The organism is Nocardioides sp. (genome assembly GCF_035697785.1).
Classification (GTDB): Bacteria; Actinomycetota; Actinomycetes; order Propionibacteriales; family Nocardioidaceae; genus Nocardioides_B.
Window position 1 is genome coordinate 1 of the sequence record NZ_DASSCL010000121.1, and the last position, 56,133, is coordinate 56,133.

The 56,133-nt window shown below is 71.5% G+C and carries 56 protein-coding genes (1 of these 56 only partly in view); 32 read left to right on the plus strand and 24 right to left on the minus strand.

Going from position 1 to position 56,133, the window contains the following annotated elements; translation table 11 throughout:
* The 7 genes from aroC to VFH10_RS12820 form a co-directional block, all read left to right on the plus strand.
* A partial coding sequence (gene aroC, locus VFH10_RS12790) for a chorismate synthase (RefSeq protein ID WP_325129107.1) occupies positions 1-1,068 on the plus strand: 1,068 nt, incomplete at its 5' end.
* Positions 1,069-1,156: 88 nt separating this feature from the next.
* On the plus strand, positions 1,157-1,648 hold the full coding sequence (locus VFH10_RS12795; protein ID WP_325129211.1) for a shikimate kinase: 492 nt from the start codon (positions 1,157-1,159) through the stop codon (positions 1,646-1,648).
* Positions 1,645-2,754 carry a 3-dehydroquinate synthase gene (aroB, locus tag VFH10_RS12800; RefSeq protein ID WP_325129109.1) on the plus strand — a complete coding sequence of 370 codons (1,110 nt, stop codon included), beginning with the start codon at positions 1,645-1,647 and terminating at the stop codon, positions 2,752-2,754. The genes VFH10_RS12795 and aroB overlap by 4 nt, the downstream gene beginning before the upstream one ends.
* On the plus strand, positions 2,751-3,179 hold the full coding sequence (locus VFH10_RS12805) for a type II 3-dehydroquinate dehydratase (RefSeq protein WP_325129111.1): 429 nt from the start codon (positions 2,751-2,753) through the stop codon (positions 3,177-3,179). Before aroB ends, VFH10_RS12805 begins: the two co-directional genes overlap by 4 nt.
* A 101-nt stretch (positions 3,180-3,280) precedes the next feature.
* The gene (efp, locus tag VFH10_RS12810; RefSeq protein WP_325129112.1) at positions 3,281-3,844 is read left to right on the plus strand and encodes an elongation factor P; all 564 of its coding nucleotides are present in this window, start codon (positions 3,281-3,283) and stop codon (positions 3,842-3,844) included.
* A gap of 13 nt (positions 3,845-3,857) precedes the next feature.
* Positions 3,858-4,268: a transcription antitermination factor NusB gene (nusB, locus tag VFH10_RS12815; RefSeq protein ID WP_325129114.1), complete on the plus strand. Its 411-nt coding sequence runs from the start codon at positions 3,858-3,860 to the stop codon at positions 4,266-4,268.
* Positions 4,269-4,282: 14 nt separating this feature from the next.
* Positions 4,283-6,199 (plus strand): LTA synthase family protein, encoded by a 1,917-nt coding sequence (locus VFH10_RS12820; protein ID WP_325129116.1) that lies wholly within the window; start codon positions 4,283-4,285, stop codon positions 6,197-6,199.
* Here VFH10_RS12820 and VFH10_RS12825 read toward each other — a convergent pair.
* From VFH10_RS12825 to VFH10_RS12845, 5 genes are all read right to left on the minus strand, one after another.
* Complete coding sequence (locus tag VFH10_RS12825; RefSeq protein WP_325129119.1) at positions 6,186-6,557, minus strand: glyoxalase superfamily protein; 372 nt, start codon at positions 6,555-6,557, stop codon at positions 6,186-6,188. The genes VFH10_RS12820 and VFH10_RS12825 overlap by 14 nt on opposite strands.
* 58 nt (positions 6,558-6,615) lie before the next feature.
* Positions 6,616-7,365 carry an HAD family hydrolase gene (locus VFH10_RS12830; protein WP_325129121.1) on the minus strand — a complete coding sequence of 250 codons (750 nt, stop codon included), beginning with the start codon at positions 7,363-7,365 and terminating at the stop codon, positions 6,616-6,618.
* Positions 7,362-8,300, minus strand: a complete 939-nt coding sequence (locus VFH10_RS12835; RefSeq protein WP_325129124.1) for an aminotransferase class IV — start codon at positions 8,298-8,300, stop codon at positions 7,362-7,364. The genes VFH10_RS12830 and VFH10_RS12835 overlap by 4 nt, the downstream gene beginning before the upstream one ends.
* 530 nt (positions 8,301-8,830) lie before the next feature.
* On the minus strand, positions 8,831-10,189 hold the full coding sequence (locus tag VFH10_RS12840; RefSeq protein WP_325129126.1) for a DUF222 domain-containing protein: 1,359 nt from the start codon (positions 10,187-10,189) through the stop codon (positions 8,831-8,833).
* Between the two features lie 167 nt (positions 10,190-10,356).
* Positions 10,357-12,132: a translation factor GTPase family protein gene (locus VFH10_RS12845; protein WP_325129129.1), complete on the minus strand. Its 1,776-nt coding sequence runs from the start codon at positions 12,130-12,132 to the stop codon at positions 10,357-10,359.
* 141 nt (positions 12,133-12,273) lie between these two features.
* On the opposite strand from VFH10_RS12845, the gene mug reads away from it, so the two are divergent.
* On the plus strand, positions 12,274-12,828 hold the full coding sequence (gene mug / locus VFH10_RS12850) for a G/U mismatch-specific DNA glycosylase (protein WP_325129131.1): 555 nt from the start codon (positions 12,274-12,276) through the stop codon (positions 12,826-12,828).
* Between the two features lie 58 nt (positions 12,829-12,886).
* Here the strand turns inward: mug and VFH10_RS12855 are convergent, their stop codons facing one another.
* The 3 genes from VFH10_RS12855 to VFH10_RS12865 are packed head-to-tail and all read right to left on the minus strand — an operon-like array spanning position 12,887 to position 15,557.
* Positions 12,887-13,807: a COX15/CtaA family protein gene (locus VFH10_RS12855; protein ID WP_325129133.1), complete on the minus strand. Its 921-nt coding sequence runs from the start codon at positions 13,805-13,807 to the stop codon at positions 12,887-12,889.
* Positions 13,808-13,809: 2 nt separating this feature from the next.
* Complete coding sequence (locus VFH10_RS12860) at positions 13,810-14,604, minus strand: ABC transporter permease (RefSeq protein ID WP_325129135.1); 795 nt, start codon at positions 14,602-14,604, stop codon at positions 13,810-13,812.
* On the minus strand, positions 14,601-15,557 hold the full coding sequence (locus VFH10_RS12865) for an ABC transporter ATP-binding protein (RefSeq protein WP_325129138.1): 957 nt from the start codon (positions 15,555-15,557) through the stop codon (positions 14,601-14,603). The genes VFH10_RS12860 and VFH10_RS12865 overlap by 4 nt, the downstream gene beginning before the upstream one ends.
* A 139-nt stretch (positions 15,558-15,696) precedes the next feature.
* Here VFH10_RS12865 and VFH10_RS12870 point away from each other — a divergent pair, with 139 nt between their 5' ends.
* Genes VFH10_RS12870 through VFH10_RS12910 form a run of 9 tightly spaced genes read left to right on the plus strand, consistent with a single transcriptional unit; the run spans position 15,697 to position 23,049 of the window.
* Positions 15,697-16,383, plus strand: coding sequence for a helix-turn-helix transcriptional regulator (locus VFH10_RS12870; RefSeq protein WP_325129140.1), 687 nt, complete (start codon positions 15,697-15,699; stop codon positions 16,381-16,383).
* On the plus strand, positions 16,380-17,798 hold the full coding sequence (gene sufB / locus VFH10_RS12875) for a Fe-S cluster assembly protein SufB (protein WP_325129142.1): 1,419 nt from the start codon (positions 16,380-16,382) through the stop codon (positions 17,796-17,798). The genes VFH10_RS12870 and sufB overlap by 4 nt, the downstream gene beginning before the upstream one ends.
* A 56-nt stretch (positions 17,799-17,854) precedes the next feature.
* Positions 17,855-19,036 (plus strand): Fe-S cluster assembly protein SufD, encoded by a 1,182-nt coding sequence (gene sufD / locus VFH10_RS12880; protein WP_325129143.1) that lies wholly within the window; start codon positions 17,855-17,857, stop codon positions 19,034-19,036.
* Positions 19,036-19,362, plus strand: a complete 327-nt coding sequence (locus VFH10_RS12885; RefSeq protein ID WP_325129145.1) for a non-heme iron oxygenase ferredoxin subunit — start codon at positions 19,036-19,038, stop codon at positions 19,360-19,362. The genes sufD and VFH10_RS12885 overlap by 1 nt, the downstream gene beginning before the upstream one ends.
* Before the next feature lie 58 nt (positions 19,363-19,420).
* Positions 19,421-20,179 (plus strand): Fe-S cluster assembly ATPase SufC, encoded by a 759-nt coding sequence (gene sufC / locus VFH10_RS12890; protein WP_325129147.1) that lies wholly within the window; start codon positions 19,421-19,423, stop codon positions 20,177-20,179.
* Positions 20,180-20,202: 23 nt separating this feature from the next.
* Complete coding sequence (locus tag VFH10_RS12895) at positions 20,203-21,507, plus strand: SufS family cysteine desulfurase (RefSeq protein WP_325129149.1); 1,305 nt, start codon at positions 20,203-20,205, stop codon at positions 21,505-21,507.
* Entirely contained in the window at positions 21,508-21,984 is a 477-nt protein-coding gene (gene sufU, locus VFH10_RS12900; protein WP_325129151.1) for a Fe-S cluster assembly sulfur transfer protein SufU, read from the plus strand.
* Entirely contained in the window at positions 21,981-22,355 is a 375-nt protein-coding gene (locus VFH10_RS12905; protein ID WP_325129153.1) for a metal-sulfur cluster assembly factor, read from the plus strand. The genes sufU and VFH10_RS12905 overlap by 4 nt, the downstream gene beginning before the upstream one ends.
* Before the next feature lie 16 nt (positions 22,356-22,371).
* On the plus strand, positions 22,372-23,049 hold the full coding sequence (locus VFH10_RS12910; protein WP_325129155.1) for an acVLRF1 family peptidyl-tRNA hydrolase: 678 nt from the start codon (positions 22,372-22,374) through the stop codon (positions 23,047-23,049).
* 72 nt (positions 23,050-23,121) lie between these two features.
* On the opposite strand, the gene VFH10_RS12915 is transcribed toward VFH10_RS12910, so the two are convergent.
* From VFH10_RS12915 to ypfJ, 8 genes are all read right to left on the minus strand, one after another.
* Positions 23,122-23,478, minus strand: a complete 357-nt coding sequence (locus tag VFH10_RS12915) for a hypothetical protein (protein ID WP_325129156.1) — start codon at positions 23,476-23,478, stop codon at positions 23,122-23,124.
* A 72-nt stretch (positions 23,479-23,550) separates the two neighbouring features.
* On the minus strand, positions 23,551-24,153 hold the full coding sequence (locus VFH10_RS12920) for an energy-coupling factor transporter transmembrane protein EcfT (protein WP_325129157.1): 603 nt from the start codon (positions 24,151-24,153) through the stop codon (positions 23,551-23,553).
* Complete coding sequence (locus tag VFH10_RS12925; protein WP_325129158.1) at positions 24,150-24,851, minus strand: ABC transporter ATP-binding protein; 702 nt, start codon at positions 24,849-24,851, stop codon at positions 24,150-24,152. Before VFH10_RS12925 ends, VFH10_RS12920 begins: the two co-directional genes overlap by 4 nt.
* Positions 24,842-25,993, minus strand: a complete 1,152-nt coding sequence (locus VFH10_RS12930) for a thiolase family protein (RefSeq protein ID WP_325129159.1) — start codon at positions 25,991-25,993, stop codon at positions 24,842-24,844. Before VFH10_RS12930 ends, VFH10_RS12925 begins: the two co-directional genes overlap by 10 nt.
* Positions 25,990-27,087 carry an o-succinylbenzoate--CoA ligase gene (locus tag VFH10_RS12935; RefSeq protein WP_325129161.1) on the minus strand — a complete coding sequence of 366 codons (1,098 nt, stop codon included), beginning with the start codon at positions 27,085-27,087 and terminating at the stop codon, positions 25,990-25,992. Before VFH10_RS12935 ends, VFH10_RS12930 begins: the two co-directional genes overlap by 4 nt.
* Complete coding sequence (locus VFH10_RS12940; protein WP_325129163.1) at positions 27,011-27,619, minus strand: biotin transporter BioY; 609 nt, start codon at positions 27,617-27,619, stop codon at positions 27,011-27,013. The genes VFH10_RS12935 and VFH10_RS12940 overlap by 77 nt, the downstream gene beginning before the upstream one ends.
* 59 nt (positions 27,620-27,678) lie before the next feature.
* A complete protein-coding gene (locus VFH10_RS12945; RefSeq protein WP_325129164.1) occupies positions 27,679-28,308 on the minus strand; it encodes a transcriptional regulator in 630 nt (209 codons plus the stop codon).
* Positions 28,309-28,317: 9 nt separating this feature from the next.
* A complete protein-coding gene (gene ypfJ / locus VFH10_RS12950) occupies positions 28,318-29,241 on the minus strand; it encodes a KPN_02809 family neutral zinc metallopeptidase (RefSeq protein WP_325129166.1) in 924 nt (307 codons plus the stop codon).
* Between the two features lie 118 nt (positions 29,242-29,359).
* On the opposite strand from ypfJ, the gene VFH10_RS12955 reads away from it, so the two are divergent.
* From VFH10_RS12955 to VFH10_RS12970, 4 genes are all read left to right on the plus strand, one after another.
* Positions 29,360-30,958: an ABC-F family ATP-binding cassette domain-containing protein gene (locus tag VFH10_RS12955; RefSeq protein WP_325129167.1), complete on the plus strand. Its 1,599-nt coding sequence runs from the start codon at positions 29,360-29,362 to the stop codon at positions 30,956-30,958.
* Positions 30,959-31,058: 100 nt separating this feature from the next.
* Positions 31,059-31,862 carry an enoyl-CoA hydratase/isomerase family protein gene (locus tag VFH10_RS12960; RefSeq protein WP_325129170.1) on the plus strand — a complete coding sequence of 268 codons (804 nt, stop codon included), beginning with the start codon at positions 31,059-31,061 and terminating at the stop codon, positions 31,860-31,862.
* A gap of 43 nt (positions 31,863-31,905) precedes the next feature.
* Entirely contained in the window at positions 31,906-33,774 is a 1,869-nt protein-coding gene (locus VFH10_RS12965) for an ABC transporter ATP-binding protein (RefSeq protein WP_325129171.1), read from the plus strand.
* Positions 33,775-33,927: 153 nt separating this feature from the next.
* On the plus strand, positions 33,928-37,005 hold the full coding sequence (locus VFH10_RS12970; protein ID WP_325129172.1) for a S8 family serine peptidase: 3,078 nt from the start codon (positions 33,928-33,930) through the stop codon (positions 37,003-37,005).
* 31 nt (positions 37,006-37,036) lie between these two features.
* Here the strand turns inward: VFH10_RS12970 and VFH10_RS12975 are convergent, their stop codons facing one another.
* Complete coding sequence (locus tag VFH10_RS12975; protein WP_325129213.1) at positions 37,037-37,810, minus strand: SURF1 family protein; 774 nt, start codon at positions 37,808-37,810, stop codon at positions 37,037-37,039.
* 104 nt (positions 37,811-37,914) lie between these two features.
* Here VFH10_RS12975 and moaA point away from each other — a divergent pair, with 104 nt between their 5' ends.
* Together moaA and VFH10_RS12985 are read left to right on the plus strand one after the other, a co-directional pair.
* Positions 37,915-38,913 carry a GTP 3',8-cyclase MoaA gene (gene moaA / locus VFH10_RS12980; RefSeq protein ID WP_325129174.1) on the plus strand — a complete coding sequence of 333 codons (999 nt, stop codon included), beginning with the start codon at positions 37,915-37,917 and terminating at the stop codon, positions 38,911-38,913.
* 125 nt (positions 38,914-39,038) lie between these two features.
* Positions 39,039-39,602 carry a hypothetical protein gene (locus tag VFH10_RS12985; RefSeq protein WP_325129177.1) on the plus strand — a complete coding sequence of 188 codons (564 nt, stop codon included), beginning with the start codon at positions 39,039-39,041 and terminating at the stop codon, positions 39,600-39,602.
* A gap of 3 nt (positions 39,603-39,605) precedes the next feature.
* On the opposite strand, the gene VFH10_RS12990 is transcribed toward VFH10_RS12985, so the two are convergent.
* The 3 genes from VFH10_RS12990 to VFH10_RS13000 form a co-directional block, all read right to left on the minus strand.
* Positions 39,606-41,960 (minus strand): putative bifunctional diguanylate cyclase/phosphodiesterase, encoded by a 2,355-nt coding sequence (locus VFH10_RS12990; protein ID WP_325129179.1) that lies wholly within the window; start codon positions 41,958-41,960, stop codon positions 39,606-39,608.
* Positions 41,961-42,012: 52 nt separating this feature from the next.
* Complete coding sequence (locus VFH10_RS12995; protein ID WP_325129181.1) at positions 42,013-42,258, minus strand: hypothetical protein; 246 nt, start codon at positions 42,256-42,258, stop codon at positions 42,013-42,015.
* A gap of 247 nt (positions 42,259-42,505) precedes the next feature.
* Positions 42,506-42,805, minus strand: a complete 300-nt coding sequence (locus VFH10_RS13000) for a DUF3099 domain-containing protein (protein WP_325129183.1) — start codon at positions 42,803-42,805, stop codon at positions 42,506-42,508.
* A 91-nt stretch (positions 42,806-42,896) separates the two neighbouring features.
* On the opposite strand from VFH10_RS13000, the gene VFH10_RS13005 reads away from it, so the two are divergent.
* The 4 genes from VFH10_RS13005 to VFH10_RS13020 all read left to right on the plus strand — a co-directional run bounded on the left by VFH10_RS13005 (position 42,897) and on the right by VFH10_RS13020 (position 46,409).
* Positions 42,897-43,109: a dodecin gene (locus VFH10_RS13005; RefSeq protein ID WP_325129185.1), complete on the plus strand. Its 213-nt coding sequence runs from the start codon at positions 42,897-42,899 to the stop codon at positions 43,107-43,109.
* Positions 43,110-43,121: 12 nt separating this feature from the next.
* Positions 43,122-43,826 carry a beta-ketoacyl-ACP reductase gene (locus VFH10_RS13010; protein WP_325129187.1) on the plus strand — a complete coding sequence of 235 codons (705 nt, stop codon included), beginning with the start codon at positions 43,122-43,124 and terminating at the stop codon, positions 43,824-43,826.
* Positions 43,827-43,892: 66 nt separating this feature from the next.
* Entirely contained in the window at positions 43,893-44,663 is a 771-nt protein-coding gene (gene fabI / locus VFH10_RS13015) for an enoyl-ACP reductase FabI (RefSeq protein WP_325129189.1), read from the plus strand.
* Between the two features lie 33 nt (positions 44,664-44,696).
* Positions 44,697-46,409, plus strand: a complete 1,713-nt coding sequence (locus tag VFH10_RS13020; RefSeq protein WP_325129191.1) for a Mur ligase family protein — start codon at positions 44,697-44,699, stop codon at positions 46,407-46,409.
* 204 nt (positions 46,410-46,613) lie between these two features.
* On the opposite strand, the gene cphA is transcribed toward VFH10_RS13020, so the two are convergent.
* Both cphA and VFH10_RS13030 read right to left on the minus strand, forming a co-directional pair.
* Positions 46,614-49,400, minus strand: coding sequence for a cyanophycin synthetase (cphA, locus tag VFH10_RS13025; protein WP_325129193.1), 2,787 nt, complete (start codon positions 49,398-49,400; stop codon positions 46,614-46,616).
* A complete protein-coding gene (locus VFH10_RS13030) occupies positions 49,393-50,358 on the minus strand; it encodes a cyanophycinase (protein WP_325129194.1) in 966 nt (321 codons plus the stop codon). The genes cphA and VFH10_RS13030 overlap by 8 nt, the downstream gene beginning before the upstream one ends.
* A 58-nt stretch (positions 50,359-50,416) precedes the next feature.
* Between VFH10_RS13030 and VFH10_RS13035 the strand changes: the two genes are divergently transcribed.
* Entirely contained in the window at positions 50,417-50,923 is a 507-nt protein-coding gene (locus tag VFH10_RS13035) for a histidine phosphatase family protein (RefSeq protein ID WP_325129196.1), read from the plus strand.
* A 10-nt stretch (positions 50,924-50,933) separates the two neighbouring features.
* Here VFH10_RS13035 and serB read toward each other — a convergent pair whose 3' ends face one another.
* A complete protein-coding gene (gene serB, locus VFH10_RS13040) occupies positions 50,934-52,178 on the minus strand; it encodes a phosphoserine phosphatase SerB (RefSeq protein WP_325129198.1) in 1,245 nt (414 codons plus the stop codon).
* A 9-nt stretch (positions 52,179-52,187) separates the two neighbouring features.
* A complete protein-coding gene (locus VFH10_RS13045) occupies positions 52,188-52,919 on the minus strand; it encodes a hypothetical protein (protein WP_325129200.1) in 732 nt (243 codons plus the stop codon).
* Positions 52,920-53,012: 93 nt separating this feature from the next.
* On the opposite strand from VFH10_RS13045, the gene VFH10_RS13050 reads away from it, so the two are divergent.
* The 4 genes in view from VFH10_RS13050 to VFH10_RS13065 are tightly spaced (at most 31 nt apart) and all read left to right on the plus strand, a layout consistent with a single transcriptional unit that may run on beyond the window.
* Positions 53,013-53,813 (plus strand): ABC transporter ATP-binding protein, encoded by an 801-nt coding sequence (locus tag VFH10_RS13050; protein ID WP_325129202.1) that lies wholly within the window; start codon positions 53,013-53,015, stop codon positions 53,811-53,813.
* Positions 53,814-53,822: 9 nt separating this feature from the next.
* Positions 53,823-54,290, plus strand: a complete 468-nt coding sequence (locus tag VFH10_RS13055) for an NfeD family protein (protein ID WP_325129204.1) — start codon at positions 53,823-53,825, stop codon at positions 54,288-54,290.
* 31 nt (positions 54,291-54,321) lie between these two features.
* Positions 54,322-55,455, plus strand: a complete 1,134-nt coding sequence (locus VFH10_RS13060; RefSeq protein WP_325129206.1) for an SPFH domain-containing protein — start codon at positions 54,322-54,324, stop codon at positions 55,453-55,455.
* On the plus strand, positions 55,452-56,133 hold the 5' portion of the coding sequence (locus VFH10_RS13065) for a sulfite exporter TauE/SafE family protein (protein WP_325129207.1). 86 nt of this gene lie beyond the right edge of the window; the window shows 682 of its 768 coding nt (coding positions 1-682); the start codon lies at positions 55,452-55,454; its stop codon lies off the right edge, out of view. The genes VFH10_RS13060 and VFH10_RS13065 overlap by 4 nt, the downstream gene beginning before the upstream one ends.

Below are 56,133 nucleotides of genomic sequence, written 5' to 3' on the forward strand. Positions count from 1 at the left end.
GCGCGGCGGCGGCTCGGCTACGGGCGTGGCGCCAGGATGTCCTTCGAGCAGGACGAGGTCGAGGTCGTCGGCGGCATCCGGCACGGCCTCACCCAGGGCGGCCCGGTGGCGCTGCGGATCGGCAACAGCGAGTGGCCGAAGTGGGAGAAGGTCATGTCGGCCGACCCCGTCGACCCCGCCGAGCTCGAGGGGTCGGCCCGCAACGCCGCACTGACCCGGCCACGACCCGGTCACGCCGACCTGGTCGGCATGCAGAAGTACGACTTCGACGAGGCCCGGCCGGTCCTCGAGCGCGCCTCCGCCCGGGAGACCGCAGCCCGGGTGGCGCTCGGCGCGGTCGCGGCGGCGTTCGTCGAGCAGGCCACCGGCGCCCGCATCGTCTCCCACGTGGTGCAGATCGGGGCCGCCCGCGCGCCGTACGGCTCCGTCCCCGCTCCCGAGGACGTCGCCTACCTCGACGCCGACCCGGTGCGCTGCCTCGACCCCGACGCGTCGAAGCAGATGGTCGCCGCGATCGACCAGGCGCACAAGGACGGCGACACCCTCGGTGGCGTGGTGGAGGTCGTCGTGCACGGACTGCCGCCCGGGCTCGGGTCGCACGTGCACTGGGACCGTCGACTCGACTCCCGCCTGGCGGGTGCCCTAATGGGCATCCAGGCGATCAAGGGCGTGGAGGTCGGGGACGGATTCGGCCTCGCCGCGACGCCCGGGTCGCTGGCCCACGACGAGATCGTCGCGACCGACGAGGGCATCCGGCGCACGTCGGGCCGCTCCGGCGGCACCGAGGGCGGGATGTCCACGGGCGAGACGCTGCGGGTCCGGGCGGCCATGAAGCCGATCGCCACGGTGCCCCGCGCGCTGCGCACCGTGGACGTGGCCACCGGCGACGCGGCGGTCGCGCACCACCAGCGATCCGACGTGTGCGCGGTACCGGCGGCCGGGATCGTGGCCGAGGCGATGGTGGCGCTGGTGCTCGCCGAGGCGGTCCTGGAGAAGTTCGGTGGCGACTCCGTCACCGAGACCCGGCGCAACGCCGAGAGCTACCTGGACACCCTGAGGTACAGATGAGCACCCCACGAGACCGCTCACTCCGTTCGCGCTTCCGCGGGGACCCCGCGTGAACAGATCCGGCCCGCGTCTCGTGCTGGTCGGACCGATGGGCGCCGGGAAGACCACCGTCGCCGGGCTGCTCGCGTCCCGCTGGGGCACGACCGTGCGCGACACCGATCTGGACGTCGAGGCCGCCGAGGGGCGGCGGATCTCGGACATCTTCGTCGACGAGGGTGAGGCGCACTTCCGAGCCCTGGAGCGTGCCGCGGTCGCCGACGCGCTCGCCGGGCACGACGGGGTGCTGGCGCTGGGCGGAGGCGCGGTCCTGGACCCGACGACGCGCTGGCTGCTCGCCGACCACACCGTGGTGTTCCTGCAGGTGGGCCTCTCCGACGCGGTCAAGCGGGTCGGGCTGGGGGTGGGCCGGCCGCTGCTGCTGGGCAACGTAAGGGCCCGGGTCAAGGCGCTGCTCGACGAGCGGCTGCCGCTCTACCAGGAGGTGGCGGACGTCCAGGTGGACACCGACGGACGGACCCCCGACGACGTGGCCGCCGAGGTGGCCGAGGCAGTCGAGAAGCTGGAGGCGGGGGCGGGATGACCGATCGTTCGACGCTGCACGTGGGGGGCGAGGCGCCGTACGACGTGGTCGTGGGCACCGGCCTGCTCGGGGAGCTGCCGCGCATGCTCGGCGACGGCGTGCAACGCGTCGCGGTGATCCACCCGCGGGCGCTGGCGGCGACCGGGGAGGCAATCCGTCAGGATCTCTCCGACCAGGGCTACGAGGCCCACGGAATCGAGATCCCCGACGGCGAGGAGGCCAAGCTGGCTCCCGTCGCTTCGTTCTGCTGGCAGGTGCTCGGCCAGGTCGGGTTCACCCGCTCCGACGCGGTGGTGACCGTGGGCGGCGGGGCGACCACCGACATGGGCGGGTTCGTCGCCGCGACCTGGTTGCGCGGCGTCAAGGTGGTGCACCTGCCCACCACGCTGCTGGCGATGGTCGACGCCGCCGTCGGTGGCAAGACCGGCATGAACACCAGCGAGGGCAAGAACCTCGTCGGCGCCTTCCACCAGCCCGCCGGCGTGCTGTGCGACCTGGCCACCCTCGAGACGCTGCCGCGCAACGAGCTGGTCAGCGGGCTCGCCGAGGTGCTCAAGTGCGGCTTCATCGCCGACCCCGCGATCCTCGACCTGGTCGAGCGCGACCCGGTCGCCGCGACGGACCCGACGGCGCCGTTGCTGAGGGAGCTGATCGAACGCGCCATCCGGGTCAAGATCGACGTCGTCGTGGCCGACCCCCGGGAACGACACGGGGAGACCGGCGGCAGCGCGGGGCATCCCGGCCGGGAGGCGCTGAACTACGGGCACACGCTGGGCCACGCGATCGAGAAGGCAGAGCGTTACCAGTTCCGGCACGGCGCCGCGGTCGCGATCGGGATGATGTTCGTCGCCGAGCTCGCCCGGATGGCCGGGCGGCTCGACGAGGAGACCGCCGAGCGGCACCGGTCGGTGCTCGAGCTGGTCGGCCTGCCCACGTCGTACAACGGGGCGCCCTGGGGGCAGCTCCACGAGGCGATGAAGGTCGACAAGAAGTCGAGGGGTGACCAGCTCCGGTTCGTCGTGCTCGACGGGCTGGCCAGGCCCGCGGTGATGACCGCACCCGACCCGGCCCTGCTGACGGCGGCGTACGCCGAGGTGAGCCGATGAGGATCCTGGTGCTCAACGGGCCCAACCTCGGACGGCTCGGGCGCCGTCAGCCCGAGATCTACGGCACCACCACCCACGACGAGCTCGCCGAGCTCTGCGCAAGCTGGGGCCGTGAGCACGGCCAGCAGGTCGAGGTGCGGCAGACCAACCACGAGGGGGAGCTGCTCGACTGGCTCAACACCGCCGCGGACGAGGCGACACCGGTGGTGCTGAACGCGGCCGCCTGGTCGCACTACTCCTACGCCCTGCTCGACGCGTGCGCCCAGCTCGAGGCGCCGCTGGTCGAGGTGCACATCTCCGACCCGGCGAGCCGGCCGGAGGAGTTCCGGCATCACTCGGTGGTCTCGGCGTTCGCGTCCAAGGTGATCACCGGCCGGGGCATCGACGGATACCGGCTCGCCCTGGAGCACCTCGCCACGCTCTGAGTCGCCGCGCTGATTTCGAGCCCTCGCCAGGCAGGGCCTAGACTGGGCGGCTGCCGCCGTACGGCGGACCCACCCGACTCTGACGAAGGCTACGACTGCGCATGGCGACGACCAACGACCTCAAGAACGGCATGGTGCTCAACCTGGATGGCCAGCTCTGGTCCGTCATCTGGTTCCAGCACCACAAGCCCGGCAAGGGCGGGGCGGTCGTGCGCACCAAGCTGAAGAACATCGAGTCCGGCAAGACCGTCGACAAGACCTTCAACGCCGACGTGAAGGTCGACGTCGCCAACGTCGACAAGCGCACGATGCAGTACCTCTACAACGACGGCAGCAACTACGTCTTCATGGACACCTCCACCTACGACCAGATCGAGGTCACCCCGGAGATCGTCGGCGACGCCAAGAACTTCCTCCTGGAGAACCAGGACGCCATCGTGGCGACCAACGACGGCCGGGTGCTCTACATCGAGCTACCGGCGTCGGTCGAGCTGACCGTCGAGTACACCGAGCCCGGGCTGCAGGGCGACCGCTCCACCGGCGGCACCAAGCCCGCGCGCCTCGAGACCGGCCACGAGATCTCCGTCCCGCTGTTCATCACCACCGGCGAGAAGATCAAGGTCGACACCCGGGACAGCGGCTACCTGGGTCGCGTCTCCCAGTGAACGGCAGAGGCTGATGGCCGCCCGTTCCAAGGCACGCAAGCGTGCCCTCGACATCCTCTTCGAGTGCGAGGTGCGCGGCCTCCCGCTCGGCCAGACCCTCGACGAGCGGGTGATCGCCGGTGAGCCGCCGGTCAACGAGTACACCGTCTCCCTGATCCACGGCATCGCCGAGCACCAGACCCGGATCGATGAGCTGATCACGAAGTACAGCCAGGGCTGGTCGCTCGAGCGCATGCCCGCGGTCGACCGCAACGTGCTGCGACTCGGCGTCCTCGAGGTGCTCTACGTCGACGACGTGCCCGACGCCGTCGCGGTCAGCGAGGCGATGAGCCTGGTGCGGGACCTCTCGACCGACGAGTCGCCGTCGTTCGTCAACGGCGTGCTCGGCAACATCCTCCGCGACAAGCCCGCGCTCTCCGCCTGAGCACGAGGGACCCGATGGGGGATCCGAGCACGCCGCGCTGGCGGCAGTACGTCGACCCGTACCTGCCGGGCCTCTGGCGCACAGCGCTGCTTGCAGTGCTGTGCAACCTCGCACTCGAGCTGGCTCGCGTGGTCGGCGTCGACGGCTACCCGTGGACATTCAAGACCCCGGGCTTCCCGCTGCTGTTCCTGCTCGGCTCGCTGGTGGTCTGGATGTTGGTCGGCCTGGTCCATGCCGTCATCGGACGTCTATGGGTGACGAGCGCGCTGACCTTCACCGCGACGGTTGCGGTCGCGGTCGCCGACCACGAAAAGGTCCGGCTGCGTCGTGAGCCGCTGCTGCCCGGCGACTCCGAGTTCGCGGGGGACGTCGGGTTCTTGGTCGACATGGTGGGGCCGGGTCTTGCCGTGGCGGCGCTGGTGGGTGCGTGCGTCGTGTTCGGCGCCGCACACCTGGTTGCCCGCGCGCTGCGCCGCCGATCCCGCGGCGACACCAGACCAGGACCCGGGCCTGGGGCTCGAGTCGCCGTGCGGGCGCTCACCGGCGCGATGTGCCTGCTGAGCCTGAGCTATCTGGCCGGCTTCAATTCGCCAGGCAACGTCGCACGCGGCGCGTACGACGCTCTCGGCGCGACGTGGCGCCCGTGGAGCCAGCAGCGCAACTACCTCGGCAACGGCTTCGTCGGGGGCTTCCTCTACAACCTGGACATCCCCCCGGTCGCACCGCCGGCCGGGTACGGCGTCGCCGAGATGGACCGGATCGTGCAGCGCTACACCGAGGCCGCCGACCGGATCAACAGCACGCGCGACCGACCCGGGCTCAGCGGCGTCAACGTGGTCATGGTGCTGGGCGAGACGTTCACCGACCCGACGGCGCTCCAGGGCGTGCACGTGCCGCAGGACCCGATCCCGTTCACCCGCCGGCTGATGCGCTCGACGATGTCCGGTCCGATGCTGGCCCATGGGGTCGGCGGCGGAACCGCCAACATGGAGTTCGAGGCGCTCACGGGGATGTCGATGTCTCAGCTGCCGGCTCAGGTCACCTCGCCGTACCAGATGCTGGTCCCTGAGTACTCGACGTTCCCCTCGGCCGTGCGCTGGCTCAAGCAGGACGGCCATCGGACGCTCGCGATGCACCCGTTCACGACCGAGATGTACCGGCGTCGAGACGTCTACCGCGCGTTCGGCTTCGACGAGTTCGTCTATGACGAGACGATGCACAGCCGGACCCGGCTCGGCCACGCCGGCTACATCTCCGACGCGTCCGCCTTCGACGAGCTGCACCGGCGGCTGGTGGCCGAGCGCCGGCCGCTGTTCGTCAACCTCGTGACGATGCAGAACCACATGCCGTACGCAGGGCGATACGACGACCCGGTGGCCGTCACCGGGCCGGACGGGCAGCCGCTCGACGAGATCGGTCACTACGTCCGCGGCCTGACCCACACCGACCGCGCGTTGAAGGACCTGATCGACCAGCTCACCCGTCTGGACGAGCCGACCGTGATGGTGTTCTACGGCGACCACCAGCCGGGTACGTATCCCGACTCGGTGTTCGAGGCGAACACCCCCGAGGACATGCACCGGACCCCGTACTTCGTGTGGGCGAACTTCCCGGGGCCGGACGGCGAGCAGCCGATCACCAGCCCGATCCACTTCATGGACCTCCTGCTGGCCCGGACGGATGCCCGGATGCCGCCGTACTACGCGCTGCTTCACGAGCTGCGCCAGGAGATTCCGGCCGTGGCTACCGGCAGGATGTTCGGCCCGGAGGGCCGGCCAATGCGTCGGGATGAGTTGTCGCCCCGGGCCGCCCGCGTCCTGCACGACTACGCGTTGGTGCAGTACGACCTCTCCGTCGGTGAGCGGCACGCCGAGGCTGCCCTGTTCGGTGCCGCCGACGTCGCTGTGCCGACCTCGTTCAGCCGGGAGTGACCATCTGCTGGAGCGCCCAGCGGTTGCCGTCGGGGTCCTGGAAGTAGACGAAGCGGCCCCACGCCTGGTCGTCGACGCCCTCGCACTCGACGCCGCGCTCCTTGAGGTAGGCGAGCGCCTGGTCGGCGTCGTCGACGACCGCCTGGATGAACTGGGTGGAGCCGTCCGCCATCATCCCCAGGCCAGTGCCGAAGCAGACCGAGCACGCCGAGCCGGGCGGCGTGACCTGGACGAAGCGGAGCTCGGGGGTGACGTGGTGGTCGAAGTCGACGTTCCAGCCGACCTTCGTGCCGTAGAACTCGACCGAACGGTCCACGTCGGCGACGGCCAGCGGGACGAGCTCGATTTTGAAGTCCATTTGGAGCCTTCCTTTCGTCGGTTTTTCCTCGTGCTGCCTAGGCTAGGGACGATTCAGGTCAGGAGTTGTCCGCAATCAGACGGAGTCGCCGATCGGCAAGGGCGTCGTACGCCGGACGGCAGGCCTCGGCGACCGCGGCGTCGTGCTCGCTCAGGCTGATGTCCCGCGGCCGCCACGGCTCGAAGCCGGTGGAGGCCCGGACGGCGGAGTACCAGTGCGGCGCCCACACTCCGTCGGTGTCGCGCGAGCCGGCGGGCCACGACAGCATCCGACTCGTGAACGGCACCTCCAGCCAGTCGCAGAGCCAGCGCAGGTGTGCCTCCGGATCGTGGAGGAAGTCGCCGGCGTCTATGACCGGTGGGCTCGCGCCGTTCGCGTCCCAGAAGGCGACCATGCGCTGCTGCTGGAGGAGCCCGATGTCCTCGGGCTCGCAGGCCTCGCGGGAGCGGACATAGGAGGCGACCACCTCGGCGGGGTCGCGGATCAGCAGCACGTTGCGGAACCGCAATGTCCACACGAGGTCGTCGGCCGGGTCGAGATGGTGGGTCATCTGCTTGACGTAGTGGAGCCTGACGCGGTCGGGCAGCGGCGCCTGCAGGCTCTCGAGGACCTCGGCGCCGTCGGTGGGCTGCGACGCGAGCACCTCGTCTCGGGCGGGGTGCGCGAGGCCGGTGCGGGCGAGGTAGGCGGCGTAGAACGGCTCGTCGACGACGACCGCGTCGGGCCGGTTCTCGAACGCACGCATCATCGCCGTCGACAAGTTCCGCGGCCCGCTCCACATGTGCAGCCGGACGGTCTCGTCGGTCACGGCGCGGACCTCCCCGACACGTCGGCGGCCACCAGGTCGCCATACATCTGCTGGAGGCGCTCGACGACCGGACCGCGGGCGCCGGAGCCGATGGTGCGGCCGTCCACGCTCCGGACGGGGACGACGCCGGCGAACGTGCCGGTCACGAACGCCTCCCGGGCGCTGTAGACGTCGGTGAGGCTGAACGTCTTCTCCCGCGCCGTGATGTCGCCGTCCCGGCACATGCGCAGGACGTTGCCGCGGGTGATGCCGCCGAGGCAGAAGCGGCCGTCGGAGGTCCACACCTCGGGCTCGTCCGGCGTACCGACGACGACGAAGAAGTGCGTGCTGTTGCAGGTCGCGACGAAACCGTGCGGGTCGAGCATCAGCGCCTCGTCGGCGCCGGCGGTGTAGGCCTGGATGCAGGCGGTGATGTCGTTGAGCTTGCTGTGCGCGTTGAGCCGGGGGTCCAGGGTGTCAGGCGTGGCGCGCCGCACGTGGGTGGTGAACAGGGTGATGCCGTCGGTGACGGTCCGCGGCATCACCTCCTTGTGCTCGGCGATGATCACCACGGTGGCCGGACCGACGGTGACGCGCGGGTCCTGGTACGGCGTGCGCTTCACGCCGCGGGTCACCATCAGCCGCACGTGCACCCCGTCGGTCATCTCGTTCGCCCGGAGAGTCTCGTAGAGCGCCGCAGTGAGTTGGTCGCGGGTCAGGCCGATGTCGAGCATGATCGCCTTCGCGCCCTCGAAGAGTCGGTCGAGGTGCTGCTCGAGGAAGGCGGGGTGGCCGGCGCTGACCCGGAGACCCTCCCAGACACCGTCGCCGAGGACGAAGCCGGAGTCGAAGACCGAGACGACCGCGCGCTCGCGGGGGAACAGCTCCCCGTTGACCCAGATCAGGATCTGCTCGTTGTGGGGGTTGTCCTCGAAGTCGTGGGTGCCGTGCGCCATGGCGCCACCCTAGGAGGAAAGCTCGTCAGGCGGCGTGCTGGTGGATCGAGGTGCCGCAGCGGGGGCAGTGCGTGCCGGTGCACACGTCGAGCTCCTGGCCGCAGCCGCAGGTCGGCGGCGACACCTGGCTCCGCCTCGGGAGCGCCCTATCCGTGACCCGGGCCGAGGCCCATGCGTGGCGTTCTGTCGTCATCGTTCTCACCACCTTCCATTGCTGGTTGTTCGGACTCGGAACGACTTCGGATTTGATCGGCCGCCACCGAGTTTCCGGCGTACTGTCGAGGTGTAGGAGGGAGGTCACCGGATGTTCTGGCTGATCGTTCTCACGGTGCTGGTGATCACCGTGGTCGTGTACCTCTCCGACCGGTCGCAGGATCGCGCAGCGACCAAGGACACGGGCACGGGCACCAAGACCACGTAAGGACATCTCGGGCGCATGGACGACGCGGAGGCCGCCGTCGTGCTCGCGCGCGTCGGGTGCAGGTCGACCGGCGAGTGGTTGTGTCTTGCTGGGCATGCCGGTCCTCGCTTCACCAGCGCCTGACCAGGTCGGCGAAGGCGCGTTCGTACGCCGACCCGGTGGTCGAGCCCGTCGAGGCCCGCGTCGGGTGGGTGCCGGTGTGGTCGACGGTGAACTGGTGGCCCGTGGGTGTCCGCCAGTGGTGGATCCCGGGCTCGGGTTGTCGGTGTCGCCAACCCTTGCCGTGGGTCTTCACCCGGTGTTCGAACCGGGTGAGCTTGCCGAGGTTCCCGATCCTCGTCTGACCGGGCGGGCCGGTGTCGGCCCAGGGGATGGTGTGGTCGAGGTCCATCCGGCGTCCGGTGGCCGACGAGTACGGGAACGCGGAGGCCGGGGTGCGGAGGTGGATCTGTTCGCGGAGCCGGTCCGGGACCTCGTAGCCGTCCACCGGACGATCGGCGTCGAGGTCGATCACCGGCTTGATCGTGACGTGGGAGTGGCGGAGGAACTCCGATGCCTGGCCGATCGTGAGCGGGCCGACGTCCTCCATCCGCGCCACCCCCGCCCCGGACACCAGGGACTCGCGGGAGACATGCACATAGAGCGTCGCCGCCGGCAGCGGAACATCACCGCCGGTGGTCGAGCCCGTCGAGACCTGGTCACCGCCCACCGAGCTGGCCGACCGCAGCAGCGCGAGCGCGCGTTCCGGATGCGCGAGGATGCCGAGCGCCTTGGAGCGGCGGGCGCCGACCGGGTCGGTGTCGCCCTGGTGGAGGAGGATCTCGGCGATCCGGTCCACCATCGCAACCAGGTAGATGATCTCACCCGCGGTGGCCTTCGCCACCAGGGTCTTCAGGCCGTGCTCGTTGGACTGGCCGGTGACCACGAACCGCTCCAGCTCGGCTGCGATTCGGCGTTGTTCGGCGGCGTCCGGGTCGGCGGCGATGATCCGCGCCTCCAACAGGTCCTGGAACCTTCCCCACGGCAGGGTGGCCAGGTACGGCGTCGTCGCCTCGTCCACCGCACGAGCCTGCGCCAGCGACAGGCCGGTGGCCCGGGTCCGGGAGGCGACGTGCCGGGCCTGCCACACCCGGAGCTGGCCGGACAGCAACGCGGCCCAGAGCCTGGGGAGCCGGTGCCGCACGTCGAGCGCGTCGGCCATCAGGGTGGCCGCGGCGACGTGCGAGCGGCCGAGCAGAACGCCGAGCTCGGCGGCCGCGAACTCACCCGCGAACGGCGTCCCGTCCCCGCCGTACCGCTTGCATCGTTCGGTGCCCGGCAGCACCGTCCCCGTGGACATGGGGTGCAGGTCCGCCCACTGCGCGGCCAGCACGAGCTCGCGGCACTCAGCTTCCACGGGGGTGGCGTGGTTGGACACCAGCGCGTCGGCGACTGCCTGTCGCTCGAGGTCGTCCGCCACCGGTTCCATGGCAATCAACCTAGAGGCGACCACCGACAGTTCTAAGAGCCGGATTTCCTTTGTGCACAACGGGATTGGCCTCGGCATGTGGTTCCTGACGAACGAACGGAGTCAGCGTTTCGACGGTCTCGACCACCGGTGGTCTCGACAAGCCCGACCATCCGGAGTCGGCGGGGTCACGTCGGGGTGCGACCGACCCGGCGCAGGTACTCCGTCCGGTCGTAGGGGTGGTGGTCGTACCGCTCGCGGGTCGGCGGCCGCCCGGTCACGGGACGGTAGTGGTCGAGTGCGGTGGTCAGCACACCCTCGCCCCGGGTCACACCGGGGAGCTGCACGGAGAGCTGGTGCACTGCGCCGGCGGGTACGTCGCCGGAGAGCAGCATGACCGGCGGCCGGGGCTCGGTGAGGTGCGGTACGGCGCCGTGCGCCGCGAGCACCGCCAGGGTGGCGGCGAGGGTCTGGTCGGGCACCTCCAGGTCGAAGTGGTGCACCGGCTCGCAGACGAGCGTGCCGGCCCGGTTGATCGCGGAGGCGAGCACCAGCCGGGTGAGGTTGCGGAAGTCGCCGGCCGTGCTCGACATCGACTTGTCGAAGGTGCCGTGCATGCGGCTCTGCCGCGGCCAGTACCCGGAGTGCGTCATGACCACCCGAGCGTCGGGAACCTCCCAGCCGTGCGGGCCCTGGTGCAGGGTCGAGCGGACCGCCGTCTCGACCGCGGTGAAGAACGCCGGCGGCATCGAACCACGCTCCACCTCCAGCTCGAACGTGACGCCGTCACCGACCTCCGCCGGCTCCACGCGCAGGCCGACGGTCGCCAGGAACGGGTTCGACGACGTCGCTATCACCTCCGCCGCCGCGCCCTCGCCGCGCAGCCTCTCGACACAGATGACGGTGCTCTCGCGGAAGCTCGCCGCGACGCCGTACTCCTCCTCCAGGAGCGCGCCGATCACCTGCTTCTGCACCTCGCCGTACAGGGACAGCCGCAGCTCGCGGCGTACGTCGTCCTGGCGCAGGTCGATCAGCGGGTCCTGCTCGGCCAGCCGGGAGAGCGCGGTGTGCAGACGCCCCCGGTCGGCATCGTGGACGGGCTCCACGACGGTGGCCAGGCTGGGCCGCGCGAACTGCGCCTCCACGGGCACGGTGGAGTCGTCGCCGAACGTGTCCCCGATGCTGGCCGACTCGAGGCCGCGCACCACCACGACCTGACCGGCCGTCGCCGAGGTCGTCGGGCGCAGGTCGCCGCCTTCGTAGAGCTGCAGCCCGGTCACCTTCTCGGCCGGTCCGCGCCGCACGTCGATCCGGTCCCGCACCCGCAGGGTGCCACCGCGCAGGTGCGCATGGACGTGCTTCGAGCCGGCCGCGTCGCGCTCGACCTTGAACACCACGCCCGCGGGGTCACCGTCCGCGCATGGATCGCGGGTCGGCAGGAGAGATCCGAGCGACCGCATCAGCTCCGGTACGCCGTCGCCGGTGACCGCCGAGCCCGCGAGCACCGGCACGTCCTCGCTGAGCCTCTCGCGCACCTCGAGCGTGACCAGCTCGACGTCGGCTCCCGCGCGGTCGGTCTTGTTGACGAACACGACGGTCGCGATGCCGAGCCGCTGGAGCGCGCGCATCAGGACCAGGGTCTGCGCCTGGACCCCCTCCACGGCGGACACGACGAGCACGGCGCCGTCGAGCATGGCCAGCGACCGCTCGACCTCGGCGACGAAGTCGGAGTGACCGGGGGTGTCGAAGAGGTTCACGACCAGGCCGTCGACCTCGAAGGACACCACGGCCGCACGGATGGTGATGCCGCGACGGCGCTCGATGGCCATCGTGTCGGTGTGGGTGCTGCCCTTGTCGACGCTGCCCGGCTCGTCGAGCACACCGGCCTCGAACAGCAGCCGCTCGGTCAGTGTCGTCTTGCCGGCGTCAACATGCGCCAGGATCCCCAAGTTCAGTGTGCGCAACCTTCACGTCCTTCTCGCAGATGGGCTGGAGGGAGGTGAAGGTCGCGCGCATCGGGGTGCTCCTGTCGGCTCGGTTCCGCGCCATCGCAGCACGGGCGATCGGCCGTCGGCAACGGGTTTTCGGCGGGCTAGCCTGCCCGCGTGACCACCCGACCGACGCGCGAGGACCGGGAGGGCGCGCGGGACCGGCTGCTCCCCGACGTGCTCGCCCCCGGGCTGCGGATCGTGTTCTGCGGGATCAACCCCGGTCTCTGGTCGGCCGCGACCGGCCACCACTTCGCGCGACCCGGCAACCGGTTCTGGCCGGCGCTGCACGCGTCGGGACTCACCCCGCGCCGCCTGGAGCCGGCCGAGCAGCACGAGCTGCTGGCGCTCGGGCTCGGCCTCACCAACGTCGTACCGCGCGCGACCGCCCGCGCCGACGAGCTCACCGCGCAGGAGTACGTCGAAGGCGGCCGGCGGCTCGTCGCCAAGATGGAGGAGCTCCGCCCGGGGTGGCTGGCCGTCCTTGGCGTCACGGCGTATCGGACCGCGTTCGGGGACCGCCGCGCCCAGGTCGGGGAGCAGCCTCTCACCATCGGGGAGACCCGGGTCTGGGTGCTGCCCAACCCGAGCGGCATCAACGCGCACTGGTCGGCGGCCGCCCTCGCAGACGAGTTCACAAGCCTGCGCCGCGCGGCGGGCGGCAGGTGGTGACGAAGTAGTCAAGGAATCAATCGGGGTCGACAACCAACCTTTGCCGAGCCCAGTGCGTCTAGACGGGTGGACGGGCCGTCATCGGAGCCACGGGGGTGTCGATGAGGGCCCGTCCCGTGCGTTCCCGGACGCTGACCAGCAGCCAGGTGAGCGCCGCCGAGGTGAGCGCCGCGCCGAGCAGGTGGAGACCGACGAGCAGGATCGGCAGGTCGGTGAAGTACTGCACGAACCCGACCAGCCCCTGCCCGAGCTCGACCGCGAGCAGCAGCGCGGCGGCCCGGCGCGCCCGTGCGGGTGCGTCGACGGCTCGCAGCACGAGCACGGTGGCGATGGTCAGGCCGAGCAGCAGGAACACGAAGTCGGTGTGCAGCTGGCTGGCCGACCGCGGGTCCAGCCCGTTGCGCGGCGAGTCGATGTCACCTGCGTGCGGGCCGCTGCCGGTGACGACTGTCCCGAGGTACAGCACCACCCAGCCCGTGACGAACACGGCCCGCACCAGCCAGGTGACCGGGTCCGGCACCAGCGGCTCGGCCGTCCCGTCGCCCTCGTCGATCCGGCGGATCAGCACGACGGAGACCCCGATCATCGCCAGCGAGACCAGCAGGTGGAACGCGACGATCCACGGGTTCAGGTCGGTCAGCACCGTCACGCCGCCGATCAGTGCCTGCGCGGGGACGCCCAGGCCGAGCACGAACGCGAGTCGCGTCAGCGCCGGTCGTCCATACCGCCACGCGATCACGAAGGTGGCGATCGCGACGGCGGCGAGCAGGAACGTGACCATCCGGTTGCCGAACTCGATGGCGCCGTGGATGCCGAGCTCGCGGTGCGGCACGAAGGACTGGTCCGTGCACCGCGGCCAGGTGGGGCAGCCGAGCCCCGAGCCGGTGAGCCGGACCACGCCACCGGTCACGACGATCAGCACGTTGACCACGAGCGAGGCGAGGGCGGCGGGACGGATCCAGCCGTCGGTGCTGGTCACGGTCACTCCCATCGGAACGTGCGTGCGGTGAGGAAGGTGCCGAGCCCGGCCCAGAGGACGAGCACGAGCAGGTGTACACCGGGGAACACCCCGTCGATCAGGGCGTCGCGGAGCCCCTCGCCGAGCGCACCCGACGGGAGCCACGTCAGGGCCGCACCGACCCCGCCGTACGACGAGGCGGGGAGCACGACCGCGCCACCGGCGAGCATCAGCAGGTACACGAGGTTCGCGGCGGCCAGCGTCGCCTCCGCCCGCAGCGTCCCCGCGAGCAGCAGGCCGAGCGACGCGAACGCGGCCGTCCCCGCCAGCACGACGAGCACGGCGCCGGCCACGCCCGGGAACGTGACCGCCGGCGACCAGCCGAGCGCGAGGCCGGCGCCCCCGAGCACCACCAGCTGGGCCGCCTCCACGACGAGCAGGGCGCCGACCTTGCCGGCGAGCAGCCCGGAGCGGGGGAGCGGGGAGGAGCCGAGCCGCTTCAGCACTCCGTAGCGCCGCTCGAAGCCGGTCGCGATCGCCAGCGACGTGAAGCTGGTCGACATCACCGCGAGCGCCAGCACGCCGGGGGTGAGCAGGTCGACTGGGGGATGTGACAGCGACAGGTCGAACCCGCGGGCCGCGAGGATGCCTCCGACCAGCACGACCAGCGGGATCACCACGGCCAGCAGCACCTGCTCGCCGTTGCGGAGCAGCAGCCGGGTCTCCATCCGGGCCTGCGCGGCCACCATCCGGGTCAGCGGCGCGGCGCCGGGGGCGGGCGTGAACACGCCGCGGGCGGTGAGCTCCTCGCTACTCATGCCGACAATTCCCGTCCGGTGATCTGCAGGAACACATCCTCCAGGGTGCGCTGGCCCAGCGACAGCGACTCGGGCAGCACCCCGTGCGCCTCGCACCAGGCCGAGACGGTGGCCAGGGTGGAGGCGTCGGCAGGGCCGGTGATCAGCAGGCTCTGCACGCTGACCGGCCGGACGTCCGTGTCCGGGCCGAGCGAGGCCTGCAGCGAGGCCGGCGCGCCGGGCGGGAACGGCTCGGTCACCACCAGCCGGATCGTGCTGTAGCCGGTGCCGCGGGTCAGCTCGAACGGGGTGCCCGAGGCGATCAGCCGACCGTGGTCGATGACGTGCACGACGTCGGCGAGCCGCTCCGCCTCGTCCATGTAGTGGGTGGTCAGCACGACCGTGACCCCGTCGGCGCGCATCTCCTCGAGCAGGTGCCAGGTGGCCCGGCGCATCCTCGGGTCCATCCCGGCGGTCGGCTCGTCGACGAAGACCAGCTCCGGGCGGCCCACGACGGCCATCGCCAGCCCGAGCCGCTGCTGCTGGCCGCCGGACAGTCGCCGGTACGGCGTACGACCGCACTCGTCCAGGCCGAGCCGCTCCACCAGCATCCCGACGTCGAGGGGGTGGGCATGCAGGCTGGCCACGTGCCGGAGCATCTCCACCGCCCGGACGCCCGACCAGGCGCCGCCGCTCTGCAGCATCACGCCGATCCGGGGGAGCAGGTCGCGCCGCTGGGTCTGCGGGTCGAGACCGAGCACCCGGACCGTCCCACCATGCGGACGGCGGTAGCCCTCGCAGGTCTCCAGCGTGGTGGTCTTGCCGGCCCCGTTGGGGCCGAGCACCGCGGTCACCGTGCCGCGGGCCACCTCGAGGTCGAGCCCGTCGACGGCCACCGTGGCGCCGTACGCCATCCGCAGCCCGTCGATGACGACGGCCGGACCGGCGCCGTCGGACGGCAGGGGGGTGGGCACGGGGAGCAGTCTAGGAACGAGCCGCCCGCCGCGGACGCGGATGCGCAGGGTCTGTGGGCCGGGTCACGTCCCGCGAGCCCGGGACAGGTTAGGGCAGCCTTATTTGAAGTGTGCTCACCATTAACGACACAATGTTGTTGTGGAATTCGAGAGAACCCTCGGCGACGCTCCCACCCGGGAGCGCGTGGCCCGGTCGATCCTCGAGCTCGGGCCCAGCACCGCGGCTGTGCTCGCCGAGCGGCTGGACCTCACGCCCGCCGCGGTCCGGCGCCACCTGGACCACCTGATCGAGGAGGGTGCGGTCGAGCCGCGCACGCCGCGCGTCTACGGCCACCGTGGGCGGGGCCGCCCCGCGAAGGTGTTCGCCCTCACCGAGGCCGGCCGGGACCGTTTCGACCAGCAGTACGACGACCTCGCCGTGCAGGCGCTGCGTTTCCTGGCGGAGACCGGCGGCGACGAGGCCGTCATGGAGTTCGCCCGCCGCCGGGTGGCCGGGCTCGAGACCCGCTACCGGGAAATAGTCGAGGAGCGTCCCGACGTTGAACCATCAGTGGCTCTCGCCGAGGCGCTGACCCAGGGTGGGTACGCCGCGTCGGTCCGCGAGATCCCCGTGGGGCAGCAGCTGTGCCAGCAGCACTGCCCGGTGTCCCACGTTGCCCACGAGTTCCCGCAGCTGTGCGAGGCCGAGACCGAGGCGTTCAGTCGCCTGCTCGGCCGGCACGTGCAGCGGCTGGCGACCATCGCCCACGGCGACGGCGTCTGCACGACCTGCATCCCCACAGTTTCGTCCCCCGCACCCGCCAACGAGAGGTTGAGCCAACGATGACCACGATCGAGCAGATGAACCCTGAGCTCGAGGGCCTCGGCCGCTACGAGTACGGCTGGGCCGACTCCGACGTTGCAGGCGGCGCGGCTCAGCGAGGTCTCAGCGAGGCCGTCGTCCGCGACATCTCGTCGAAGAAGGACGAGCCGCAGTGGATGCTCGACCTGCGCCTGAAGGGGCTCAAGCTCTTCGGCCGCAAGCCGATGCCGAAGTGGGGCGCCGAGCTCGGCGGGATCGACTTCGAGAACATCAAGTACTTCGTCCGGTCGACCGAGAAGCAGGCGGCGACCTGGGACGACCTCCCCGAGGACATCAAGAACACCTACGACAAGCTCGGCATCCCCGAGGCCGAGAAGCAGCGCCTCGTCTCCGGCGTGGCCGCGCAGTACGAGTCCGAGGTCGTCTACCACAAGATCCGCGAGGACCTCGAGGAGCAGGGCGTCATCTTCGTCGACACCGACACGGCGCTGCGCGAGCACGAGGAGCTCCTCAAGGAGTACTTCGGCACCGTCATCCCGGTCGGCGACAACAAGTTCGCCGCGCTGAACACCTCGGTGTGGTCCGGCGGGTCCTTCATCTACGTGCCCAAGGGCGTCCACGTGGACATCCCGCTGCAGGCCTACTTCCGGATCAACACCGAGAACATGGGCCAGTTCGAGCGGACCCTGATCATCGTCGACGAGGGCGCCTACGTGCACTACGTCGAGGGCTGCACCGCGCCGATCTACTCCTCCGACTCGCTGCACTCCGCGGTCGTGGAGATCATCGTGAAGAAGGGCGGCCGCTGCCGCTACACGACCATCCAGAACTGGTCGAACAACGTCTACAACCTGGTGACCAAGCGCGCCACCTGCGAGGCCGGCGCCACCATGGAGTGGGTCGACGGCAACATCGGCTCCAAGGTGACGATGAAGTACCCCGCGGTCTACCTGATGGGCGAGCACGCCAAGGGCGAGACGCTGTCGATCGCGTTCGCGGGCGAGGGTCAGCACCAGGACGCCGGCGCCAAGATGGTGCACGCCGCCCCGCACACGTCGAGCTCGATCCTGAGCAAGTCGGTGGCCCGCGGCGGCGGGCGTACGTCGTACCGCGGCCTGATCCAGATCAACGAGGGCGCGCACGGCTCGAAGTCCAACGTGCTCTGCGACGCGCTGCTGGTCGACCAGATCAGCCGGTCCGACACCTACCCGTACGTCGACATCCGCGAGGACGACGTGTCGATGGGCCACGAGGCCTCGGTCTCCAAGGTCTCCGACGACCAGCTCTTCTACCTGATGTCGCGCGGCATGGAGCAGGACGAGGCGATGGCCATGATCGTCCGCGGCTTCATCGAGCCGATCGCCAAGGAGCTGCCGATGGAGTACGCCCTCGAGCTGAACCGCCTGATCGAGCTGCAGATGGAGGGCGCGGTCGGCTGACCGACCGCCCTTCCCGCCCGATCCGACCCGAGACGAAGAAAGACGACGTAGTGACTGTGACTGACACAGCCCGCGAGAGCGTGGCTTCCGCCGTCGAGCAGGGGCGGGTGGCCTCCCACCTCAACCCGCCGGCGTCGTACGACCTGGCCGACCACCCGGTGCCCACCGGCCGCGAGGAGATCTGGCGCTTCACACCGCTCAAGCGGCTGCGCGGGATCCTCGACGGCGAGCCGTCGGACGCCCAGCTCACCTGGGACACCCGGCTCCCGGCCGGTGTGACGCTCAAGCAGGTCAGCACCGAGGAGGCTGCCGCCCTCGGCGAGCTCGCCCCCACCGACCGGCCGGCCGCTCTCGCGGTCGCCAACGCCGCGGGCGCCGTGCTGCTCGACGTCCCCGCCGAGCTGGAGACCGACGAGCCGGTCGTGCTCCGGCTTTCCGGCGACTCGGTCGAGGACCTCGTCTGGGGCCACCTCGTGGTGCGGGTCGGCAACCACGCCCGGGCCACGATCGTCGTCGAGCACACCGGCTCGGCGCGCTACTCGGCGATCACCTCGGTGCTCGTCGGTGACGGCGCGTCGGTCAACGTGCTGACCCTCCAGGACTGGGACGACGACGCGGTGCACATGGGCCGCGACGCGATCCGCGTCGGCCGTGACGCCTTCGTGCGGCACACGTCGATCTCCTTCGGCGGCGACGTCGTGCGGATGCACGCCAACGTCGAGTACGCCGGGCCGGGTGGCGACGCCGAGCTCCTCGGCCTGTACTTCGCCGACGAGGGCCAGCACATCGAGCACCGGCTGTTCGCCGACCACACCGCACCGAAGACCAAGAGCCACGTGCTCTACAAGGGCGCGCTGCAGGGTCAGGGTGCGCACACGGTGTGGATCGGCAACGTGCTGATCCGCAAGGTCGCCGAGGGCATCGAGACCTACGAGGAGAACCGCAACCTCGTGCTCACCGACGGCTGCCAGGCCGACTCGGTGCCGAACCTCGAGATCGAGACCGGTGAGATCGAGGGCGCGGGACACGCGTCCGCGACCGGCCGCTTCGACGACGAGCAGCTGTTCTACCTGCAGTCCCGCGGCGTGCCCGAGGACGAGGCGCACCGGCTGGTCGTGCACGGTTTCTTCAACGACCTGGTGCGCAAGATCGGCGTTCCCCAGATCGAGGAGCGCCTGCTCGCCACGATCGAGGCCGAGCTGGCCAAGAACGTCGGCGGCATCGGGGTGAGCGCCTGATGGGTTTCAGCCGCGCCTGCGCGCTCGCGGAGATCCCCGCGGGGGAGGCCCTCGCCGCCACCGTCGACGGAGTCGAGCTGGCGGTCGTCCGCAACGGCGACGACGTCTACGCGATCTACGACGAGTGCTCCCACGCCGCGATCCCGCTCTCCGAGGGCGAGGTCGAGGGCTGCGAGATCGAGTGCTGGCTGCACGGCTCGCGCTTCGACCTGCGCACCGGCAAGCCCAGCGGCCCGCCGGCCACCGACCCCGTCCCGACGTACCCGGTCCGCGTGGAGGGCGACGACGTCCTGGTGGACGTCAGCACCCCCCTGACCGGCGACTGACCTCCGGCTCATCGACCTTTGTCGAGATGACCCGAGAACGACACAACAGGAAGAAGACATGAGCACTCTCGAGATCCGCGACCTGCACGTCAGCGTCGACACCGAAGACGGCCCCAAGGAGATCCTCAAGGGCGTCGACCTGACCATCAGGGCCGGCCAGACCCACGCGATCATGGGCCCCAACGGCTCGGGCAAATCCACGCTCGCGTACTCCATCGCCGGCCACCCGAAGTACACCGTCACCGGTGGCTCGGTGACCCTCGACGGCGCCGACGTGCTGGCGATGACGGTCGACGAGCGCGCCCGCGCCGGGCTGTTCCTCGCCATGCAGTACCCCGTCGAGGTGCCCGGCGTCTCGGTGACGAACTTCCTGCGCACCGCCAAGACCGCGATCGACGGCGAGGCCCCCAAGCTGCGCACCTGGGTCAAGGACGTCAACTCCGCGATGGAGCGGATGAAGATGGACCCCGCCTTCGCCACCCGCTCGGTCAACGAGGGCTTCTCCGGCGGTGAGAAGAAGCGGCACGAGATCCTCCAGCTCGAGCTGCTCGACCCGAAGGTCGCAGTGCTCGACGAGACCGACTCGGGTCTCGACATCGACGCGCTGAAGATCGTCTCCGAGGGCGTCAACCGCTACGCGGGGAAGGGTGACCGCGGGGTGCTGCTGATCACGCACTACACGCGCATCCTGCGCTACATCAAGCCCGACTTCGTGCACGTGTTCGTCGACGGCCGGATCGCCGAGGAGGGCGGCCCGGAGCTCGCCGACCAGCTCGAGGCCGAGGGCTACGACAAGTACCTGAAGGCCAAGGCCTGAGAAGCCCTGCGACAGGAGAAGTGATGACCGACGTGGCAACGCCCCTCACCGGGCTGCTACCCGGCCTGGACCTGATCCGGGCCGACTTCCCGATCCTGTCGCGCACGCTCGCCGACGGGCACCGGCTGGTCTACCTCGACAGCGCCAACACCTCGCAGAAGCCGCAGGTGGTGATCGACGCGATGGTCGACCACCTCGAACGCCACAACGCCAACGTCGCGCGCGCCATGCACCAGCTCGGCGCCGAGTCCTCGGCAGCGTTCGAGGCCGCCCGCGACAAGGTGGCGGCCTTCATCGGGGCGCCCTCGCGCGACGAGGTCGTCTTCACCAAGAACGCCTCCGAGGCGCTCAACCTGGTCGCCAACACCCTGGCCTGGGCCCGCGGCGACTGGTCGTCCGGGGTCGGCACCGTCGGCGAGGGTGACGAGGTGGTGATCACCCAGATGGAGCACCACTCCAACATCGTGCCGTGGCAGCTGCTCACCGAGCGCACCGGCGCGACGCTGCGCTGGTTCGAGCTCACCGACGAGGGCACGCTCGACCTGTCCCGGCTCGACGAGCTGGTCAACGAGCGCACCAAGATCGTCGCGGTCACCTGGGTGTCCAACATGCTCGGCACCGTCAACCCGGTGGCGCAGATCGCCCGCCGCGCCCACGAGGTCGGCGCCGTGGTGGTCGTCGACGCCGCCCAGGCGGTGCCGCAGATGCCGGTCGACCTGGCCGCGATGGCCCCCGAGGAGCGTCCGGACTTCCTGGCCTTCACCGGGCACAAGGTCACCGGCCCGACCGGGGTCGGGGTGCTCTGGGGTCGCACCGAGCTGCTCGAGGCGCTGCCCCCGTTCCTCGGCGGCGGCGAGATGATCGCGACGGTCTCGATGGAGCGCTCGACGTACGCCGGGATCCCGCACAAGTACGAAGCCGGCACCCCGCCGATCGTGGAAGCGGTCGGCCTCGGTGCCGCCGTCGACTACCTCAGCGCCGTCGGCATGGACGCGGTCCGTGCCCACGAGGAGGCGATCACCGGCTACGCCCTCGAGGGGCTGGCGACCGTGTCCGGGCTGACCGTGCTCGGGCCGCAGTCGGCGGCCCAGCGCGGCGGTGCGATCGCGTTCGAGCTCGCCGGTGTGCACCCGCACGACGTGGCGCAGGTGCTCGACTCGCGCGGTGTCGCGGTGCGCGCCGGCCACCACTGCGCCAAGCCGGCGCACAAGCGGTTCGGCGTGCAGAGCTCGACCCGCATGTCGTCGTACCTCTACACGACCCCGGCCGAGATCGACGCGCTGGTCGAGGGCCTGGAGTACACCAAGTCCTACTTCAAGGTGGGCTAGATGGACCTCGACAGCCTGTACCAGGAGATCATCCTCGACCACTACAAGCACCCCCACCACGCGGGGCTGCGGGAGCCCTACCAGGCCGAGGTGCACCACGTGAACCCGACCTGTGGCGACGAGGTCACCTTGCGGGTGCACCTGTCGGGCCGCGATGCCGACGCGGTCGTCGAGGACGTGTCGTACGACGCGGAGGGCTGCTCGATCAGCCAGGCGGCCGCCTCGGTGATGGCCGACCTCGTGATCGGGCGCACCGTGAAGGACGCGTCCGCCGTGCACCAGGAGTTCCTGACCCTGATGCAGGGCCGGGGCACGGTCGAGCCCGACGAGGACGTGCTCGAGGACGGCATCGCGTTCGCCGGGGTCGCCAAGTTCCCGGCCCGGGTGAAGTGCGCGCTGCTGGCCTGGATGGCCTGGAAGGACGCCACGTCCCAGGTCGTCGACCACGACGAGAACACGACGAAGGAGCAGTCATGACCGACGCCCACACGGATCCGCACGCCGACCTGCCCGAGGTGGACACCTCCGGCACCACGGCCACGGTGACCGTCGACGACGTCACCGAGGCGATGAAGGACGTCGTCGACCCCGAGCTCGGCATCAACGTCGTCGACCTCGGTCTCGTCTACGACGTGCACCTCGACGACTCGAGCAACGTCGTGCTCGACATGACGCTGACGTCCGCGGCCTGCCCTCTGACCGACGTGATCACCGACCAGACCAACCAGGCGCTCGAGGGCCTGGTCAACGACGTCGCGATCAACTGGGTCTGGATGCCGCCGTGGGGCCCCGACAAGATCACCGACGACGGCCGCGAGATGCTGCGCGCCCTCGGCTTCAACGTCTGAGCCGGCGCACTCGTTCATGACTCGCACCGTGCTGGTGCCGCCGGAGCGGCTCGCGCGCTGGTGCGAGAACTTCGCCGGCCGGCACGGTGCCGTCACGCCCGCGGTGTCGTCCGGACGACTCGTGCTGTCCGCCGCGGACGGCGCGAGCGCGGAGGTGGCGCTGCCGTTCGACCGGAGGTACGACGGCGCGCCCGACCCCGCCGAGGCCGCGACCGCCGCGGGCGCCCCGCTGACCTGGGGCGTCCTCCTGGTCCGCAAGGGCGGCTTCGCGGTGGCGGTGGTCGACACCGACCGGGTGGTCGCCTCGAAGGTGGGCCAGCGACACGTGCAGGGCCGCACCAAGGCCGGCGGCCAGAGCCAGCAACGGTTCGCCCGGCGCCGCGACAACCAGGCCCGCCAGGCCTACGAGGCCGCCGCCGACCACGCGTTCCGCATCCTCGCCGAGGAGTCAGAAAATCAGGGCCCTCACCAGCGCGTCGCTGCAGAAGTGACCCCTCGGCGGCCCGTCTCGGCGCTCGTCTGCGGCGGCGACCGGTCGGCCGTCGACGCGGTCCTCGCCGACCCCCGGCTGGCCCGGAGCCTCGCCGGTCTCGTCGTCGATCCCTGGCTCCCGGTCCCGGACCCCCGTCGCGCCGTCCTCGACCAGGCGGTCGCCGACGGTCGCTCGCTGCGCATCCACCTCACCGACCCCTGACCCCCCATCCGCCGAGGAGTCAGGTAGTCAGGCCCCTGGCCGGCGTGTCGCTGCACAGCCGACCCCTCGCGCTCAGGTGATCCCCGCGGCAGCGTCGAGCTCCTGGAGCAGGTCGTGCGCGGCCAGTTCGACCGCCTTGTGCCGCCACTCCGAGGCGCGGTAGACGCAGGCGATCAGCCCGGTGCGGTGCACGCGCCGGAGGTCGCCGTACACGAACGCGTAGCGCGCCTTCGTCTCATCCGTCGCACCCACCGTGAGCCCGAGGTGCCACGCGGCGTACTCCTCCCACGAGTGCCGCTCGAGGTAGGCGTTCTCCGCGTCCGCCCGCGGCTGCACCGCACCCCAGTCGCTGTCGAGGACGTACTGCTTGCTGCCGATCAACCGGCGGGCGTGCTCCACGGCCGCCGGGTTCACGTCGTACCTCGCCATGCCCGGAAGCCTGCCCGCCGAGGGGTCACCGATGCAGCGACACGCCGGTGAGGGGCCTGACTACCTGACTCCTCAGTCCTCCACGCCGCGGGCGACGAGGGCCTCGCCCAAGGCGTCGGCGTGCCGGAGCGACCGCACGATCAGAGGTACGACGAAGGCGCGGGGGCTCGCCCCGAGACCACGCGCCCGCTGCGCGTCGCGGACCTCCTCGGCGAGCCCGACCACCACCGGCACGCACCGCACGCCCAGCGCGAGCATCAGCCCGACGCGCTCGGGGTCGACGCCCAGGCGGCGCAGCGGCCGACACGCGAACACCAGGGCGTCGACCAGGTCCGTCGTCCGCGTGGTCAGCGTGACGAGGGCCGCGAGCAGCACCAGCACGACGATGACCCCGAGGACCACGAGCGCGCGCTGCCACCCGTTCACCAGCACGTGGAAGACCGCGGCGGCGCCGACCACCCAGACGAGCGGGCGCAGCTGCGCGAGGGCGGTGCGCAGCGGGATCCCGGCGACGCCGTACCCCACCGACACCACCCCGAGCGCGACCAGCACCTGCCACACCTCGTCGAGGAACACCGAGGCAGCCCCCGCGAGGACGAGCACCATCAGCTTGTGCCCCGCGCGGGCGCGGTGCAGCGCGGACGAGCCGGGGAGGTACAGCCCGATCGTGGTCACGACGTCGCACCCATCAGCGAGCGGTAGTGCGCCACCGCCAGCGCCGGCACGTCGTCGCAGACCACCCGGCCCTCGTCGAACACCAGCACGCGGTCGAACTCCGCGACCAGGTCGAGGTGATGGGTGACCAGCACGACCTGCTGCGGCAGCTCGGCGACGACCGACGCGATCATCGACGCGTTGCGCAGGTCCAACAGCGTGGTCGGCTCGTCCATCACCAGCACCGACGGCTCGGTGACGAGGACCGACGCCAGCGCGAGCAGCTGCTTCTGGCCGCCGGAGAGCAGGTGCGCGGGATGGTCGGCATGGCCGTCCAGGCCGTACGCCGAGAGCGCCGCGGCCACCCGTGCCGCCACGTCGGCGCGCGACAGGCCGCGGCGGCGGAGGCCGAAGGCGATGTCCTCGGCGACCGTCGGCATCACGATCTGGGCGTCCGGGTCGGTGAAGCAGAAGCCGACCCGGCGGCGTACCTCCTTGCCGTGCGAGCGGGTGTCGAAGCCGTCGACGACGACGCGGCCCGACGTGGGCACCACCAGCCCGTTGAGCAGCCGCGCGAACGTGGACTTCCCCGAGCCGTTCGCGCCGATCACGCCGACGCGCCGCTCGGGCAAGGTGACCGCCACGTCTGCCAGCACGCGGCGCTCGGCGGCACCGGTCGCGTAGCTGTGGCTGACGTCGCGGACCTCGATCACCGGCATCGCTGCACCACCATGGCCACGCCCTGGCCGCCGCCGACGGCGATCGCCGCGAGGCCGAGCTCACCGGCGTCGGCGCGCACCATCCGGCTGAACAGCCGGACCGCGAGCACCGCCCCGGAGGCTCCCCAGGGGTGGCCGAGGGCGAGCGCGCCGCCCTCCTCGCACACGCGCGCGTCGTCGAGTCCGAGCGCGTCGCAGCAGGCCAGCACCTGACCGGCGAAGGCCTCGTTGACCTCCACCACGTCGAGGTCGGCCAGCGTGACTCCTGCCCGCGACAGCGCGGCCAGCACGGCGGGGACCGGTCCGAGACCGGGGCGTCGGGGATCCACTCCCGCGGTGGCGGTCGCCAGCACCCGCAGCCCGGGCAGGTCGAGGGAGGCCGCCGTCGTGGCGTCCACGAGCGCCACGGCCGCGGCCCCGTCGTTGATCCCGCAGGCGTTGCCGGCGGTCACCGTGCCGTCCGGGCGGAACGTCGGCCGTAGTCGCGCGAGGCGTTCGACGGTGAGGCCGTCGCGGACCCGCTCGTCGGCCTTCACACCGTCGACCGGGACGATCTCGGCGGTGAACCCGCCCGCGGAAGTGGTGGCCGAGGCACGGGCGTGCGAGCGCGCGGCGTAGGCGTCCTGTCGCTCGCGCGGAATGCCGCACTCCTCGGCCAGCAGGTCGGCGGCGAGGCCCATGTCCGGGTCGCCGACCGACTGGGGGGCGAACGGTGCCCGCTCGTAGCGGACGGGGTCCTCGCCGTCCGCCGGGGGCCAGAACCGCCACGGCGCGGTCGAGGCGGACTCGACGCCGCCGGCGAGCACGAGTCCCGGTCGGGCCCGCACCAGCGCGGAGCCCACGTCGAGGGCAGCCAGCCCGCTGCCGCACTGCCGGTCCACGGTGAGCGCGGGCACCTCCACCGGGAGGCCGGCGGCCAGGGAGGAGACCCGGGCGACGTCGCCTCCCGGGCCCATGCAGTTGCCGAGCACCACGTCGTGGGGGAGCAGGCCGTCGAACGGAGCCGCCAGCTCGGCCAGCACCGGCGCCGCGAGGTCGGCGGCGACCACGTCTCGGAACGCCATCCCCGCGGTGCCGATCGCGGTGCGCAGGGCACCGACGATGACGGGTGCGTCCGTCGGCGAGGGGCGGGCGCTGGTCACGGGTCCACGGTAGAGCCGGTGAGCGGGTGGATCCCGGCCGACCCGGTCACGACCAGCTCCGCCAGCGCCCGCCGGTCGACCTTGCCGCCGGAGGTGAGGGGCAGGGCGTCGCGGTGGTACCACCGGCGCGGCCGCGCCGCCTCGGTGAGCAGGTCCCGGGCGGCGACGACGAGGGCGCCACGGTCCGACGCGTCGGTCAGCACCGCGACGAGGACGGCCCCCAGGTCCGGGTGGGGTACGCCGAGGACCGCGAGCTCGCCGCGCGCGACGGGCCGCAGCACGGCCTCCACCTCGGAGGGCCAGATCGTGGCGCCGCCGGTGGTCACGGCCTCGGGTCGGCCGTGCAGCAGCAGCCGGCCGTCGGGCGCGAGCGTGCCGCGGTCCCCGACCGTCGCCCAGCCGTCCACGTCACGTCGGAGGGGACCGGCGGCGCCGTCGTACCGCAGGCAGAGGTAGGGCGAGCGCACCCACACCTCGCCGCCGCGTACCGACAGCTCGACGTCCGGGAACGGACGCAGGTCGTCGCGGTGCGACCCCCAGGCCACGAACGACAGCTCGGCCGCGCCGTAGTAGTGGTGCACCTCGAGCCCCCCGTGCGCCGCCCGAGCCGCAACGTCCGGCGCCAGGCCGTCCCCCGCCACCACGACCACGAGGCGGTCGGCGGCTCCGTCGTCGAGCAGGGTGGCCAGACCGCTCGGCGAGAGCACCGCGTGGGTGGCGCCGGCGGGGGAGTCCACGAGCGCGGCGCCGGCGTACGAAGCGTGCACGACGGCGAACACGTTCATCGAAGCGGTCAACGGACCCGGCACCCACACGCGGCTGCCCGGCCCGATGCCCGTCAGCGACGAGACCGGCTCGAACGACGTCTCCCAGGACTCGGTCGTGCGAAGCACCCGGCGCGGCGAGCGCGTCGATCCCGAGGTGCGCAGGGCGACCGGCTCGCCGCGCGCTGCGGCCAGCCGGAAGGTGGCGACCGGGTCGGCCGCTCCGGTCAGGTCGTGGGCCGGGCCGGCCAGGTCAGACAGCCTGCTGCTCCGGGGCGGGGGCGGGCTCGCGACGCCGGACGAGAAGACCGGGGTACGCCGCGTGCACACCGCGCGCGACCAGCGCCGCCACGACCACCTTCACGAGGTCGCCGGGCAGGAAGATCCACGTCGCCACCGCGGCCGCGGGCACCGAGACGTCGAGCACGAGCGACATGCCGGCGATGCCCAGCGCGTAGAGCACCACCACGCCGCCGACGAAGTTGGCGAAGATCCCCCAGGGCAGCCGGTACGTCGGGCCGGCCCGCTCGCTCAGCCAGCCGACGACGAACGCCGCGACCGGCCAGCCGACCAGGAAGCCCACCGAGGGACCGGCGAAGACCCCGAGGCCGCCGCGGCCACCGGCCAGCAGGGGGAGGCCGACCGCGACCAGCGTCAGCAGCAGCACCAGCGACAGCGCGCCGCGGCGGGCGCCGAGGATCGCGCCGGCCAGCATCACGCCCAGGGACTGCGCGGTGACCGGCACCGCGAACCCGGGCGGGGTGAAGGCCGGGACCAGCCCGAGCGCCGCGACCACGCCGGTGAACATGGCCACCAGCGCGAGATCACGAGAGGGCGTGCGAGGGCGCGGGGAACGGGGCACGGCGGCAGTCTAGGACGGTCGTTACGAGACCGAACGTGGTGGTCCGGTCCGCGGTCGGGTCAGCCGCGCTGGAGGCCGAGCGTGCTGATCAGGTCCTCGTGCAGCTCGAACCAGACCGTGTGGCACGAGTCGATGCGGGGTGCGTCGACCCAGCGCCGCTCGCCCCGGTCGACCCGGGCCAACGCCGCGGAGAAGCGCTCCGAGTAGCCGGCGAACCGGGCGAGCGCACCAGAGAGCTCGGCTCCGAGCGGCTCCAGCCGCCGGGCCAGGCCGGCCAGGGTCTTCAGGACGCGCTCGTCCCATGCCCAGTCGCTGTGGTCGTTGGTGGCCATCCTGTCGAACGAGGTGGGGCGGATCTGCCAGTCGGTGATCGCCTCCAGGAACCGCCCGTTGAGCGGAGCAAACCCGGCATGCGTCTGCTCCACCACCTCCCGTGCACCGGAATCCTCCAGCTCGAGCGCGAGGAGCCGCTCGCCCTCGGCGCGACCACGCTCGGTGAGGGACCAACCCGAGACGTCGGCGAACGCGCTGTGCTGCACGTGCCCGAACGCCTCGCGGTCCAGCAGCATCTCGTGCACGGCGTCGCGGTCCAGCGAGTAGCGGCGCGCCACCGCAGCGGAGTCGGCCATCCCCAGCAGCCGGACGCCGTGCAGCACGAGCAGGCCGGCGGGCGACTCGTGTGGCGGCATGCGGTGCCGTCAGAGGCGCGCGGCGCGGAACGTGTCGCACGCCTCGATCGAGCCGGTCTCCATGCCGCGGGTGAACCAGCCCATCCGCTGCTCGGCGGACCCGTGCGTCCACCGGTCCGGGTCGACGCGGCCGGACGAGCGCTTCTGGATCCGGTCGTCGCCGACGGCGCGCGCGGCGTCGAGCGCGGCGGCGATGTCCTGCTCGGTCAGGTCGAGGATGTACGGCTCGCCGGACTCGTCCGGTGCCTCGGTGGCGAACTTCGTCCAGACCCCGGCGTAGCAGTCGGCCTGCAGCTCGAGCCGCACCGCGTCGCTGTTGGCCCCCTGCTGGGTGCGCACCTGGCCCATGGTGCCCAGGATGTTCTGCAGGTGGTGGCCGTACTCGTGCGCGAGCACGTAGGCCTCGGAGAACGGCCCGCCCTGCGCGCCGAGCTGGCCCTGCAGCATGTCCTCGAAGAAGCTGGTGTCCAGGAAGACACCTTCGTCGACCGAGCAGTAGAACGGCCCGACGTCGGACGTCGCGCCACCACACCCGGTGTTGGTCTGCCCGGTGAAGATCGTGGTCGTCGCCCGCCGGTACGGCGTACCGGTCTGGTCGGGCAGCGCCTCCGCCCAGAACGCCTGGATCGAGTTCACGTCGGCCACCAGCGCGCAGTTGCGGTCCTGGTTCGCGTCCGCCCCGGTGCGGCAGTTGTCCAGCGAGCCCGTCTCCTCGCCCGTCCCCACCGGTCCGGCCGACGGGCTGCCGCCGAGCTGGCTCTGCAGCAGGAACACCAGGAGCAGGATCACCAGGCCGCCGATGCCGCCGCCCACCTTCAGCCCGTTGCCGCCACCGCCGCCCACGGGCAGCCCGAAGCCGCCCCCGCTGCGCCCGCCGCCGCGGCGAACCTGCACCTGGCTGCGGTCCAGCTTCGCCTTCGGGTTGTAGCGCATGGGCGTCGCCTCCTCGTCGTCTCGTAGACTAGGGGCATGCCACGTGCGACGCATTGACCGCAGCCCGTCCCGTCCCGGGCTTGCCCATCCCCACCGTCCACGTCGAGGTACCCCCTTCATGATCACCGCACACCAGATCGAGGTGCGTGCCGGTGCGCGCCTGCTGATGCAGGACGTCTCGTTCCGCGTCGCGGCCGGCGACAAGGTCGGCCTGGTAGGTCGCAACGGGGCCGGAAAGACCACGCTGACCCGGATCCTCGCCGGGGAGGGGCTGCCCGCCTCCGGCAGCGTGACCCGCACCGGCGCCGTCGGGTACCTGCCCCAGGACCCGCGCACCGGTGACCCGGAAGTCGCGGCGCTCGACCGGATCCTGTCCGCACGCGGGCTCGACGACGTCGTCCGCCGGCTCCGGGACGCCGAGCACGACATGGCCTCCGAGGACGACGCCGTACGCGAGCGCGGCATGAAGAAGTACACCCGCGCCGACAACGAGCTGCACGCCGGAGGTGGTTACGCGGCCGAGGCGGAGGCCAAGCAGATCGCGTCCAGCCTCGGCATCGAGGAGCGCATCCTCACCCAGCCGCTGCGCACCCTCTCCGGTGGACAGCGACGCCGCGTCGAGCTGGCCCGGATCCTGTTCTCCGGTGCCGAGACCCTGCTCCTCGACGAGCCGACCAACCACCTCGACGCCGACTCCGTGCTGTGGCTGCGGGACTTCCTGCGCACCCACAAGGGCGGCCTGATCGTGATCAGCCACGACGTCGGTCTCCTCGAGGCGTGCGTGACGAAGGTGCTCCACCTCGACGCCAACCGCGCCGAGGTCGACGTCTACAACATGGGCTGGAAGGCGTACCTCGCGCAGCGCGAGACCGACGAGAAGCGCCGCAAGCGCGAGCGGATGAACGCCGAGAACAAGGCCAAGACGCTCACCGACCAGGCCAACAAGATGCGTGCCAAGGCGACGAAGGCCCAGGCGGCCCAGTCGATGCTCAAGCGTGCCGAGAAGCTGATGGCCGGCATCGAGGCCGAGCGGCGCACCGACCGGGTCGCCCGGATCGCGTTCCCGAAGCCGGCGCCGTGCGGCAAGACCCCGCTGACGGCGGCCGAGCTGTCGAAGTCCTACGGGTCGCTCGAGGTGTTCACCGACGTCGACCTGGCCATCGACCGCGGCAGCCGGGTCGTGATCCTCGGGCTCAACGGTGCCGGCAAGACGACGCTGCTGCGGATCCTCGCCGGCATCGACCGGCCCGACACCGGTGCCGTGCAGCCGGGTCACGGGCTCAAGCTCGGCTACTACGCCCAGGAGCACGAGACCCTGGACACCCGGCGCACTGTGCTGGAGAACATGCGCACGGCGGCCCCCGACCTCACCGACACCGAGGCGCGCAGCGTGCTCGGCTCGTTCCTGTTCTCCGGGGACGACGCCACCAAGCCCGCGGGTGTGCTGTCGGGCGGGGAGAAGACCCGTCTCGCGCTCGCGACGCTGGTCGTCTCCAGCGCCAACGTGCTGCTCCTCGACGAGCCCACCAACAACCTCGACCCGGCCTCCCGCGAGGAGGTGCTGGGCGCGATCCGCAGCTACGAGGGCGCCATCATCCTGGTCACGCACGATGAAGGCGCCGTCCACGCCCTCGAACCCGACCGAGTCCTCATCCTCCCCGACGGCGTCGAGGACCTGTGGTCGTCGGACTACGCGGACCTCATCGCGCTGGCCTGAGGCTGTGGCTGGGGGCTCGGGTGACCTCTGCGCCCAGGTGCACACCCCTGTCACGCTCCGGATCGTCAGAACGGGGGGAGGTACCGCCTACTGTTGCGCCATGACTACCACCCAGGTGGATCCCGACGTGCTCGAGCGGGGTGGTGTGCGCCTGGAGGAGAGCGGACTGGTCGCCACCATCACGCTCAACAGGCCCGCCACCAAGAACTCCCAGACGCCGTCCACGTGGATGGCGCTGCGGGCCATCGGCGCCTCGCTCGACCCGGCGGTGCGGGTCGTCGTGGTGCAGGGCGAGGGCGACACGTTCTCGTCCGGGCTCGACCGGCGGATGCTCAGCCCCGAAGGCGTCGAGGGCGAGGCGTCGCTCATGCACCTCCTCGACATGCCCGACGGCGAGATGGCCGAGTCGATCGCCGGCTGGCAGGAGGGGTTCACCTGGCTGCGGCGTCGCGACATCGTCAGCATCGCCGCGGTCCAGGGGCCGGCGGTCGGAGCCGGGTTCCAGCTCGCGCTCGCGTGCGACCTGCGGGTGCTCGCCGACGACGCCCGGTTCTCCATGCGTGAGCCGATCCTCGGCCTGGTGCCGGACCTGACGGGAACAAAACCCCTGGTCGAGCTGGTTGGTTACTCCAGGGCACTCGAGATCTGCGCCACCACCCGGTGGGTCGGCGCCGAGGAGGCGCACGCGATCGGGCTGGCCACGGCCGTCGTACCCCGCGCGGAGCTCTCCGAGGCGGTGGCCGACCTGGTCGCGGCCCTCACCGCACCGCTGTACGGCGCGGTGACCGAGACCAAGGCGCTGCTGCAGAGCGCCGCAACGTTGGACCTCGAGGAGCAACGCCGTCGCGAGCGCGAGGCACAGGTACGCCGGTTCCGCGAGCTCGCCGCACTGCTCGGGGAGTAGGCACGACCCGAGACGATCGGGCTACGAACAAGGAGGAGGCCCCATGTCGATGCACACGGGCATGGGTCCGGTCTGGCGCCACATGCGCACCGACCGGAGCGTCGCCGACCAGAAGCTGGCCCGCGACACCGTCCGCCGGGTCTTCGCGTTCGCGCTGCCCCACAAGGCGCTGATCGGCGTCTTCCTGGTCCTCACCGTCATCGACGCCGCGATGGTCGTGGTGGTGCCGCTGCTGGTGAAGCGTCTCGTCGACGACGGCATCCTCAAGGGCGACAGCGGCCTGGTCACGATGATCGCGCTCGCGATCGCCGGGGTGGCCGTCGTCAACGCGGTGCTCGCGGTCGGCCAGGGCTACCTCTCCTCGCGCATCGGCGAGAGCCTGATCTTCGACCTGCGCACGACCGTGTTCGCCCACGTGCAGCGCATGTCCCTGGCGTTCTTCACCCGGGCCCAGACCGGCGCCCTCGTCTCGCGGCTCAACAACGATGTGATCGGCGCGCAGCGGGCCTTCACCTCGACGCTGTCGAGCACCGTCTCCAACACGATCAGCGTGGTCGTGGTCGGCATCGCGATGCTGGCGCTGAGCTGGCAGGTCACGCTGTCGTGCCTGGCCCTGTTCCCGTTCCTTCTGCTCGCCTCCCGCTGGGTCGGCCGCCGCCTGGCGGGGCTCACCCGCGAGCAGATGGAGGGCAACGCCGACCTCGGCAACACGATGACCGAGCGGTTCAACGTCGGCGGGGCGCTGCTCCTCAAGCTCTTCGGGCGGCGCGGCGAGGAGGACGTCCTCTTCGCACGCAAGGCCGGCGTCGTGCGCGACCTCGGCATCCGGATCTCCCTGGTGACCCGGATCTTCGGAGCCAGCCTGATGCTGATCCCGGCGCTCGCGACCGCCCTCGTCTACGGCCTCGGCGGGCACCTCGCGATCGACGGCACCCTGACGGTCGGCACGCTGCTCGCGCTGGCGACCCTGCTGATGCGTCTGCTCGGTCCGCTGCAGGGGCTGTCCAACGTGCGCATCGACGTGATGACCGCGCTGGTGAGCTTCGAGCGGGTCTTCGAGGTGCTCGACCTGCCATCGATGATCCAGGAGCGGTCCGACGCCGTGGAGCTGCCGCGCGGCGCCGGCCGGGTCGAGTTCGACCACGTGGCTTTCCGCTACCCGCGTGCCGACGAGGTGTCGCTGGCCAGCCTCGAGTCGGTGGCCCGTGTCGAGTCGCGCGACACCGGCGAGGTGCTTCGCGACATCACGTTCACGGCCCAGCCCGGCCAGATGGTCGCGCTCGTGGGACCCTCCGGGGCCGGCAAGACGACGATCACCCACCTGGTCGCCCGGTTGTACGACGTCACCGGGGGAGCGGTCCGGGTCGGCGGGCACGACGTACGCGACCTCACCCTCGACTCGCTCGAGGACACCGTGGGCTACGTCACCCAGGACGCCCACATGTTCCACGACACGATCCGGGCCAACCTCCTCTACGCGCGCCCCGGCGCCACCGACGACCAGATCTGGTCCGCCCTCGAGGCCGCCCAGATCGCCCGGCTGGTGCGGCAGCTGCCCGACGAGCTCGACACCGTCGTCGGCGACCGCGGCTACCGGCTCTCCGGCGGCGAGCGGCAGCGCCTGGCCATCGCGCGGCTGCTGCTGAAGGCTCCGTCGATCGTGGTCCTCGACGAGGCGACCGCACACCTCGACTCCGAGTCCGAGGTCGCCGTGCAACGCGCCCTCGACCAGGCGCTGGAGGGTCGCACCTCCCTGGTCATCGCCCACCGGCTCTCGACGATCCGGGCGGCCGACCTGATCCTCGTCATCGACGACGGGCGGGTCGTCCAGTCGGGCAGCCACGCGGCGCTGCTGGCGGAGGGTGGTCTCTACGCCGACCTCTACCGCACCCAGTTCAGCCGGTCCGCCTGAGCTACGCCCGGGCGGCGAGATCACAACTCGTGCGGATTTTGCCGCTGGTGCTTGACCCGCGCTCGGTTGTGACCTTAGGTGAGCGAACCGGCTGCCAACGCGGTTCAACGGGGGTTGTCGGTCCCGAGCCCGACCGGCAACAGGAGCTCCAAGGTGTCGACACCCCTCCCCGCACGACGCGCGCCACGACGCGCGCTCGCCGTCCTCGCCGCCGGAGCCCTCGCCTCCGGCATGCTCGCCGCGCTTCCGACGGCCGACGCGGCCGACGGCGGCGCCGGCCTCGACCGGGTGCCCGCCCCTACCGCCGGGCTGCAGGCCGGTCGCTACATCGTCCTGCTGAAGTCGCCGAGCGCGACGCAGTACGACGGCTCCGACCCGCGCTACGCCGCCACCCGGGTGCTGCCCGGCGAGAGCTTCGCCGGCCGCTCCCGCCAGGTCCAGGCCTACAGCCGCCACCTCGTCGTCGAGCACGCCACCCTGGCTCGTTCGGTCGGTGCGACGCCGCTGCGGCACTTCACGGTCGGCAGCAACGGCTTTGTCGCCGACCTGACCGGCCAGCAGGCCCTCGACCTGTCCTCCTCGCGGGACGTGCTGCTGGTCAGCAAGGACGTCGCGCGCAAGGCCGACACCTGGAACACCCCCGACTTCCTGGGACTGTCCGGCGGCAAGGGTGTCTGGCAGCGCCGTGCCGGCGGTCGCGAGAACGCGGGTGACGGCGTCGTGGTCGGCATCCTCGACTCGGGCATCTGGCCGGAGTCGAGGTCGTTCAGCGGCCAGTCCCTGACCAAGCGGCCCAAGACGCGGTGGAACATCAGGCGCGTCGGCGACAACGTCCGCATGGACAAGGCCGACGGCGGCGTGTTCCTCGGCCGGTGCCAGCTCAGCAAACGCATCGGCGGCCGCTCCGTCGAGGCGAAGCGCTGGAAGGCGTCGGACTGCAACACCAAGATCATCGGCGCGCGGTACTACCCGGACGCCTTCCTCGACACGATCGCCCCGCGGGACCGCTCCGAGGACGAGTCGCTCTCCACTCGCGACGGCGACGGCCACGGCAGCCACACCGCCAGCACGTCGGCGGGCAACACCGTCCGCAACGTGCGGACCGAGGACGTCCGCTTCGGGACCGCCTCCGGGATGGCGCCGGCGGCCCGCGTCGCTGCGTACAAGGTGTGCTTCAGCGACAACGACGAAGAGAGCGGCGACTGCTTCACCTCCTCGATCCTAGAGGCGATCGACGACGCGGTCGCCGACGGTGTCGACGTGATCAACATGTCGATCTCCGGCGTCACCGACACCGTCGTCGACCCCGTGGAGATCGCGTTCGAGGGTGCGGCGGAGGCCGGGATCTTCGTGACCACCTCGGCCGGCAACTCCGGCCCCGAGGTGTCCACGGTCGCGCACAACAGTCCGTGGCTCACCACGGTGGCCGCCTCCACGCACTTCCGGTTCGAGAACACCGTCGTGCTGGGCAACGGAAAACGGATCCGCGGTGCCTCGATCAGCCAGCAGACCCTGCCGCCGCGCACCCGGCTGATCAGCTCGACCCGGGCCGCGGCGCCCGGCGCCGACGCCGACGCCGCCGCGCTGTGCTTCATCGGCGGCACGCTCGACCCCGACAAGGTCGAGGGCAAGATCGTCGTCTGCGAACGCGGCGTCAACGACCGCGTCGAGAAGAGCAAGGCGGTCAAGCGGGCCGGCGGCGTCGGGATGATCCTCGCCAACGTGACGCCCGGCAGCCTCGACGCCGACTTCCACTCGGTGCCGACCATCCACATCTCCGACCAGGACACCCCCAAGGTCCTGCGATACCTGAACCGCCAGGGCGGCCGGGCCACGGCAGCGTTCCAGCGGGGAGACACCACCGGCAAGAAGCCGACCCCGGTCCCGGAGATGGCGGCGTTCTCCTCCCGAGGTCCCGGCCTCGCCAGCGACAGCGACCTGCTCAAGCCGGACATCACCGGGCCCGGGGTCAGCATCCTCGCCGCGGTCGCACCGCCGGCCAACGAGGACCGTGACTACGACCTCTACTCCGGCACCTCGATGGCGTCGCCGCACATCGCCGGCATCGCCGCGTTCATGATGGGCGAGCGGACCGGCTGGACCCCGATGCAGGTCAAGTCGGCGATGATGACCACCGCCAGGAGCGTGCGCGGCGCCAACGGCGGCAAGGTCCGGGACCCGTTCCAGCAGGGCGCCGGACACGTCCAGGTGGGGTCGGCGTTCGACCCGGGCCTCTTCGTCACCTCGGGCACCCGCGACTGGCGCGGCTTCCTCGCCGGTCAGGGGCTGCCGAACGGCGCCGCGCCGATCGCCGCCAAGGACTTCAACGGTCCGTCCATGGCGCAGGGGCAGGTCACCTCGTCCACGAGGTTCACCCGTGAGCTCCTCGCCGACCGGGCCGGCACCTGGAAGGTGAAGGTGAAGGTGCCCGGCTTCAAGGCCAAGGCCAAGAACCGCATCCGGGCCCGCGGCCAGGGGGACCTCAAGAGGCTCACGATCCGGTTCACCCGCACCGACGCGCCGCTCGGCCGCTGGGCCACCGGGTTCGTCACCCTGAGCGGCCCGACCCGGCTGCGGATGCCGGTCGCGCTGCGTCCGGTGTCGGTGCGGGCGCCGGCCGAGGTCAGCGGGGTCGGCGTCACCGGCCAGACGACCGTGCCGATCACGGCCGGCTTCACCGGCAACCTCGACGTCGGGGTCACCGGCCTCGCCAAGGCACAGACGTTCAACGGCACCAGCACGAACATCACCGTCGCGGCCACCGACTCGCAGTTCTTCTGCGTGCAGGTCGCCAGCGGCTCCAAGGCGGCCCGGTTCGCGCTCGACGCGGCCAACAACGCGGCCGACATGGACATGTTCGTCTACAGCGCCGCGGACGCTGCGTGCGAGCAGCTCAACGACGTCGCCGGCCAGTCGGCCACCGGTGCAGCCGACGAGCAGGTCACCCTGCTCGACCCCGAGCCGGGCTTCTACCTCGTCGAGGTCGACCCGTTCACCCCGGCTCCCGGTGAGCCGACGCTCACCTGGCGGCTCGACTTCTACGACGTCAACCCGGCCAACCAGGCCGGTGCCTTCCGGGCCGTGCCCGACCCGGTGCCGGTCTCCAACAACCAGTCGACGTCGTTCGCCGCCGCCTGGACGGGTCTGGACGCCAACGCGCGGTACCTCGGTGTGCTGGAGTACGCCGGAGCGCTGTCGCCCACGTTCGTGAGCGTCGACACGGCCTCGTAGTCCCGACCGACGACCGGTGGCGGCTCCCCGCTCAGGAGGGTGTCGCGCCGGTCGTCTGCCGCTCGCGCGGCTCGGCGCCCGACGGACCGCCCCCGCGCAGCTTGCGCCGCTCGTCGTAGGCGAGGTAGCCGAAGCCGAACACCGCGAGAGCGGCGAAGAACCACCACTGCAGGCCGTAGAAGAAGTGCGGCCCGCTGCCCAGGTCGGGGGTCTCCGTGACGGCCAGCGGCTCGGCCGGCTCGGGCCGCTCCGCCTCCAGGTCCACGAACCCGCCCAGGACGTCGCCGTCCAGCGTCGGGCCTATCGCCCGGCTGGAGACGGCCCGCGCCGAGCGGTCGTGGACGGCGGTGGAGTCCCCGGTCGCGTCCGCGCGGACCCAGCCGGTGATCTCCACCTGCCCGTTGGGTGCCGCGGGCACGTCGGGGGAGGAGTCACCCTGGTTGGTGGTGGCCACCCAGCCGCGGTCCACCAGCAGGAGGTCGCCGGAACCGGCGAGCCGCAGCGGCGTCACCACGTCGACACCGGACGCGCCGTCCCGGGTCTGGTAGCGGACCACGATGCTCGCCGCGTCGTCGTACGTGCCGACGGCGGAGACGTGCCGCCACTCGTCCTGCGCGGAGACCGGGCGGCCCGGGGCGAGCACGTCCTCGACCGGGACCGGGTCCGCCGCCAGGTTCCGCTCGGTCACGGCGTTGCTGCGCTCGCGCGACTCGAGCCGGTCGAACTGCCACCCGCCCAACCACCAGCACCCGTAGGCCAGCAGGCCGACGGCGACGGCGAACAGCAGCCAGCGGCGGCTGAGCATGAACCTCACACCGTCGACCCTAACCGCGCGACCGCCCCGGTCGGCGGCCGTTCGACGGCCCTGTGCACCAGGTCACTTTCACCGACACCCCCTAGTATCGAGGAATGAGCACCATCGGACTGGTCGACAGGTACGACCGGGTGGCGACCGACCTGCGCGTGTCGCTGACCGACCGCTGCAACCTGCGCTGCTCCTACTGCATGCCCGCCGAGGGACTCGACTGGCTGCCCGGCGACGAGGTGCTCACCGACGGCGAGGTCGTGCGGCTGATCGAGATCGCGGTCACCAGGCTCGGCGTGCGGGAGGTGCGGTTCACCGGCGGCGAGCCGCTGGTACGCCGGGGGATCGTCGACATCGTGCGACGCACCGCCGCACTGTCACCGCGTCCCGACACCTCGATCACGACCAACGCGTTGGGGCTCGAGCGCACCGCCGTCGCGCTCGCGGAGGCGGGGCTCGACCGGGTCAACGTCAGCCTCGACACCGTGCGGCGCGACGACTTCCACACGATCACGCGGCGCGACCGGCTGCATGACGTGGTCGCCGGGCTGGAGGCGGCCGCGGCGGCCGGGCTGGGCCCGGTGAAGGTCAACGCGGTGCTGCTCCGCGGCGTCAACGACGACCAGGGCCCGGAGCTGCTGCGGTGGTGCATCGACCGCGGCTACCAGCTGCGGTTCATCGAGCAGATGCCGCTCGACGCCCAGCACGGCTGGAGCCGCGAGAAGATGATCACCGCCGAGGAGATCTTCGAGTCGCTGGCGACGACGTTCGACCTGTCGCCGGCCGAGGAGCCACGGGGAAGCGCTCCGGCCGAGCTGTTCCTGGTCGACGGTGGTCCGGCCACCGTCGGCGTGATCGCGTCCGTGACCCGGCCGTTCTGCGGTGACTGCGACCGGGTCCGCCTGACCGCCGACGGACAGGTGCGCAACTGCCTGTTCGCACGCGAGGAGTCCGACCTGCGCACCGCCCTCCGCGACGGCGCGACGGACGAGGAGCTCGCCGACCGTTGGCGGGTCGCGATGCTGGGCAAGCGGCCGGGTCACGGCATCGATGACCCCAGCTTCCTGCAGCCGAGCCGGCCGATGTCGGCCATCGGCGGCTGACCCCCCCGACTTGATCGGCCGAACGGACGGATCCGGATGGCCCAACGGGCGCCGGTCAGGCGTGTGCGGGTGGTGCCCGGCGTGCTGTGCGCCCAAAAGTCCCGGTTCTGGCCGATGATGTGGGTATGCGCCTGTTCGCCGCCATCGTGCCGCCCCGGCACGTCGTCGAGGAGCTCGTCGAGGAGCTGCTGGCCGTCGGCGCGGGCACCGGGGAGCTCGACCTGGTGCGCACGGACGAGATGTACATCCCGGTGACCGGGTTCGGGAACGTCTCTCACGGCGACGCCCAGCAGCTCGTCAACACGCTGGTCCGCGCCGCGTCGTCGTGGTCGCGGCCCGACCTGCGGTTCAGCGGGAGCGCGGCCCTCGAGTGGCCCGGCGACCACAACGTCTGGGCCCGGCTCGACGGGGACGTGGACGGCCTGCTCACCGTCGGTCGGGGTGTCCCGCCGGCGGTGCAGCGCCTCGGCTTCCTGGTCGACCGACGGGTCTTCCGCCCCTGGATGGCTGTCGGCTCCATCACCGACGACACCACCGCGCCCTTCCTGGAGAAGGTCGTCGACCGGCTCGACGAGTTCAAGGGCACCATGTGGACGTTGTCCGCGCTCACCGTCATGCGCAAGGTCCCGACGGACGACAAGGGTGGCATGGAGGACGTCGTCCACGAGCTGATCCCGCTCGGCTCGTAGCCGCTAGACCCTCGACTCCGCGTCCGCGTCGACGAGCGCCTGGTTGGTCTGCAGCACGTTGACCACCCGGTCCACGGGCATCGGCCGGTGCAGCAGGTAGCCCTGGGCGAGCGGGGCGTGCACGTGGTCCCGGAGGTGCTCGAGCTGGGAGGCGCGCTCGATGCCCTCGATCACCACGTCCAGGCCGAGCGCCTGACCCATCATCGTGATCGAGCACAGCAGCGCGCAGGAGCGCTCGTCGCGGTCGATCCCGTCGGAGAACGAGGCGTCGGTCTTGATGATCTTGACCGGCATGTCCTGCAGGTAGCCGATGGAGGAGAAGCCCACGCCGAAGTCGTCGATCGCGAAGTGCACCCCCAGCTCGGCGATCTGTGCCATCGCGTCGATGGACACCGGGTCGTCGCCGATCATGTCGCGCTCGGTGATCTCCAGGACCAGGGTGGCGCCCGACATCCGGTCGCGCGCCGCGCGCACCCGGTCCACGAACGCCGCCTCGCGCAGCTGCTTGGCGGAGATGTTGACCGCAACGGTCAGCTCGCCGCCCGCCGCCGCGAGCAGGCGGGGCGCGTCTGCCGCGGCCAGCTCCAGGATGACGTCGCCGAGCGGCACGATCAGGCCGCTCTCCTCGGCGACCTTGATGAAGATGTCGGGAGGAACGTCCACCCCGTTGGAGTTCCAGCGGGCCAGGGCCTCGACCCCGGTGATCCGGCCGGTGGACGCGCGCACGACGGGTTGGTAGACCAGCGACAGGTCACCGGCCGCCACCGACGAGCGGAGCGACTCCACCAGTTCGAGCCGCTGCAGCCGGGTCCGGCCCAGCGCGCCCTCGTAGGTGACGAACTGGTTCTTCCCGCGCGCCTTGGCCTCGTACATCGCGAGGTCGGCGTTGCGGAGCAGGCTCTCGGAGGTGTCGCCGGGCTCGCCGAACGCGACGCCCACGCTCGCGCTCAGCGCCAGCCGGTGACCGGCCACGTGGGCGCCCGAGGAGAGGGCGGTGAGGATCCGCTCGCACGCCGAGTCGACCTCGACCGGGCGGACGTCCTCGAGCAGGATGGCGAACTCGTCGCCGCCGAGGCGGGCGACGGTGTCGCTGGCCCGGACGCAGGAGGCGAGACGCTGCGCGAAGTCGATCAGCACGGCGTCCCCGGCCGCGTGGCCGAACCGGTCGTTGACCGGCTTGAAGCCGTCGAGGTCGATGAAGAGCAGCGCGATCCGGGTGCCGCGTCGCCGCGACAGCTGCAACGCGTGCTCGACCCGGTCCAGCAGCAGGCCGCGGTTGGGCAGGTTCGTCAGCAGGTCGTGGCGGGCCAGATGGGTCATGTCCTCGGTCAGGCGCAGCCGGGCGAAGGCGTCGGACGACACCGCCACGAGCGCCTCCAGGGCCTGCTGGTCGGCGGACTGGGTGGATCGCGCCCGGTGCCGTCCGGGCGCCACCAGCCAGCGGTCGCGCTGACCGTCCTGCAGCTGAGCGCCGATCTCGTGGGGGGCCGGCGGCTCGGCGCGGACGACCACCTGGCTCAGCCGCAGCAGCCGGCGGGCGTCGTCGATGAGCGCGTCGATCACCTGGCGGGTGTCGGACAGCGTCTGCGCGCGGACCGCGGCCTCGAAGAGCACCTCGAGCCGCCGTGCGTTCTCGGTGCCTCGCGTCACCGACCGGGTGGCTACCAGGAGGGTGACCAGCGGGACCACGAGCAGCACCAGCGTCCACCACGGGGCCGCGCGCACCACCACGGCGGCCAGGTAGCCCAGGGAGTCGAACGGCACGAAGCACGAGACCGCGATGAGACTGCCGCGCTGCACCAGCTGGTCGCGGACCGGGGACCGCTCCTCGAGCGACACCGAGACCGCCGAGACGATGAAGTCGATGCCGAAGTACGCCGCGGCCGCCAGGAAGATCGCGAACAGCTCGCGCGGCGTGCCTCGGTCGGCGTCGACCACGACCACGATCAGGGCCGCGACCGCGCCGCCGAGGATCCCGACCCCGATGTTGAACAGCTTGATGTTGGTGCGCTTGTCGTTGGTGATCTGGGTGCCGATCACACCCAGGCTCCAGAGCAGCACGGACTCTTGTGGCCCCAGGGTGCACAGCAGGAACATCAGCACGCAGGAGTCGAAGCCGACCTCGATGCCGCCGTCGCCGCGGTCGAGCACCAGCGGGAACCGCGCCACCAGCATGATCAGCGGCACGGTCAGCAGCTCCAGGCCGCTGAGCGGCAGCTGGGGCGTGCCCATGGTCACCAGGGCCACCACGATGGCCACCGCCCCCAGCACCAGCACGGTCCGGTCGAAGACGCGGCTCGCCAATGGCGCCGCCAGGAGTGGGGGCGCCGGAGGTGGGGGCACGACGGGGTGGCTCATGATGCCTCCAGTATCAGGTAAAGGCACCGGCAAGACGTGCGTTTTGCCCCATTCATGCACCCGGCCCGGAACCGGGTGCGTCACCCGGCCGGACCGGCATCGGCCGCACGTCACGCAGGAACGACCGGGCCCGCAGGAACTCGCTGAGCGACTCCCGGTGCTCGTCGCAGGCCAGCCACGTCTTGCGCCGCTCGGGGGTGTGCAGCTTGGGGTTGTTCCAGAGCAGCGCCCAGGCCGCGCCGGCGCGGCAGCCTCGGGCCGAGCAGGTCGGCTGGGCCTCGTCGGAGCCGGTCGTCATGGTGCGGTCCTCCAGCGGGGAGGGGCCGGGCGACGGGGCGTCGGCCGGGGACGAGAGCGGCGGTGCCGGACAGCCACGGGGGAAGCCGTCCGGCACCGCCTTGCCGCGAGCTCAGACGGGGGAGGCTGAACTCGCGCGGCAGCGATTGTTGCACGCGAGTCTGGACAAATCCAACAGTCAACCAACGACACACGCGCCCTTTTCGGGTGTCTGGACCAGTGCCCCCAGCGGGCCGGGTCGAGAGCGGTCACTCGCCGGGCTTGCCCTCGATGGAACGCCTGCCGGGATCGGGCTGCATCAGGTCGGGCGCGCCCGGGTCGGCGCTCGAGCCGGCGTTCGCCATCACGACGGCGACGTACGGCAGGATGAACGACAAGACGAGGAAGACCCACATGAACCAGTGGCCGATGCTGACGACCGCCAGCAGGAAGCAGATGGTGCGGATCGTCATCGAGATGACGTAGCGCCGCTGACGCGCGCTGATGTCGTCGGAGTGGCTGCGCGTGGCTGTGGTGATCCGGATCGGATCGGCCTCCCTGCGCACCATCCCTCCACCGTACGCCGCCGTCCGACCCCGGCATACGGGACTAGTCTGCGTCGCAGAGCACGTACCGACCGTCGAGGCCCAGGAGGCTCCCGTGTCCAACCGCGTCTACCGCGTCACCGAGATCGTCGGCACCTCGCCAGACGGGATCGACCAGGCGATCCGCAACGGCATCGAGCGCGCGTCGCGCACCCTGCGTCATCTGGACTGGTTCGAGGTGACCCAGGTGCGCGGCCAGGTCAAGGACGACGCCGTCGAGCACTTCCAGGTGGGCCTCAAGCTCGGGTTCCGTCTCGAGGACGACTGATAGCGTCCCCGCGTGAGCAGATCGGTACTCGTCACCGGAGGCAACCGCGGCATCGGCCGCGCCATCGCGGAGGCGTTCGTCGCCTCGGGGGACCAGGTCGCCGTGACCCTGCGGAGCGGTGAGCCCCCGGAGGGCACCCTCGGGGTGAAGTGCGACGTCACGGACCCGGCCTCGGTCGAGGCGGCCTTCAAGGAGGTCGAGGACAAGCACGGCCCGGTCGAGGTGCTGGTCGCCAACGCCGGGATCACCCGCGACACGCTGCTGCTGCGGATGAGCGAGGAGGACTGGTCGTCGGTCATCGAGACCAACCTCACCGGGTCCTACCGGGTCGCGAAGCGCGCCGCCAAGGGCATGCTCCGGCTCCGACGCGGCCGGATCGTGCTGATCTCGTCGGTCGTCGGCCTGCTCGGCTCGGCCGGCCAGGTCAACTACGCCGCGAGCAAAGCCGGCCTGGTCGGCGTCGCGCGGTCGATGGCACGCGAGCTGGGCAGCCGCTCGATCACCACCAACGTCGTGGCGCCGGGCTTCGTCGAGACCGAGATGACCGCCGTGCTGCCGGAGGAGACCCAGGCGCAGTACAAGGCGCAGATCCCGCTCGGCCGCTACGCGAGCACCGACGAGGTGGCCGGCGTCGTGCACTGGATCGCCTCCGACGCGGCCGGCTACATCACCGGTGCCGTGATCCCCGTCGACGGCGGCCTGGGCATGGGCCACTGAGGCGGTTCGAGCCTCCCGCGCGGACCACTCGTCCTGACCACCGAACAGCAGAGGAGTACGACGAACATGGGCATTCTCGAGGGCAAGCGGATCCTGGTCGCGGGCGTCACCATGGACACCTCCATCGGCTTCGCCGTCGCCCGGGTAGCCCAGCAGGAGGGTGCCACCGTCCTGGTGTCCAACTTCGGCCGCGCGCTGGGGATCACCAAGCGGATCGTGGGCCGTCTTCCCGAGCCGGCCCCGGTGATCGAGCTCGACGTCACCGACCCGGAGCACCTCGAGCGCCTGCCCGGCCTGATCGGCGAGCACGTCGACGGTCTCGACGGGGTCGTGCACTCGGTGGCCTACGGCAACCCGGAGACGCTCCTCGGCGGCAAGTTCCTCGACGGCCCCTGGGACGACGTGGCCCAGGCCGTGCAGGTCTCGGCGTACTCACTGAAGTCCTTGGCGGTCGCGTGCCTGCCCCTGATGCAGCCGGGTGGTTCCGTGGTCGGGATGACCTTCGACGCCAGCGTGGCGTGGCCGGCGTACGACTGGATGGGCTTCTCGAAGGCGGCGCTGGAGTCGTGCTCGCGCTACCTGGCCCGGGACCTGGGGCCCAAGGGGGTGCGGGTGAACCTGGTCTCCGCGGGCCCGCTCAAGACCCTGGCCGCGAAGGCCATCCCCGGCTTCGAGGAGCTCGAGTCGATGTGGAGCGACCGCTCACCCCTCGGCTGGGACGAGAAGGACACCGAGCCGACCGCGCGGTCGGTTGTGGCGCTGCTCTCCGACTGGTTCCCGGCGACCACCGGCGAGATCGTGCACGTCGACGGCGGCTACCACGCGATGGGCGCCTGACCCGGGCGTCCCGCGCTTCGCTACCGTTCCCGCGTGACGTCATCGCTCGTCGAGCTGCGGGTCCTCGAGGGTCCCAACCTCTACTTCCCCCGCGCGGCCATCAAGCTCACGTTGGACCTGACGGGTGTGATCGAGGCGCCGGAGGAGCGCGCGCTCCGCTTCGCGGCCCGCATCGGCCTGACCCGGGCCCGTCCGGGCAAGCCCGGCAGCGGGTTCCGGCAGCGCTTCGCCGCGCGCGCCGTGGGCAGGCTGGTGCGGCAGATCGCGGGTGAGGCCGGTACGACGCGGCTGGCGGTCCGGGTGCGTCCGACCAACGACGTGCACCGGCTCGTGGTCGCGTACCCGTGGCGCAGCCGCACCCGCGCCCAGGCACTCGGACGTGCGGTGGCCGACGTCCTCGACGCGGTCACGGTTCCCGAGCCTGTCGCAGCGCCCAACCCGGACATCGACGGCCTGGTGAGTGCGGCGGCCGCCACCGTGCGCGCCGCCGAGGCGGGGCCCGGTCCGACGACCCTGCGGCCCCGGATCCCGATCGTCGCCGTGACCGGCACCAACGGCAAGACGACCACGTCGCGCATGGTCGCTCACATCGCCCGCACGCATGGGCTGCACGTCGGCTGGTCGAGCACCGACGGCATCTACATCGACGGGGAGCTGGTGGAGGCGGGGGACTACTCCGGCCCCAGCGGCGCGGGCCGCGTGCTCGCGCACCCGGAGGTGCAGCTGGCGGTCACCGAGACCGCGCGCGGCGGCATCCTGCTCAAGGGAATCGGGCTTGCCTACAACAACGTCTCCGTGTTCACCAACGTCTCCGCGGACCATCTCGGCATGCACGGCATCGACACGGTCGACCAGCTCGCCGAGGTCAAGGGCATCGTCTCGCGGATCACCCGGCCCGACGGCTGGGCCGTGCTCAACGCAGACGACCCTCGGGTGCTGGCCACCCGCGCGCACATCAAGGCACGACCATGGGCGTTCTCCCGCGACCCCGACTCGCCGGCCCTGCGCGAGGTGCTCGGCGACGGCGGCAGGGTCACGACCGTCATCGACGGCTGGCTGTGCGTGATCGAGTCCGACTCGGACCCCGACCCGCTGATCGAGCTGGTGGACGTCCCGATGACGCTCGCGGGTCTGTCGCGGTTCAACGTCGAGAACGCCCTGGGCGCCGCCTCCGCCGCGCTCGCGGTCGGGCTGCCGCGGGCGGCCGTGGTGGAGGGGCTCAGGTCGTTCAAGCCGGACCCCGAGCACAATCCCGGCCGGATGAACTTCTTCACCCGCGACGACGTCAGCGTGGTCGTCGACCTCGCGCACAACGAGGCCGGCCTCGAGGCGCTGCTGGAGATCATGAACGGCGTACGCCGGCCCGGGGCGCGGCTGCTGCTGGGCCTCGGCGCGGTGGGCGACCGCATGGACGACATCGTCGAGAGCCTGGGGGAGAAGGGCGCACGGGACGCCGACGTGGCGGTGATCGCGCACAAGGAGCGGTACCTCCGTGGGCGTAGCACCGACGAGCTCGACGAGCTGTTCCGTCGCGGTGCCGCCCGGGTCGGGGTCGAGGACCTGCCGTCGTACCCGAGCGAGCTCGCCGGGCTGCAGGCCCTCGTCGACCAGGCCGAGCCCGGCGACGTGGTCGGGCTGATGTGCCACGAGGACCGCGCGGGCGTCTACGACTGGCTCGCCACCGCCGGGTTCACCCCCGACACTCCCGAGACCCTGCGGCAGAAGGTCAAGGCCGCCCAGGCCTGATATGGCCACGAACGGTCATCTCGAGCGGTCACCACAAGCGGTCAGGCGGGCGCTGTCGCAACCACCCACGCGTGGGGAACGCGCGACTGCTCCGTCGAGAGCACGGGATGACGTCGGCCGAGGAGTCAGTTATGCACCGACACGCCGCAGGCTCGCCTGAATAACTGACTCCTCGGCACCGACAGGTTTGACGGTTGGTGCATGTCAGGGGGTTGGGGCTGGCACGTAGTCCGGGTCGCCGACCGGGTCGTCCTCGGAGCCGGAACCCGCCTGGGCCTGGTTCGACCAGTTCTCGAGCTCGGCCATCACCATGGGGTGCTTGTCGACACAGACCACGACCAGGTCGCCGGGGTTGGCGCGGGACATCGCGTGCCGGACCGCCTCGATCTCGTCGAGGATGATCTCCAGCTGCTTGCACCGCGCGCCCTCGGCCATGCTCGTCCGCAGGCCCTCTGCGACGAGGGCGGCGACCGCCCCGCGATCCCGGCCCCGGAGGGCGACGTCCTCGCGCACGATGACCACGTCGAAGTGCTGGGCGGCGATGGCACCGAGCTCGCGCATGTCGTCGTCGCGGCGGTCACCCGCGGTGGCGATGACCCCGATGCGCGACGGCTTGCCGAGCTCGCTGGTCGACTCCAGGCTCTCGCCGACCCGGTCCACGAAGTCGCCGAGCATCCGCATCCCCGGGGCGTTGTGGCAGTAGTCCACGATGACGTGCCGGCCGCTCACCTCGACCTCGTTGAGCCGGCCGGGGGAGAGGTAGTAGTTGGTCGAGAAGGTCCGCAGCCCCTGGCGGATGTCGTGCAAAGGGGCACCCGAGGCGAACGCCGCGGCGGCGGCGGCCAGTGAGTTCTGCACGTTCATCCGGGCCTTGCCGCCGAAGGTCGCCGGCAGCAGGTGCGTCCAGGCCAGCTGCATCTCACGTCGGCCGTGCCGGACGACGATCATCTCGCCACGGTCGCTCGGCTCGAGGACCAGGGCCTTGCCGCCGCGACGGCAGTGCGCGTCGATCATGTCGCGGACCTCGGAGCCCGGCTCCTCCATCGAGAACCAGACCACCTGGCCGGAGCAGCGGCGCCGCATCTCCCGCACCAGCGGGTCGTCGGCGTTGAGCACGGCGTGCCCGTCGCGGGGCACCGCCTCGACCAGGACGGCCTTGACGTCGGCGAGCTGCTCGACGGTGTCGATGCCGCGGAGGCCGAGGTGGTCGGGCTGGACGTTGAGCACGACGGCGACGTCGTTGCGCTCGTAGCCGAGGCCCTCGCGCAGGATGCCGCCGCGCGCGACCTCGAAGACCGCGAAGTCGACGCGGGGGTTCTGCAGCACCATCCGGGCCGACTTCGGACCGGACGCGTCGGCGCGGATCACCAGGCGCTCGTCGATGACCACGCCGTCGGTGGAGGTCATCCCGACCTTGTGGCCCATGCCCTTGAAGATGTGCGAGATCATCCGCGAGGTCGTGGTCTTGCCGTTGGTGCCGGTGACCGCGACGATCGGGATCCGGCTCGGTGCACCGGGCGGGAACAGCATGTCGACGACCGGCTTGGAGATGAACTGCGGCTCACCGATCGTCGGGTGCGTGTGCATGCGGAACCCGGGAGCCGCGTTGACCTCGCAGATCGCGCCGCCCGTCTCGCGAACCGGCTCGGTGATGTCCGGGCAGATGAAGTCGATGCCGGCGATGTCGAGGCCGACCATCCGGGCGGCCTCCTCGGCGATCTCGACGTTCTCCGGGTGCGCCTCGAAGGTGCGGTCGATGGAGATGCCACCGGTCGACATGTTGCCGGTCAGCGTCAGCTTGACCATCTCGCCGACCGGCGGGACGCCATCGCGCTCGTAGCCCTGCTCCTTGAGGAGCAGCAGTGCGGAGTCGTCGAGCTTGATCCGGGTGAGCACCTTCTCGTGGCCGACGCCGCGACGTGGGTCGGCGTTCGTGAGCTCGACCAGCTGCTCGATCGTGCTCTTCCCGTCGCCGATCACGTGGGCCGGCACCCGCTCCGCGACGGCGGCGAGGCGCCCGTCGATGATCAGGCACCGGTAGTCGCGACCGGTGATGTAGGACTCGACGATCACCCAGCCGCGCCTGGACTGCGCCTCGGCGATCGGGAAGGCCTCGCGGACGTCGTTCTCGTCCTGCAGGTCCAGGCAGACCCCGCGGCCGTGGTTGCCGTCGAGCGGCTTGACCACGACCGGGTAGCCGATCCGGCCGGCCATCCTCACCGCCTGGTCGACGCTGCGCACGGACTCCTGCTTGGGGACCGGCAGCCCGGCCGCGCCGAGCAGCCGGGTGGTGAGGTCCTTGTCGGACGCGACGTCGACCGCGATGGCGCTGGTCGCCGAGGTCATGGTGGCCCGGATCCGCTTCTGGTGCACGCCCTGGCCGAGCTGCACGAGGGAGTACTGGTTGAGCCGGATCCACGGGATGTCCCGCGAGACCGCCTCGTCGAGGATGGCCTGCGTCGACGGGCCGAACGCCGTGCGCTCGGCGCGCAGGATGAAGGTCTCGAGCTCCTTCTCCCAGTCGAAGTCCGGGTCGGCCTCCACCAGGTGGTTGACCATCCGTACGGCGAGCCGGGCCGCCGCGAGGCCGACCTGCTCGTCGACGTACCCGTAGACGACGTTGTAGTGGCCGCGGGCGCCCTTCACCTGACGGGTCTTGCCGCGCCTGATGTCGTGGCCGACGACCTGCTGCAGCGCCAGCGCCACGTGCTCCGCGACGTGTCCGAGCCAGGTGCCCTCATTGAGCCGCTCGACGAACCCGCCCCGTCTGCCGCGCGAGCAGGAGTGCTCGCGCAGGCCCGGCAGCATCTGAAGGAGCTCGTCGGTGAAGCCGGGAAGGGTGTTGCTGGGGAAGTCCTCGAGCGAGCCCAGGTCGACCACGAGATGGATCGCCTTCTCGTAGGACCACACGTTGGCACCGCGGTAGACCCTGGTCTCCAGGATCGTCAGGTCGGGGCTCGGGCGGGTGGCCGGACGGGGCTGCTCAGTCATGCAGGTCTCCTTCGGAGTGCTGTCGGGCCATTCGTCGTCTCAGCACCGAGGGCGAGACGTCGCCGGCGGCGATGTCGCGAGCCAACCGCTTCAGGTCCTGTCCCGCAACCGCCAGCTCCTCGGCCTCGGACGCGTTGACAACCGGTGCCTCGGTGATCAGCACCTTGTCGGTGAGGTCGAAGACGGAGCCGGCCGGCAGGACGTGCAGCACCACGCCGGACGCCAGCAGGGGAGCGGTACGCCGCGCCTCGTGGGCGTTGGAGACGACGTTGCGCCCGTCGAAGATGGTCACGACGCCCCGCCCGAGCACCCGCAGGATCTCGTGACCGGCCACCTCGGTGACCAGGGCGCCGGTGTCCTCGTCGATCCCGATGCCGAGCAGGCCCGGGCTCTGCGCGACGAGCATGAGCAGCCGGCCGTACCTGTTGCGCTGTCCGAAGTGCTGGTCGATGACCACATCTCGGATCAGCCCCAGCCCGGCGGCCAGCTGGGTCATCCGCTGCTTGGGGGTCGCCCCACCACTGCCGAACGCCACCATGTGCGACGACTGGATGCTCGCCCCGGCGCTGGTGCCGGCCACGGCCACGCCGCGCTCGTGGGCCGCGACAATGGCGTCGCCGAACGGGGTGCCGTTGACGATCGCGGACAGCTTCAGCTGGTTGCCGCCGGTCATGAAGATTCCGGTGGCCTCCTCGAGCCGGGCCACCAGCGTGGGGTCCGCGGCCTGCTCGCGGGTCTCCGGCCGGAGGCCGAACACCTCGGCGGCGCCGAGCTTGCGGAAGAGCGCCTCGTAGAGCTCCACGATCTCCGGTCCGAGCGACGAGGCGGTGGGGACGACGGCGATCCGGGCCCGGGGTCCGCCCGCCAGTGCGACGAACTCGGAGAGGACCGCGCGCCTGCCGAGCTTGTCCTCCGCGCCCCCGATCGCCAGGAGGGGCCCTCGGTTGGATGACGACACCCTTGCTTGTGGCGCAATCGGCATGCACGGCAGCCTACGGGGTGGAACAGTGACCTCCGTGACGGGTCGGCGGCAGCTCATCGTGATGCGGCACGGCAAGGCGGAGCCGTTCGCGGCGACCGACCATGTGCGCGCGCTGACCGACCGGGGTCACGCCGACGCGGCCGCCGCGGGCACCTGGCTGGCCGGCCTGCGGCTGGTGCCCGACCATGCGGTGGTGTCCACGGCCGTGCGGGCACGGGAGACGTGGTTCGACCTGGCCCGGGCGGCCGGGTCCGACATCGAGCCGGTCTTCGACGAGGGGCTGTACCAGGGCGGGGTCGACGCCGCCCTGGAGTCGTTGCAGTCGGTCCCCGAGGATGCGGGGACCGTGATCCTGATCGGCCACAACCCGGCCGCGGCGTACCTCGCGCACATGCTCGACGACGGCGAGGGCGACGACGAGGCGATCAGCGGGATGCTGCGTGGGTTCCCGCCGGGCGCGGCGGTCGTGTTCGACGTCGAGGTGGGCTGGTCCGATCTCGCGACCGAGGCCGGGCGCGTGACCGGCTTCCACGCGCCCTGACCGAACCGGTTCAGGCCTCCAACGGCGGCGCGGGGGTGGTGAGACCGGCCTCTGCGTCGGCGGCCTCGACCTCCTCACGCGTGATGCCGAGCAGGTACATGATCGCGTCCAGGTAGGGGACGTTCACACTGGTGTCGGCCGCCTTCTGCACCATCGGCTTGGCGTTGAACGCGATCCCGAGCCCCGCCACCGCGAGCATGTCGAGGTCGTTGGCGCCGTCGCCGATCGCGACCGTGGCGGCCGGCGAGACGCCGGTCTGCTCGGCGAACCGGAGCAGCGCCGCGGCCTTCCCGGCCCGGTCCACGACCGGCCCGACGATCCGCCCGGTCAGCCGGCCGTCCACCACCTCGAGCTCGTTGGCCGCCGCGAAGTCGATGCCGAGGTCCGCGGCGATCCGGTCGGTCACCTGGGTGAACCCCCCCGACACGATCGCGAAGCGGTAGCCGAGCCGCTTCAGCGTGCGGACCAGCGTGCGCGCTCCCGGCGCCAGCTCGATGGACTGGTAGACCGCGTCGAGCGCCCTCGCGTCCAGCCCCTCGAGCAGCGCCACCCGCTCCCGCAGCGACTCCTCGAAGTCCAGCTCACCCCGCATCGCCGACTCGGTCACCCGCGCCACGTCATCGAGACAGCCGGCCTGCTCGGCCAGCATCTCGATCACCTCGCCCTGGACCAGCGTCGAGTCGACGTCCATCACGACCAGGCGGATGCCGTGCCGGAGCAGGCTGGCCGGCTGGACGGCCACGTCGACGCTCTGCACCGCGGCCTCCTCGGCGAGCGTCATCCGGAGCCGGTCCGGGTCGACGCCCGACACGTCCAGCTCGATCGCGGTGACCGGGTATCGCGCCATCCGCTCGATCCGGTCGATGTTGGCGCCGGTGTCTGCGATCCGTCCGGCGATGGCCGCCATCGCCTTGGCGCGGAGCGGCGTACCGAGCACGGTCACGTGGCTGCGCCCCTGCGGTCGACTCCGGTTGTCGCCCGTTCCCCGCTCCACCTCGACCTGCATGTCCAGCTCCTCCGCGACCCGCTCCATCGCGGCACGCACCGCCTTCCAGTCGCGTGGCGCGGTCACGAGGACCCCCAGGACCAGCCGCCGGCGGAGCACGATCTGCTCGATGTCGAGGACGGCACCGCCGTACGCCGCGAGGGTCGCGAACACCGTCGAGGTGACGCCGGGCCGGTCGCGGCCGGTGAGCGTGATCAGGAGTGTCTTGGGCGCCTCGTCGGACGACGGCGCGCTGAGGTCGACTGACACCGGCACAACCTAACCGTCCCAGGGGAACGCGCAGGCGGCCACCAGTCCCCGTCTCGCAGCGTGGTCGAGCGGGACGAGTGCCTCCCGGCGGGTGTCCGCCTCGGCGGTCGTCACCGAGCCGCCGTCGTCCTCGAGGGCCAGCTCCACGATGACCCGGCAGCGAGTGGACAGCTCCGCGAGGCGTACGGCGCGCGGTGCCATCCCGCCCGGGAGGACGAGGTCGGTGTTGCGGCGCAGGGCCATCAGCTCGTCGGCGACCTCGGGGCGCCAGCGGGCCACGTCGAGCTCGGCCAGGACCTCGGCGGTGCCGAGCAGGGTCCGGCGCAGGGCGGCGTCCGCCTCGGACGGGTCGGGCAGCTGACGGTGCGACGCGGCCGGCATCGCACGCCACTGCACGCCGGCGCCGGCGCGGTGGGGGACCAGCCCGAGGTCGGTGCCGGTGAGCACGACGCCCTCGCCGGTCTCCAGCACCTCGCCGTTGAAGGCGGCCGGGCCGGCCAAGCCGAGCGGGTCGCCCGGAGCGGGCAGCGCCAGCCCGGCGGCGGTGGCGCCCTCCGCCCGGAGCAGCCCCAGGGCCAGGATCAGCGGCACCGGCCCGTCCTGGTCGGGCAGCCCGAGCACGTCATGGGCGGCATCCCCCTCGACCACGCGGTCGCGGGTCTCGTCGAGACTCGCGTGGCCGGCGGCGAACGCGGAGAACCAGAGCGCGAAGCGTGCCGACACCGGCAGGGAGGTGCTCACGGGCAGCGAGGCTACGCCGGTGATCCGGGCACGGGGCGCCGGACCCGTGCCGTAGGTTTGTGCCCGCCAGCGGCCCACCACCCAGAGGGAGACATGGACCCCGTTCTCGAGCTCGCCGACGTGTCCGTCCGGCGTGGTCAGACCACGCTGATCGAGGGTGTGGACTGGACCGTGGAGGAGGACGAGCGCTGGGTGGTGCTCGGACCGAACGGCGCCGGGAAGACGACGCTCCTGCAGGTGGTCAGCGCCCAGATCCACCCCACGTCCGGGGTGGCGGGGATCCTCGGTGAGGTGCTCGGCACGATCGACGTCTTCGACCTGCGCCCGCGCATCGGGTTGACCAGTGCAGCGCTCGCCGAGCGGATCCCCCGGGACGAGAAGGTGCACGACGTGGTGGTCTCCGCGTCGTACGCCGTGATCGGCCGGTGGCGTGAGCACTACGACGACCTCGACCACCAGCGCGCCGCCGCGCTGCTGACCGAGCTCGGGGCGGGCCACCTGTCGGACCGCACCTTCGGCACCCTGAGCGAGGGGGAGCGCAAGCGCGTCCAGATCGCCCGCTCGCTGATGACCGACCCGGAGCTGCTGCTGCTCGACGAGCCGGCCGCCGGCCTGGACCTCAGCGGCCGCGAGGACCTGGTGTCCACGCTGTCCGTGCTCGCGATGGACGAGACCTCACCGGCCACCATCTTGGTGTCGCACCACGTCGAGGAGATCCCGCCCGGGTTCACGCACGCGCTGCTGCTGCGTGAGGGCAGGGTCGTGGCCAGCGGGCCGTTGGAGCACGTGATGACCGAGGAGATCCTGTCGGCGACGTTCGGCATGCCGCTCCAGCTCCGCCACGAGGACGCGCGCTGGTCGGCGCGGAGGAGTCCGCGACACCGCACTGGCTAGGCTGGCTGCATGGAGTGGTTCCGGGATCACATGTGGGAGACCTGGACGGCCGTCGCGATCCTCCTGGGGGTCGCCGAGCTGTTCAGCCTCGACCTGGTGCTGCTCATGCTCGCCATGGGCGCCGGCGCAGGCATCCTGACTGCGCTCTTGGGACTCCCCTTCGCCGTCCAGATCCTGGCCGCGATCGCCACGTCTGTCGCGATGCTCGCATTGGTCCGACCCAACGTGGTCAAGCGGCTGCACTCCGGACCCGAGCTGACGCTCGGCCACAACGCGCTGATCGGTCGGGTCGGCGTGGCCGTCTCCGAGATCACCGCCGACGGCGGTGGCCGCATCAGGATCGGCGGCGAGGAGTGGTCGGCGCTGCCGTACGACGACACCACCAAGATCAGGGAGGGCGCCCACGTGGACGTCCTCCAGATCAAGGGCGCCACCGCCTACGTGCACCCGGTGCCCGAGCTCGAGTCCGACAGCTAGTCAACTACCAGAACCGAGGAGGGGATGCCACGTGCCTACCGCGTTGGTGCTGTTCGCCCTGCTGGCGATCTTCGTGATCGCGGCCATCGCCAAGACCGTGCGGATCGTGCCGCAGGCCCGGGCCGGGATCGTCGAGCGGTTCGGCAAGTACAAGGCATCGCTGCCGGCCGGCCTGAACGTCGTCGTGCCGTTCGTCGACAAGGTCCGCTACATGATCGACCTGCGCGAGCAGGTGGTGTCGTTCCCACCGCAGCCCGTGATCACCGAGGACAACCTGGTGGTCTCCATCGACACCGTCATCTACTTCCAGGTCACCGACCCGGTGGCGGCGACGTACGAGATCGCCAACTACATCCAGGCCGTCGAGCAGCTCACCATGACGACGCTGCGCAACATCGTCGGTGGCATGGACCTCGAGGAGACGCTGACCAGCCGCGACGCGATCAACAGCCGGCTGCGCGGCGTCCTCGACGAAGCCACCGGCAAGTGGGGCATCCGGGTCAACCGGGTGGAGCTCAAGGGCATCGACCCGCCGCCGTCGATCAAGGACTCGATGGAGAAGCAGATGCGCGCCGACCGCGACAAGCGTGCGGCCATCCTGACCGCGGAGGGCCAGCGGCAGGCCGCCATCCTGACGGCCGAGGGGTCCAAGCAGTCCGCCATCCTCAACGCCGAGGGCGCGCGCGAGTCGCAGATCCTGCGTGCGCAGGCCGACCGGGAGGCGAAGATCCTGCAGGCGCAGGGCGAGGGCCAGGCCATCCAGACGGTGTTCCAGGCGATCCACGACGGACGCCCGGACCAGTCGCTGCTGGCCTACCAGTACCTCCAGATGATGCCGAAGATCGCGGAGGGCGACGCCAACAAGGTCTGGATCGTGCCCAGCGAGATCGGCAAGGCGCTGGAGGGCCTCGGCTCGACGATGAACAGCCTCAAGGGAATCCCCGACGAGGTCGAGGGCCCGCGCACCCGCGTGGACATGGGCGACGCGGCCGTCGCGGCGTCCTCGCAGTCGGCCGACGCCACGCTGCAGAAGGCCCACGACGAGGTGGCCGCCGCCATCGCCGCGGCCGAGGAGTCGACCCGCGGCGTGGGCTCGGCGTCGGCAGCACCCACGACCAGTGCCGGCACCGCCGAGGGTGACCCGGGGGAGCCCCCGGCTCAGTGACCTTCCTCGAGGTCGTCGCGGTGCTGCTCGCGGGCGTCGCGGCGGGCACCATCAACACCGTGGTGGGGTCGGGAACGCTCATCACGTTCCCGACCCTCCTCGCGCTCGGCGTACCTCCGGTCACCGCCAACGTCTCCAACACGATCGGCCTGGTGCCGGGCTCGGTGTCCGGGTCGATCGGCTACCGGCGCGAGCTGCGCGGTCAGCTCCCGCGTCTGCTCAGGCTGGGCAGCGCATCGCTCGCCGGCGGCGTCGTCGGCGCGCTGCTGCTCCTGGTGCTGCCGGCGGCGGCGTTCGACGCGATCGTGCCGGTGCTGATCGGGCTCGGTTGCGTGCTGGTCCTCATCCAGCCGCGCATCAGCGCGGCGATGGCGGCGCGCGCCGAGCACCGCGGCGAGGAGCGTCCCGAGCACGGCGCGCTCTGGGTCTGGGGCCTGGTGTTCCTCGCCGGGATCTACGGCGGCTACTTCGGGGCGGCGCAGGGCGTGATCCTGATGGCGATCCTCGGCGTCGGGCTCCAGGAGTCGATGCAGCGCAACAACGCGACCAAGAACGTGCTCGCGCTGCTGGTGAACCTCATCGCCGCGATCATCTTCATGGCGGTGGCGGAGGTGAACTGGCCGTACGCCGGCCTGATCGCGGTGGGCGCCGTCGTCGGCGGACAGATCGGTGCGACCG

Excerpts from the sequence above, each read along its gene's own strand:
- VFH10_RS12960 (WP_325129170.1), top strand. The coding sequence starts at position 31,059 with ATGACTACCACCCAGGTGGATCCCGACGTGCTCGAGCGGGGTGGTGTG.
- VFH10_RS12905 (WP_325129153.1), top strand. The coding sequence starts at position 21,981 with ATGACCGACGCCCACACGGATCCGCACGCCGACCTGCCCGAGGTGGAC.
- efp (WP_325129112.1), top strand. The coding sequence starts at position 3,281 with ATGGCGACGACCAACGACCTCAAGAACGGCATGGTGCTCAACCTGGAT.
- VFH10_RS12990 (WP_325129179.1), bottom strand. The coding sequence starts at position 41,960 with ATGAGCCACCCCGTCGTGCCCCCACCTCCGGCGCCCCCACTCCTGGCG.
- VFH10_RS12885 (WP_325129145.1), top strand. The coding sequence starts at position 19,036 with ATGGGTTTCAGCCGCGCCTGCGCGCTCGCGGAGATCCCCGCGGGGGAG.
- ypfJ (WP_325129166.1), bottom strand. The coding sequence starts at position 29,241 with ATGCGCTACAACCCGAAGGCGAAGCTGGACCGCAGCCAGGTGCAGGTT.
- VFH10_RS12910 (WP_325129155.1), top strand. The coding sequence starts at position 22,372 with ATGACTCGCACCGTGCTGGTGCCGCCGGAGCGGCTCGCGCGCTGGTGC.
- VFH10_RS12965 (WP_325129171.1), top strand. The coding sequence starts at position 31,906 with ATGTCGATGCACACGGGCATGGGTCCGGTCTGGCGCCACATGCGCACC.
- VFH10_RS12975 (WP_325129213.1), bottom strand. The coding sequence starts at position 37,810 with ATGCTCAGCCGCCGCTGGCTGCTGTTCGCCGTCGCCGTCGGCCTGCTG.
- VFH10_RS13050 (WP_325129202.1), top strand. The coding sequence starts at position 53,013 with ATGGACCCCGTTCTCGAGCTCGCCGACGTGTCCGTCCGGCGTGGTCAG.
- VFH10_RS12795 (WP_325129211.1), top strand. The coding sequence starts at position 1,157 with ATGGGCGCCGGGAAGACCACCGTCGCCGGGCTGCTCGCGTCCCGCTGG.
- VFH10_RS12955 (WP_325129167.1), top strand. The coding sequence starts at position 29,360 with ATGATCACCGCACACCAGATCGAGGTGCGTGCCGGTGCGCGCCTGCTG.
- VFH10_RS13000 (WP_325129183.1), bottom strand. The coding sequence starts at position 42,805 with ATGGTGCGCAGGGAGGCCGATCCGATCCGGATCACCACAGCCACGCGC.
- VFH10_RS12985 (WP_325129177.1), top strand. The coding sequence starts at position 39,039 with ATGCGCCTGTTCGCCGCCATCGTGCCGCCCCGGCACGTCGTCGAGGAG.
- VFH10_RS12835 (WP_325129124.1), bottom strand. The coding sequence starts at position 8,300 with ATGGCGCACGGCACCCACGACTTCGAGGACAACCCCCACAACGAGCAG.
- fabI (WP_325129189.1), top strand. The coding sequence starts at position 43,893 with ATGGGCATTCTCGAGGGCAAGCGGATCCTGGTCGCGGGCGTCACCATG.
- VFH10_RS12825 (WP_325129119.1), bottom strand. The coding sequence starts at position 6,557 with ATGGACTTCAAAATCGAGCTCGTCCCGCTGGCCGTCGCCGACGTGGAC.
- sufU (WP_325129151.1), top strand. The coding sequence starts at position 21,508 with ATGGACCTCGACAGCCTGTACCAGGAGATCATCCTCGACCACTACAAG.
- VFH10_RS12860 (WP_325129135.1), bottom strand. The coding sequence starts at position 14,604 with ATGAGTAGCGAGGAGCTCACCGCCCGCGGCGTGTTCACGCCCGCCCCC.
- cphA (WP_325129193.1), bottom strand. The coding sequence starts at position 49,400 with ATGACTGAGCAGCCCCGTCCGGCCACCCGCCCGAGCCCCGACCTGACG.
- VFH10_RS12915 (WP_325129156.1), bottom strand. The coding sequence starts at position 23,478 with ATGGCGAGGTACGACGTGAACCCGGCGGCCGTGGAGCACGCCCGCCGG.
- sufC (WP_325129147.1), top strand. The coding sequence starts at position 19,421 with ATGAGCACTCTCGAGATCCGCGACCTGCACGTCAGCGTCGACACCGAA.
- VFH10_RS12840 (WP_325129126.1), bottom strand. The coding sequence starts at position 10,189 with ATGGAACCGGTGGCGGACGACCTCGAGCGACAGGCAGTCGCCGACGCG.
- VFH10_RS12925 (WP_325129158.1), bottom strand. The coding sequence starts at position 24,851 with ATGCCGGTGATCGAGGTCCGCGACGTCAGCCACAGCTACGCGACCGGT.
- nusB (WP_325129114.1), top strand. The coding sequence starts at position 3,858 with ATGGCCGCCCGTTCCAAGGCACGCAAGCGTGCCCTCGACATCCTCTTC.
- sufB (WP_325129142.1), top strand. The coding sequence starts at position 16,380 with ATGACCACGATCGAGCAGATGAACCCTGAGCTCGAGGGCCTCGGCCGC.
- VFH10_RS13055 (WP_325129204.1), top strand. The coding sequence starts at position 53,823 with ATGGAGTGGTTCCGGGATCACATGTGGGAGACCTGGACGGCCGTCGCG.
- VFH10_RS12805 (WP_325129111.1), top strand. The coding sequence starts at position 2,751 with ATGAGGATCCTGGTGCTCAACGGGCCCAACCTCGGACGGCTCGGGCGC.
- VFH10_RS12945 (WP_325129164.1), bottom strand. The coding sequence starts at position 28,308 with ATGCCGCCACACGAGTCGCCCGCCGGCCTGCTCGTGCTGCACGGCGTC.
- aroB (WP_325129109.1), top strand. The coding sequence starts at position 1,645 with ATGACCGATCGTTCGACGCTGCACGTGGGGGGCGAGGCGCCGTACGAC.
- VFH10_RS12820 (WP_325129116.1), top strand. The coding sequence starts at position 4,283 with ATGGGGGATCCGAGCACGCCGCGCTGGCGGCAGTACGTCGACCCGTAC.
- VFH10_RS12895 (WP_325129149.1), top strand. The coding sequence starts at position 20,203 with ATGACCGACGTGGCAACGCCCCTCACCGGGCTGCTACCCGGCCTGGAC.
- moaA (WP_325129174.1), top strand. The coding sequence starts at position 37,915 with ATGAGCACCATCGGACTGGTCGACAGGTACGACCGGGTGGCGACCGAC.
- VFH10_RS12995 (WP_325129181.1), bottom strand. The coding sequence starts at position 42,258 with ATGACGACCGGCTCCGACGAGGCCCAGCCGACCTGCTCGGCCCGAGGC.